A 57,671-nucleotide genomic window follows, 5' to 3' on the forward strand; every position below is an offset into this window, starting at 1 on the left:
TCAACTGTGGGAGCGGCGGTGCGGCGATCCGACTTGCTCGCGAAGGCTTTTTATCGGCCTGTGTGGCTCTGCTGGTACTCCGCCAACGCCGGCAACAACTGCTTGTCGATCGCCTGGCGCACCGCCGGCAGGATGGTCGCGCTGCTGGTGTACATCTGCTTGACCATGGTCCGCAGGGTCATCGCCCGCACATCGTTCAACCCCCTTACCGCACACTCGCAGGCCTGCTCGGCGGTGGCGCCGGTGGGCACTTCGAATCCCAATGACTTGAGCTGGCCCAACAGGTCTTCCTGGTCTATCAAATCGGCGTGCATCATGACGCAATCCTTCTTCAGGGAACGGTGTCGTGGTTCGATTCTGGTAGGGGTGCCGGGTGTCGGCAAGGACGAATTGTCGCAATGGCTCAATTGGTTATGAACATGTCGTTTTCGGCTAACCTGGCCCGCGGGGGAGTGGGCACACTGGACTCAGCTCGCTTCACGAAGGTTTGGTCACCCTCGCACGGCAGCTCCTCAACAGTACCCTCTGCCTCGATCCTGTCACGGCTTGATCGGGGCTTTTTTTGTCTGTGATTCAGTGGGTTTTGTGTTGATTGATATACCGCCTTCGCGAGCAAGCCCGCTCCCACAGTTGAGCGAGTTCTCCCAGAGGAATGCGATCGAATGTGGGAGCGGGCTTGCTCCGGGCGGCGTTCCGACGAAGAACGATGACGCGGTCTAGCGCTGTAACACCAGAATCCGCGACAACAACTCATCCCGGTCGACATAGCAGCCCTGGAAATGCCGGGCGCCTGTGGCGGGGTCGAAGGCGTTGCGGGCATGCAGGGTGCGGCGGTTGTCGAAGCACCACAGCTCACCGGGATTGAGCCGCTGCATCAACCTGAATCGAGGCTCGCGGGTCATCGCGATAAAGCGCCGGTAGGCCTGATACAGCTTGGGCATCTGCTCCACCGAGGCATCGAACGGCCCGCGCAGAAAGTTCGCCATGCGGATTTCCGACACCTGCCCCAACGCATCCAGGGCAATGATCGGTGCCAGGCAGCGGTAGTCGCTGTGACGGTCCTTGTTGCGAAACTCCACGGGGATTTCGCAGAGGCTTTTGAAAGCCTCCGGATCTTCCCGGCGCAAGGCGTCGGCAATGGCAAAACCATCGACAAAAATGCTCTCGCCACCCTCGGCGTCATTGACCAGGCAATGCAAAAACTGCAGCCCCGGTTGCAGCTCCCGGGTCGGCAAATCGCTGTGCAGTGGCAGGTTGAAGGCGGTGTAGGCGTTGCTGTCGGCGTCGGCCTTGGATTGCACGTTGAACAGCACGCCGAAATTGCTCTCGCGGATGAAGGAAATCCGTTGGGCGATCAGCTTCAGGGAACCGGGCTCGGTAGGCACGCCACGGACCTGGGTCAATCCGACATCTCGCACCGCCAACAACCATTGCAACAAGGCATCGGAGTCGTTCATCAGCGCTTGATACTCGAACACCGGCAACTGCAAATCGCTGTGCCAGAGCCTGGCTTTAGGCTTGCGTGCCTGACGCTCGGCGCGGGATTCGTCGTCATAGGCATGGGCGCGCAGCCAGCCAGGGTCGAAACGGCTTGAGTGGCCGTCCTGCCAATCAACCGACAAACAGCCATCGCCGTCGATACTGGCGTTATCGGGCATCAGATCTTGAGCCACATCGACGATTTCCAGCACTTGCTCGCGGGTCACGGTGTAGACGCACTGCGGGCACGGGCAGTTATCCCGCAGCCATTGATGGTGGAAAGGGCTGACGCGATTGTCGGCCCATTTCACGAGAACACGGTCCGCCAGGGTCTGCACGCCAGTCAGCGCGCTGATCAACGGATAGGTACGAAAGTCGGCAAATGCTGCGGCGGTGTTCATGGCGATCTCCTTGTTATTTTTTTGGGGGTAATGCGATCACTCGGCCAATGTAGTCGGGCGTTGGCAGGTCCGCCTGTTCGGCGACGATGGCTTGCAGCCGGCTCAAGGACTGTTCGCTGAACGGCGCCGAACGCGGCCCGGCGAGATCCACGTGCAGCAGCATCTGTTCGTTGCCAGCAAGTTCCTGGGCATCACCGACCAGATGCAGGCTGTGATAGAGGTGCACGCGCTTGCTGTCGTGGGCAATGATTTGGGTGTGCACTTCGACTTGGGCGTCGAGCTTCACTTCGTGCAGGTAGTTCAGGTGCAGTTCGAGGGTGAACAGTGAGTTGCCGCTGGCCTCGCGGCTGTTGCTGTCCAGGCCCAGGCGATCCATCAGGGCATCGGTGGCGTAGCTGAAAATCAGCAGGTAGAAGGCGTCGCGCAGGTGGCCGTTGTAGTCGACCCAGTCGGGGATGATGGTGGTTTGGTAGGTGGTGAGGGTGGGCATGGTTTTGATCCAATTTTTAGAGTGACTGGACTGCCGCTTTCGCGAGCAGGCTCGCTCCCACAAGGACCGCGCATAAGCTGTGGGAGCGAGCCTGCTCGCGAAGGGGCCGGGCCTGCTGACTGATTACTCGCTGAAGGCCATCCCATGCTTCTCTTTGGTGGTCTTCACCGCCTCCAGCACTGCCAGCAGGCAGTCATCACGATAGCGCTCCAGCGCCGAAATGCTGTGTTTGCCCAGTTGATCGCTGGTGCCATCGACCACGTCGTCGATCAGCTTGTCGGTCAGCTCCGGCGCCGGCAGGTAGGTCCACGGCAATTGCAATGCCGGGCCGAACTGCGCCATGAAGTGGCGCATGCCGGCATCGCCACCGGCCAGGGTGTAGGTCAGGAAGGTGCCCATGAACGACCAGCGCAAGCCGGCGCCGAAACGGATTGCATCGTCGATTTCGCCGGTGGTCGCCACGCCGTCGTTGACCAGGTGCAGCGCCTCACGCCACAGCGCTTCGAGCAGGCGGTCGGCGATGAAACCCGGCACTTCCTTGCGCACGTGCAGCGGGCGCATCCCCAGGGATTCATAGACCTTCATGGCCGCTTGCACCGCTTCAGGGGCGGTGTTTTTGCCGCCGACCACTTCCACCAACGGCAGTAGGTAAACCGGGTTGAACGGGTGACCGACCACGCAACGCTCAGGGTGCGTGGCACTCTCGTAGAACTCGCTCGGCAGCAGGCCGGAGGTGCTGGAACCGATCAAGGCATTGGGCTTGGCTGCGGCGCTGATTTTGCTGTGCAGGTCCAGTTTCAGCTCCAGTCGCTCCGGGGCGCTTTCCTGGATGAAATCGGCATCGCGCACGCACTCTTCGATGGTCGCGACAAAACGCAGGCGATCCTGCGATGCACCCGGCGCCAGGCCTTGTTTCTCCAGCGCGCCCCAGGCATTGGCGACGCGTTTGCGCAAGGCGGCTTCGGCGCCGGGGGCCGGGTCCCAGGCCACTACATCCAGACCATGGGCGAGGGCACGGGACACCCAACCGCTGCCGATGACACCACTGCCCAGCGCTGCGAAGGTTTTGATTTCGGTGATAAAGCTCATGGCGACTTCCTGAATTTGGCTCGGAAAAAACTGTGGGAGCGAGCCTGCTCGCGATGGCGTCGGTACATCCGATGCATCAATTGAGGCAGGTAAACCGCTATCGCGAGCAGGCTCGCTCCCACAGGGGGAAAGTGTGTAAGGGTCAACCGCGCTTGGTCAGGCCCATTTTTGCCCGGCCTTCAGCAGGGGTCAGGACGCGGGCGCCGAGGCGGCTGAGGATTTCGCCGGCGCGCTCGACCAGTTGGCCGTTGGTCGCCAGCACGCCCTTGTCCAGCCACAGGTTGTCTTCCAGCCCGACCCGCACGTTGCCGCCGAGCAACACCGCTTGCGCCGCCATCGGCATCTGCATGCGACCGATACCGAAGCCGGCCCAGACCGCGTCCGCCGGCAGGTTGTCGACCATGGCTTTCATGGTGGTGGTGTCCGCCGGCGCGCCCCACGGGATGCCCAGGCACAGCTGGAACAACGGGTTGTCGAGCAGGCCTTCCTTGATCATCTGCTTGGCGAACCACAGGTGGCCGGTGTCGAAGATTTCCAGCTCGGCTTTAACGCCCAACTCTTGAATGCGTTTGGCACCGGCACGCAGTTGCGCCGGGGTGGAGACGTAAATGGTGTCGCCGTCGCCGAAGTTCAGGGTGCCGCAGTCGAGGGTGCAGATTTCCGGCAGCAGTTCTTCGACGTGGGCCAGGCGGGTCAGCGGGCCGACCAGGTCGGTATTCGGGCCGAACTCCATCGGGTTCTCGCCGGCACCGATCTCCAGGTCGCCGCCCATGCCGGCGGTGAGGTTAACGATGATGTCCACGTCCGCCTCGCGGATGCGCTCCATCACTTCGCGGTACAGCGCCACGTCACGGCTGAACTTGCCGGTTTGCGGGTCACGCACATGGCAGTGAACCACGGTGGCGCCGGCCTTGGCGGCTTCCACGGCGGCAGCGGCGATCTGTTTCGGGGTGACCGGCACGTGTGGGCTCTTGGCGGTCGTGTCGCCAGCACCGGTGAGTGCGCAGGTGATGATGACGTCGTGGTTCATGAGGCAGTTCCTTACAGGCGAGTTTTTGGTTTTGGCCGGGCGTGGTGGTCCCGTTCGCAGCCCGTTGGGGCTGCGAGTCGGTGGTTCTATCGGGTTTATTTACTGGTCAGTTGCAGGTTTTCAGCGGCCGGTTTGCCATCGAAGGTGGTGACGCCTTCAAGCCAGCGCTTTTTGTCCTGCGGGTGATCCTTGATCCATTGTTTGGCCGACTCGAAAGCGTCCTTGTGATCCAGCAGTGGCTGCATCATCCGACTCTCGTCTTCGGCGGTGAACGTCAGGTTGCTCAGCAGGCGACCGATGTTCGGGCATTGCTCGGCGTATGTCGGCGCAGTGACGGTCCACACCGTGGCCTTGCCTTCGTCCGGCCCAAGGGCGTTTTCACTGCCGGTGAGGTAGGTCATTTTCACGTTGACGTTCATCGGGTGCGGCGCCCAGCCGAAGAACACCACGGCTTCGTTGCGACGCACGGCACGATCCACGGCAGCGAGCATGCCGGCTTCGCTGGACTCGACCAGCTGGAACTTGCCGAGGCCGAACTGGTTCTTGGAGATCATCGCCTTGATCTGGGTGTTGGCGCCCGAGCCAGGCTCGATGCCGTAGATCTTGCCACCCAGTTCTTTTTCGAATTTGGCGATGTCAGCGAAGGTTTTCAGGCCCTTGTCGGCGAGGTAGGTCGGCACGGCGAGGGTCGCGCGGGCGTCCTGCAGGCTTGGCGCTTCAAGCACCTTGACCTGTTTGGCGTCGACGAACGGGGTGATGGTCTGGGTCATCAGCGGGTTCCAGTAGCCGAGGAACAGGTCCAGACGCTGGTCGCGGATCCCGGCGAAGATGATTTGCTGGGAGGCGCTGGTTTGTTTGGTGCTGTAGCCGAGGCCATCGAGCAATACCTGGGTCATGGCACTGGTGGCGATCACGTCGGTCCAGTTCACTACACCCATGCGCACGTTCTGGCACGCGGCAGGTTCGGCGGCCATGACACTGGCGCTCAGCAAAGCGGTACCACTGAGTGCAAGAACACAGCTGCTGATCAGTCGTTTCATCTCAGGTTCCTCGGCAGTTCGTTTATTGTGAGTTCCGGTGTCTGATGCGCCGGTGATGCCAAGTTACGCAGCAAAGCACCGATGAAAGCGCACTGCGGCGACCAGCTCTTGCACTGCAGCGACCTGCGCTCTTGAATGCCGCTCGCAAGTGGCGTATCAACATCCCTACGCTGCCCGCCCTCTCGTTACCTGGCCTCCTGTTACCTGCTAAGCGAGTGCGCTCCATGTCCCAGGATTTCTACTTCTTGTTGATGCCGGGTTTCTCGGCCATCGGATTTATCTCGGCCATCGAGCCGTTGCGGGTTGCCAATCGCTTTCGCGGCGAGCTCTATCGCTGGCATGTGCTGAGCGCCGATGGCGGGGCGGTGCTGGCCAGTAATGGCATGTCGGTCAACGCCGATGCGGCGCTGGAGCCGCTCAAGAAAGGCGCGACACTGCTGGTGGTCGCCGGGTTCGAACCCCTGAAGTTCACCACCCCGGCGCTGGAACACTGGCTGCGCCGCCTGGACAACGAAGGCGTGACCCTCGGCGCCATCGACACCGGCAGTTTCATCCTCGCCGAAGCCGGCCTGCTCGACGGCCATCGCCTGACCCTGCACTGGGAAGCCATCGACGCCTTCAAGGAATCCTATCCACAACTCAGCGTCACCCAGGAGCTGTTCGAGATCGACCGCCGCCGCATCACCTCCGCCGGCGGTACCGCTTCCATTGACCTGATGCTGGATCTGATCGCCCAGGCCCACGGCCCGGAACTGGCGATCCAGGTCAGCGAACAATTCGTGCTCGGCCGCATCCGCCCGCGCAAAGACCACCAGCGCATGGAAGTCGCCACGCGCTATGGCATCAGCAACAAGAAACTGGTGCACGTAATCGGCGAGATGGAACAGCACAGCGAACCGCCCCTGAGCACGCTGGAACTGGCGGAATCGATCAAGGTGACGCGGCGGCAGCTGGAGCGTTTATTCCGTTTGCACCTGAACGACACGCCGAGCAATTTCTACCTGCGACTGAGGCTGGAAAAAGCCCGGCAGTTGCTGCGCCAGACCGACATGAGCGTGCTGGAGGTGAGCATTGCCTGCGGGTTTGAATCGCCGTCGTACTTCACCCGCAGTTATCGGGCGAAGTATGAGCGCTGTCCGCGGGAGGATCGGCGCAGTGTTGGCGGTCGGCAAGGTGCCGATGTGCCGCAACCCCCTCCCACAGAGGCGCCGGTTGTTTAGTGCAACTGCGGGGACCTGAACTGGAGGGCTAGAGCGGTCAGACTGTCAGCGTTGTGAGTGGTGATTGCTATTTGTGCATTCCATGCCTGACTTTCTAGTGACCGGGATTCTATTTGTTCCCGTTCGATGAGCTTCGCCGCTACATGGCGGCTCTTTTGTTTGATTTTTGATAAATCGGGACCGTTTGTGGCAATCGTTAAAGATCTCCGAAGTGCCGCATTGATATTTGCATCAATCATCTCTCCTGTATCGCCAGGTGATGAGTCGGAAAACAAGTACCAGAAGTCTTTTGTCTTGGCATGAACATGGCTGAGCTCGTGAAAAATTGTCGCAGCGTTAAGTGGTGGTGATTGTTCACGGCCATTGAGGTTCAAATAGATAGCGTTAATCCCTTGAGACGTTGATTTTTCCCAATGCGCCCGCTGTTCAGGTTTTAGCGGATTGTTATCGGTAAAGACAAATCGAACACCTTTAGCTTGATCCTTTAATGCACCACGAAGGTTTTTCTTAAGTTTTTTCCTGGCTGCATCTGCCGCGATGTTCAGGTGTTCCTCATCCATGCTGGGGCCGAAAATATTTCTTAATTTTTCTTGAGTCGAAGGTGTCCGATCTGGACCTGCGAGCGCTGAAATCGCATTTTTTGTAAAGTCGACCATGGCTGAAAAGTCGTTCTGGAATTCGCGTCGCTGGTCCTCGGGCAAGTCGTTGGCACGCCGATAAAGTATCGCCTGCCCAGCAGCGACCATTTTCCTTTCGTATTCATTGACGGGCTCAACCGGCGCAAGGCCTTGGCTGTCCTTGAATCGCAGCGGATTGTTTCGAACCATCCTGTAGTGGTTGAGCCCATCGATGTCACCCGCCGGATCCGGGTTGATCCAGCGCTGTAACCAGGGTGCGTAATAACGAAGTCCATAGTAATAAAGTCCGGTGGCATCCCGTTCTTTTCCGGAGTACCTGATTGTCTTGTAATTGGCCTCGGCGTCACTTCGAGCGAGCCACCAAGCGGTGCCACCAAAAGCGTAGTAACCCTCCTGGCTTATCAGCGCGGCATCCTCGTCCAGTTCCAGCGTGCAGGATCCAAGGTGATCGCCCAGGCTGTAACGGATCTGGCCGTTGGCAATGCCTTCGGGCGGATCGTCGTGCCAATGCAAAGCCCGCGCGTTGCAATCTCCAGCGTCAACATTCACGACATACCGTACTTCTTCGCGACCGTTGTAATGGATCTCCAGCCCGGGCAGATAACGTACTTCGCTGGCCAAGGTCACAGATTTTGCTTTGCGATGGAGCACCTTGCGTAGCCGCTGGCCGTGAGCATCGTAGCGATTGCATTCATCGTCATTCGGTACCCCATCTCTGATGACTTGGATGACCTGGCTCAATTGGTTGCGGCTATCCCAATGCATGGCCTGTGAGCCGGGTGACAGGACCAGCAAGTTGCCGTTGCTGTCGAAGCTCCTGATGAAGTCCGGCTCACCTGCCGGCGGTTTGGGCAAGCTGCGGTTACTTGAAGACTTGGTCACCATCTCACGGGTGTAACCTCGAAGACCTTCATGGACGAGGGTTTGTAGATTTCCTGCGGGATCATATGAGAATGTCTGTTTGTAGCTACTTGTCACTGTCGATTGCGACGGGCGCGTTAAGGGACCCTGGCTCGCGGCAACGGATTCGCGACCGCTTGCCTCTACCAATTGAGAAAGCGTGTCATATCGATAGTGGTTGGCGGGGTCAGTACGCTGGTTCCTGAAGTAGCGTATAGCTGTGGCCGAGTCCCGGATCCGGGTGATATTGCCGACAGGATCGTAGGTGTAGGCAAGGTCCTGGAGCGCATGGCCTGGACGACTTGCGGTGAGTTGCAACAGGCGATCGCTTTGAACGTCATAACGGCGGGTTGTCGTCACACCATTACCCGCGATTTCTTGTTTGATCTGACCACTGACGCTGTAGCGCCTGTTCCTGAGTAGCGTTTTGACCGGCAGATGTCTGCGTTTGAGGATTACCTGTGTGAGCTGGCCTGCGACGTCATAGCCCAATTGTCTTTGGTTCTCCCGTGCATCGGTCTGGGTCAACAGGTCGCCCAGGGTGTTGAAGCGCCATTGGGTGGTTTCACTTTCGGCTTCGAGTTTGCTGTCGCGGTCAGTCAAGCGCTCTGGCCAACTGGCAACTGACAGGTCGTTCATGAATTGCCGGGATTCGCTTAGCCGGGTGCCCGCAAGGCTGTATTCATTGAGATGCAGGCAGCCAGCCGTGTCGTCGTGGCGAATCAGGCGTCCGCACTGATTATGTGAGCTGTACTCGGCGTGGCTATCGGCATAGACCATCCGCTCAGTCGTGGCAGAGGCAGCGTTGACAGCTTGCTCTGAGATGGCGATCGGGCGTAACAGGTTGTCGTACTCGATCTGACGTTGATTTTGTCGACCATCCCACTCGAATCGAATCTCGCCTCTGGCCCCCGGCAGTCTTGCTCTCCAGCCGGCATCAACGCTGCTGTTCAGTAATGGCTCGCCGGAGAGGCCGTACACCATGGTCAGATTAGGCTGGCCTTGCGTTGGCCATAGTCGTGGGTCCCAGCCGGCGCTCAGGTGCCCGTTCGGGTTGTAAGCCTGGCGATTGATATGCGGTTCAGGCGTTTGTTCCAGGTGGGCCCGGTAGTAGGCCACGCTACGAATCGACTGGCGGCGCGGGTCCTGTGCCATCAGGGTTGGGGTGGCATGGTGAATGTTGGTCTGCAGGAGGTCGGTCATGTGATTGTCGAGCGCTTAAGGAAAGTTCCAATGTATGCGCTTGGTTTTTAGCCTGCTAACTCTCATAAATGACAGGGTTGTGTCTGTTTAAGAGCAGCGGTGGGGGAAGGTACAAAAGGGCGCCAGCGTGGATCTGGCGCCGGATGGATCTTTTTGAATCTGCTTACTTCTTCATCAAAGCCGAACACGCCGCCTTGAACGCCTCATGCTGATACTTGTTCAGCGTCCCCGGCAGCTCAAAATTGTGCTTCTTGGCCTGGGCATTGATGGTCTGCGGCGACAGCAAGGTCACCTCGCAATTCTCCAGCAACTGGAAAACCCCTTCGATCTTGAACGTGGTCGGCCCGCCAGCGAACTCGCCTTTCTTGCTGCGCTTCTTGATCGCAATGCGGTCGATGGAATTCTCACGGACAAACGAAGCGACCTGAGCGGCGAACACTTTGACGTTGGCGGCTTCGTCGTCATCGTCCAAGGCGATTTTCTTGGTGGCCAGGGCCACGTGGCCGAGCGCCAGGCAGTCGAGTGAGGCGAGGGCGATGATCGCTTCGCTGCCTTTGATTTCGATGCCGCAGACTTTCATGTTGAATCCCTTTACTGGCTGATGGCATGCAGCTTACAGCTCGAGTTGACTGGCGGTGATGCCAAATGCCGAGGCGATTTTTTCGCGAGTGGCTTTACGGGGCTTGGCGACTGTTTCCTGTTGGGCGAATGCGGGTTGAGAAATACCCATGCGTTTGGCCACTTCATCCTGGGTAAGGTTCAAGTGTTCGCGCCAGGCGCGGATGGGCGTGGCTCCATCGACGATACGGCTGACCACCTCGTGGGGGATCAGGTCTGGCTCAATCCTTTGCGCGACATATTGCGCATAGGGGATGACCACGAATGCGGGGTTGCCGTTTTCGTCGTTGATGATTTGAACGTCAGTAGGTGCGTTCATCGCGTTTTTTGACCTCTTGAATACTGACCACTTTGATCGCGCCATCCCAGTTGAACATGACCCTGTAGTTACCGACGCGCAGTCGATAAGCGAAGTCATGACTAACGAGTGCCTTGACCTGACTCACGTCAGGCATGTCAGCGAGCGCCGTGATGGCATCACGAACCTGAATTTGGTGAACGGAATGCAATCTCAAGAGTTGCTTAACGGCCTTTCGAGTCCAGTGAATGCTGTTCATGGAATAATATAAGTCTTTTATAAGATTTGCGAATATTTACTTATATTTTTATGGTTGGCCATCAACAACATTTGTCGGCATGTTGCGTGAAAAGTCCGCAGAGCAGCGGCCTTGGACAGGAGCTGTAGGTCAGATCAGAGTGCTTTGTAGGAAAAGGGTTTTTTGGCGATTGGAAGCTGGTGGTAGTGCCAGCTTTCAGCGGGACATTCAGGACTATTCCTGCCCAATCGACTCCAAAAACTCCGACCGCTCGTCGCTCATTCGCGCAATGCAATCGTTCTGGGCAATGGTGAATGCCTTGCTGCCAGAGGTGGCCGGGAAGGCTTCGACGGCGCAGTCTGCGTCGCGGGTCTTCAGCCATTGCTGTTGGGCGGCCTTGAGTTTGGCGGTGATGTCGGCCAGTTGCGACGGGTTTTTGCCGTACTGCGACTGCATGCGCTCGGTCAGGCCCTGGAGGTTTTCCTTGAGCAGGTCTTCGGCGGTGGTTTTGCTGAAGACCGAGCATTCCAGGGTCTGGACGTCGTTTTCGACTTTGTCGCACGGGTTGTCGTCGGACACCTCGGCTGCGTGTACGCCGGTCGCAATCAGTGCCAAAGCCAGAAGGATGGATTTCATTCAGGTCGCCGCTCTATTCCATTGATTCGGCGAATTCTGGCCCAAGCCGAAGGCCTTGAACAGGTCGGTGATTGTGCCTGGCGACGACCCTTTGTCGCGGATTGACGCTTTCGGCAATTCCCCTGTCGTTTTTGCACCCGGCTGCTTAGGCACCTAGGCATATGCTGGCCCCAAAGCGCCGGCAGACGATTCGGCGCATGAATCGCTAATAAGGGGACAGCCTGATGAGCCCAGCCGAATTGCACGCCGACAGCATCGTTATCGACGGGCTGATTATTGCCAAGTGGAACCGTGAACTGTTCGAAGACATGCACAAGGGCGGTTTGACCGCGGCCAACTGCACCGTGTCGGTGTGGGAGGGCTTTCAGGCCACCGTTAACAACATCGCCGCGAGCCAGAAGCTGATCCGCGAGAACAGCGACCTGGTGATTCCGGTCCGCACCACCGCCGACATCCGTAAAGCCAAGGAGCAGGGCAAGACCGGCATCCTTTTCGGCTTCCAGAATGCCCACGCCTTTGAAGACCAGATCGGCTATGTCGAAGTCTTCAAGCAGCTTGGCGTCGGTATCGTGCAGATGTGCTACAACACCCAGAACCTGGTGGGCACCGGTTGCTACGAGCGTGACGGCGGCCTGTCGGGCTTCGGTCGCGAAATCGTTGCCGAGATGAACCGGGCTGGCGTGATGTGCGACCTGTCCCACGTCGGCTCCAAGACTTCCGAAGAAGTCATCCTCGAATCGAAGAAGCCGGTCTGCTACTCCCACTGCCTGCCGTCGGGGCTCAAGGAGCACCCGCGCAACAAGTCCGATGAAGAACTCAAGTTCATTGCCGACCACGGCGGCTTTGTCGGCGTGACCATGTTCGCGCCGTTCCTGGCCAAGGGCATCGATTCGACCATCGACGACTACGCCGAAGCCATCGAGTACGTAATGAACATCGTCGGCGAAGACGCCATTGGCATCGGCACCGACTTCACCCAGGGCCATGGCCAGGACTTCTTCGAATACCTGACCCACGACAAGGGCTACGCCCGCCGTCTGACCAGCTTCGGCAAGATCATCAACCCGCTGGGCATCCGCACCGTGGGCGAGTTCCCGAACCTGACCGAGACCCTGCTCAAGCGCGGCCACTCCGAGCGTGTGGTACGCAAGATCATGGGCGAGAACTGGGTGAACGTCTTGAAAGATGTCTGGGGCGAATAAGCCGCCGCACTTCTGAATCATTTCCCGCTGCCGTCCGTGCAGCGGGCAACACAACGAATTTTCTGGAGTTAAGTTTCCATGGCCAAGATCGCCCCGCAATTGCCAATCGAAGTCGACAGCGAAACCGGTGTCTGGACCTCCGACGCCCTGCCGATGCTGTATGTGCCACGGCATTTCTTCGTCAACAACCACATGGGCATCGAGGAAGTGCTGGGCGCTGAAGCCTACGCCGAAATCCTCTACAAGGCCGGCTACAAGTCCGCCTGGCACTGGTGTGAAAAAGAAGCCGAATGCCACGGCCTGGAAGGCGTCGCGGTGTTCGAGCACTACATGAAGCGCCTGTCGCAGCGCGGCTGGGGCCTGTTCAAGATCCAGGACATCGACCTCGACAAAGGCACCGCCAGCGTCAAGCTCGAACACTCGGCATTCGTCTATGTGTACGGCAAGGTCGGGCGCAAGGTCGACTACATGTTCACCGGCTGGTTTGCAGGGGCCATGGACCAGATCCTCGCCGCTCGCGGCAGCAAGATCCGCACCGTGGCCGAACAAGTCTACGGTGGCTCCGAAGAGGGCCACGAAGACGGCTTGTTCACCGTCAAGCCGTTGTAAGTCGAGGAACCCGCCATGGCTTTCGAAGCAATGTTCCAGCCAATTCAAATTGGCAAACTGACCATCCGCAACCGCGTGCTCAGCACCGCGCACGCTGAGGTCTATGCCACCGACGGCGGCATGACCACCGACCGGTACGTCAAGTATTACGAAGAGAAAGCCAAGGGCGGGATCGGCCTGGCGATTTGCGGCGGCTCCTCCAGCGTGGCCATCGACAGCCCGCAAGGCTGGTGGAAGTCGGTGAACCTGGCGGACGACCGGATCATTCCGCACTTCCAGAACCTGGCCGATGCCATGCACAAGCATGGCGCCAAGATCATGATCCAGATTACCCACATGGGCCGTCGTTCCCGTTGGGACGGCGAGCACTGGCCAACCCTGCTGTCGCCGTCGGGCATCCGTGAGCCGGTGCACCGTGCGACCTGCAAGACCATCGAGCCGGAAGAAATCTGGCGGGTGATCGGCAACTACGCCAGTGCTGCGGCGCGGGCCAAGGCCGGTGGCCTGGACGGCGTCGAATTGTCGGCCGTGCACCAGCACATGATCGACCAGTTCTGGAGCCCGCGGGTCAACAAGCGTACCGACGAATGGGGCGGCAGCTTCGAGAACCGCATGCGTTTCGGCCTGGAAGTGATCAAGGCTGTGCGCAAGGAAGTGGGTCCGGACTTCTGCGTCGGCATCCGTCTGTGCGGTGATGAATTCCACCCGGATGGCTTGTCCCATGAGGACATGAAGCAGATCGCCAAGTACTACGACGACACCGGCATGATCGACTTCATCGGTGTGGTCGGCTCGGGTTGCGACACCCACAACACCCTGGCCAACGTTATCCCCAACATGAGTTATCCACCGGAGCCGTTCCTGCATCTGGCGGCCGGTATCAAGGAAGTGGTCAAGGCACCTGTGCTGCACGCGCAGAACATCAAGGACCCGAACCAGGCGACCCGTATTCTGGAGGGCGGCTACGTCGACATGGTCGGCATGACCCGCGCCCACATCGCTGACCCGCATTTGATCGCCAAGATCAAAATGGGCCAGGTCGACCAGATCAAACAGTGTGTCGGCGCCAACTACTGCATCGACCGTCAGTACCAGGGCCTGGACGTCTTGTGCATCCAGAACGCCGCGACTTCCCGTGAATACATGGGCGTGCCGCACATCATCGAGAAATCGACCGGTGTGAAGCGCAAAGTCGTGGTGGTCGGTGCCGGTCCTGCCGGGATGGAAGCGGCTCGCGTGTCGGCCGAACGTGGCCACGACGTGACCCTGTTTGAGAAGAAAGAATTCATCGGTGGGCAGATCACTACCGCGTCGAAAGCTCCACAGCGGGATCAGATCGCCGGTATCACCCGCTGGTTCCAACTGGAACTGGCGCGCTTGAAAGTCGATCTGCGCCTGGGCGTGGCGGCGGATGCGGCGACCATTCTCGACCTGCGTCCGGACGTGGTGGTACTCGCCGTCGGCGGTCATCCGTTCCTGGAGCAGAACGAACACTGGGGCGCGGCTGAAGGCCTGGTGGTCAGCAGCTGGGACATCCTTGACGGTAAGGTTGCGCCGGGCAAGAACGTGCTGGTCTACGACACCATCTGCGAGTTCACCGGGATGTCGACGGCCGACTTCCTCGCCGACAAGGGCAGCCAGGTCGAGATCGTCACCGACGACATCAAACCGGGCGTGGCCATCGGCGGTACGTCGTTCCCGACTTACTACCGCAGCATGTACCCCAAAGAAGTGATCATGACCGGCGACATGATGCTGGAGAAGGTCTACCGCGAAGGCGACAAGCTGGTGGCGGTGCTGGAAAACGAATACACCGGCGCCAAAGAGGAGCGGGTGGTCGACCAGGTGGTGGTGGAAAACGGCGTGCGTCCGGACGAAGAAATCTACTACGCGTTGAAGGAAGGCTCGCGCAACAAAGGCCAGATGGACATCGAAGCCTTGTTCGCGATCAAGCCGCAACCATCGTTGAGCACCACGGGCGACGGCTACTTGCTGTTCCGTATCGGCGATTGCGTGGCTCAGCGTAATACACACGCCGCGATCTACGACGCGCTGCGGTTGTGCAAGGATTTCTAACAGTATCACCACCATCACTGTGGCGAGGGGGCTTGCCCCCGTTGGGCTGCGAAGCGGCCCCAAAATCAGTCAATGCGGTCTGTCAGTAAAAAATGCATTTGACCGATTTACGACTGCTTCGCAGCCGAACGGGGGCAAGCCCCCTCGCCACAGGTCGGTGTCAGGCCTTTAACGGCAAGCACATGAACCCTTGCAAGACCCGAGGTCTTTGGGAGCTTCACCATGTTGAACACCCTTCTTCCAATCCTGTTGTTCGCAGCCCTGGGCCTTGGTGTCCTGGGCGCGTTGCGGCGGGTGGCCATGTGGCGCCGGGGCCGGGCTTCGAAAGTCGACCTGATCGGCGGCCTGTTCGCCATGCCCAAGCGCTACATGGTCGACTTGCACCATGTGGTCGCGCGGGACAAATACATTGCCAACACCCACGTCGCCACGGCCGGCGGTGCGGTGGCGTCCATCGTGCTGGCGATTCTGGTGCATGGTTTCGGCCTGCATAACCGCTTCCTCGGCTATGCGCTGCTGCTGATGACGGCAGTGATGTTCGTTGGCGCGATCTTTGTTTACCTGCGTCGACGCAACCCACCGTCGCGTCTGTCGAAAGGCCCGTGGATGCGCCTGCCGAAAAGCCTGCTGGCGTTCTCGGCCTCGTTCTTCCTGTTGACCCTGCCGGTGGCCGGGATCCTCCCGGAAAACTTCGGTGGCTGGCTGTTGGCGGCGGTTCTCGGGGTTGGCGTGTTGTGGGGCGTGTCGGAGCTGTTCTTCGGCATGACCTGGGGCGGGCCGATGAAGCACGCCTTCGCCGGTGCGCTGCACCTGGCCTGGCACCGTCGCGCCGAGCGCTTCGGTGGCGGTCGTTCCACGGGCCTCAAGCCTCTAGACTTGAGCGACCCGACCGCGCCACTAGGCGTGGAAAAACCCAAGGATTTCACCTGGAACCAATTGCTCGGCTTCGACGCCTGCGTGCAGTGCGGTAAATGCGAAGCAGCGTGCCCGGCCTTCGCTGCCGGCCAGCCGCTGAACCCGAAAAAACTGATTCAGGACATGGTCGTCGGCCTGGCCGGTGGCACCGACGCCAAGTTCGCCGGCAGCCCGTACCCAGGCAAACCCATCGGTGAACACGCCGGTAATCCGCATCAGCCGATCGTCAACGGTCTGGTGGATGCCGAGACCCTGTGGTCGTGCACCACCTGCCGTGCCTGCGTCGAGGAATGCCCGATGATGATCGAGCACGTCGATGCCATCGTCGACATGCGCCGTCATCTGACCCTGGAAAAAGGCGCGACCCCGAACAAGGGTGCCGAAGTCCTGGAAAACCTGATCGCTACCGACAACCCGGGCGGCTTCGCGCCGGGCGGGCGGATGAACTGGGCGGCTGACCTGAACCTCAACCTGCTCAGCGAAAAGAAATCCACCGACGTGCTGTTCTGGGTCGGCGACGGCGCCTTCGACATGCGCAACCAGCGCACCCTGCGCGCCTTCGTCAAAGTGCTCAAGGCGGCGAAAATCGACTTCGCCGTGCTCGGCCTCGAAGAACGCGACAGCGGTGACGTGGCTCGGCGCCTGGGCGACGAAGCGACCTTCCAGCTGTTGGCCAAGCGCAACATCCAGACTCTGGCCAAATACAGTTTCAACCGCATCGTCACCTGCGATCCGCACAGTTTCCACGTGCTGAAAAACGAGTATGGCGCTTTCGATGGCAACTACCTGGTGCAGCACCACAGCACCTACATGGCGGAAATCATCGATGCTGGCGCACTCAATCTCGGACAGCACAAAGGCGACAGCGTGACCTACCACGATCCGTGCTACCTCGGTCGCTACAACGGCGAATACGAGGCGCCGCGTCAGGTGTTGCGCGCCCTCGGGATCGAAGTGAAAGAGATGGAACGCTCCGGCTTCCGTTCGCGCTGCTGCGGCGGTGGTGGCGGCGCGCCGATCACCGACATTCCCGGCAAGCAACGCATTCCCGACATGCGCATGGAAGACATCCGCGAAACCGGCGCCGAACTGGTGGCCGTGGGTTGCCCACAATGCACCGCGATGCTCGAAGGCGTGGTCGAACCCCGGCCGATGATCAAGGACATTGCCGAGCTGGTGGCCGACGCGTTGCTGGAAGAAGCCGCCTCCAAACCCTCTACGCCGGCCCAACGTGAACCAGCGGAGGCCCACTGATGAGCGACATTATCCGCCGCGACCCGCGGGCCGAATGGATTGCCCGCAACCGTCTGCACCCGCTGCACGCAGCCATGCAGCCGGCGCAGCACAGCTGGATGGGGCCTAACGGCGTCATTCGCAAGAATCCCCATGGCATCGGTTTCATTGGTCCCAACGGCATCAAACGCATCGACCGCAGCGGCGCCCAGCAGGGCGGGGCGACCAAACGCTCGGCCGCCGTCGAAGTGCAATTGCCGCTGCATCAAGTGGCCGCGCCGGCGTTTTACATCAGCGTGGTGCCGGACATGGTCGGCGGTCGCTTGAGCAGTCACGACCGCGACCTGCTGGGCCTGGCCCATCAACTGGCCGGCAAGGACGGCGCGGTGCTGGCCGTGGTGTTCGGTGAACACAAGGAAAACGCTTTCGCCACGGCGGGTGTCGACCGTCTGCTGGTGCTGGAAGGTGAAGAATTCAACGGTTATGCACCGGAGCAACGGGTCCAGGGCCTGCGGGCTGTGGATAACCAGTTCAGCCCGCGTCACTGGTTACTGCCGGACAGCCGCAGTGGCGGTGGCGAACTCGGCCGACGTTTTGCTGCGGCACTGGGCGAGCGCCCGGCCACGCGGGTCTGGCAGGTCAAGGATCAGGAGTGCATCGGCCGTGCTGGCGCGGGTCTGCAAGACCTTGCCCGTCCGCTGGCGCGATTGATTCTGGCGGCAGTCGAGTGCGCCGAACCGGTCAGCGAAACCCGTCACGAAGCCTTGGCCGTGGAGTTATCCACAACTGTGGCGCGCAGCCTGTCGCGGATCGAAGATCTGGGCGCGGTGGCCGTCGATCCGGCGGCAATTCCAATGGCCGAAGCCGAGTTCATTTTCTCCGGTGGCAACGGGGTCAAGGACTGGGGACTTTTCCACAGGACCGCCGAAGCCCTCGGCGCGACCGAAGGCGCATCGCGGGTGGCGGTGGACGACGGCTTCATGGCCCGCGACCGCCAGGTCGGCGCGTCCGGCACCTGGGTCACTGCACGGGTCTATGTGGCGGTGGGGATTTCCGGGGCGATCCAGCACCTGCAAGGCATTGGTGCCTGCGACAAGGTGGTGGCGATCAACCTCGACCCTGGCTGCGACATGATCAAGCGCGCAGACCTCTCGGTGATCGGCGAGAGCGCGGAGATTCTTCAAGCCTTGATCGAGGCGGTAGAGGCTTACCGCAACGACGCCAAGCGCGATGCGGCTTAAGGGAAGGAAAGGGTTATGAGCACGAAAATCATCAGCCTGGTGTCCATCGGCGCCCACCCGACATCCGGTCGGCCGCGTCGCGCGGAGCAGGATGCGCGGGCGGTTGAACTGGGCCTGCAATTGGCTGGGGATAACTTGCAGGTGCTGCATGCCGGCGACATTTCCGAGCCTGCATTGCGCGCTTACCTGGGCATGGGGCTTGAGCAACTGCATGTGCTGGAACAACCGCAAGGCGCCGACGCGCTACCGGCGCTGACCGACTATTTGCGCGATGCCGGGGCGCAGGTGGTGTTGACCGGTAGCCAGGCGGAAACCGGTGAAGGCTCGGGCATGTTGCCCTTCCTGCTGGCCGAAAGCCTGGGCTGGCCGCTGGTGGTGGGGCTCGCGCAGGTCGAGTCCATCGATGGCGGTTCGGCGCTGGTGCTGCAAGCCTTGCCCCGCGGTCAACGTCGTCGGCTGAAGGTACGCCTGCCGTTTCTGGCGACGGTGGATAACGCTGCACCCAAGCCTCGGCAGAGCGCTTACGGCCCGGCCCGACGCGGCGTGCTGCAAGCGCAGGACGTCGAGGTCATCGACGATGAACTGCTCGCGGTGGCCACCCTGCAACCGGCCAAGCCACGGCCCAAGCGTCTGAAGGTGATCAAGGCCAAGAGCGGTGCCGACCGCATGAAAGCCGCGACGGCCAAGGCCAGTGGTGGAGGCGGGCAGGTACTCAAGGGCGTGACGGCGCAAGCCGGGGCCGAGGCCATCCTCAAATTGCTGATTGAAGAAGGTGTGGTTCGCTAACAAACACTGTGGGGGCGGCTTGTTCGCGAAAGCGTGGTATCAGGCGGCATTGATGTTGACTGATACTCCGTCATCGCGAGCAAGCTCGCTCCCACAGGATCTCTTCGTCCCGCACCACACCCGTCAGCCCGGTGAGCTACAGTTTTCCATGCGCTGATCAAGGGTGCGGCACGTTTTCGGGAGCTTTCAGACATTCAGCGCTGACTCATAAAACCCTGTTTTTATGACTGGCCTGAATATGAAGACTTTCGCTCTTCTGGCGCTCTGTGCATCGGCCATGTGGTTATCCACAGGCTTGATCTCTGCCGCCCAGACAAAGGCGTCCGAGGCTGATCAGGATTTTTACCGCTGGATAGACTCCGAACATGGCCGGAGCGCGTCCCTGGCGCAACTGCGGCAACAGTGCGACAAGGTACTGGATGCCGACAGACACCTCAGCTGCTCGGTGACGGTCTTCGCCAGATTGCTCGAAGCCAAGGCCGCCAATCAAATCCCCGAGTACTACCTGGCGATCAAGGCCAGGCATGCCCGGGCGATTGCGGCCAGCGCCGATCTGAAGCCGCTGTTCTCCACGTTTGGCAGCAAATCACTGGCTGTCCTGGCGGCGACCGGCGATTTCACGGTCAACGGTTCGACGCGGTATGAGGTGCTGCCGCTCTATCCGTATGCCGACGACTTCTACAACGCTGAACAAGTGCTGCCATTTATCGAGGTCGGCGCGGCCAATGGTGTCTCGGCGCGTTTTGTACTGGACACGGGTGCACCGCAAACCCGGGTCAACATCGACACCGCGAAACAGATGGGCATCCAACTGTTGCCCGATGCTTTTTATCGCTACAGCACGTTTTATGGCGAAAAGGGCTTGGCCGCGAGGCTGGGCATTCTCAGGTCGCTGAAAGTCGGCACCCGCGAGTTCAGGAACGTCCTGGTCTTTGTCAGCGACCGGGATAATCTGTTGGGGCTGGATCTGATCAGCAAGCTGGGGCGTTTGAAGATAACCAGCAGAACACTGGAGCTAAATCCGCCGTCTGCCACACGCTGTGATGCGTCGATTGTCGTCAGCCGCCTGGATCTCAATCAACGGCTGGTGGTGGCCGCACAGCTGGATCGCCAGGCAACGCAGGCCATCATCGATACCGGAAATATCGACTACCTGACGGCCTCGTCGCCCGGCAGGCAAGTCAGCGTTGTGCAGGCGCTGACACCGGGAGGCTCGAACGTTTACACCGGCAACAACAGACGCTTTCAACGCTTCGATGGCGTATTGGCCCTGCAAGGCAATACCATGGCGGTCACCTACAAATACTACCCGGGCTTTACCATCCCGCCGTCGCTGATCGGCGGGCAATACGTCCCGTCGATATTGCTCGGATGGCGCGCCTTCAAAGACTTTGAATTGAACCTGGACCTGGATTCAGGTCGCTCATGCCTCAATAAAATCTGAACAACTTCGGTGTTTACCCACAATCCCTGTTGGTGGTTCTGTGGATAACATGTTCGCCCATCGCTACACCCCATATAAATCAGGCCCTGCAAGCCTTAGGTCAAAAAACAACCAGTCCTGTCCGTGGTTTTTCCAAGCTTTTTCAACGGGATAAGTGCTGCTGTGGGTGCAGACTTGCCCCCAATCTCTGTTGGCGCTTCTGTGGATAAGATGTTTGCTTTCGGCTGTAGGCCTTATAAACAGGGGCTTTCATGGTTGCGATCAAAAAATGATCAATTGATGGTTGTGAGCCGTAGAATTCCACGCAAACACCGGTTTCTTGCGGGTTATAGCGGTTTTCCACAGTGTCTTCGAAGTTAACCCCAAAGTCTGTTGGCGCTTCTGTGGATAAGGTGTTCGCCATCCTCTGAAAGCTACGCAGTCCGTGCCTTTCAGGCTTCTGATCAAAAAATGATCAGACCGCTCGTGGAAGCATGCTTCTGGATAAGTCACGATTTTTCTTTGGGTTTTGTGGAGAAATTTTGCGGTCTTTCCACAGTTGTCCCCAATAGCTGTGGGTGGAGGTGTGGATAACTTGTTCGCGGAAGGCTGGGAGGTGCGGCGGGCATAGGCCTGAACGAGATAGGTCATATTTCGTACAGTTCTAATAGGGAGAGGAATTACCGTGAGGACTGTGTTGATGCTGAGGGCGCCATCGCGAGCAGGCTCTCTCCTACATTCGATTGGTGTCGTTCACAGAGTTTGTGTACACCACCGATCCACTGTAGGAGCGAGCCTGCTCGCGATGCTTTTGATGTTTAGCCGCTAACCGGGACACCCTTGAGGTACGGCGCAGGCTCGGCCCCCAGGTTGCTCAGCAGACGCTCGCTGTACCAGTCCACGAAGTTCACCACGCCGAACTCATAGGTCTTGGAGTACGGACCAGGCTGGTACGCGGTGGAGTTGATGCCGCGCTGGTTCTCTTCGGCCAGGCGACGGTCCTGGTCGTTGGTGGCGTCCCAGACCTGGCGCATGCGCTCCACGTCGTAGTCCACGCCTTCGACCGCGTCCTTGTGCACGATCCATTTGGTGGTGACCATGGTTTCCTGGGCGCTGATCGGCCACACGGTGAACACGATGATGTGGTCGCCCATGCAGTGGTTCCAGGAGTGCGGCAGGTGCAGGATGCGCATCGAGCCCAGGTCCGGGTTCTGGATGCGGCCCATCAGCTTGGCGCAGCCCTGCTTGCCGTCCATGGTCATCGACACGGTGCCCTTGAGCAGCGGCATGCGCACGATGCGGTTACGCAGGCCGAAGCTGGCGTGGGCGTAAGGGATCTTCTCGGCTTCCCAGGCAGCGGCGGAGGCGGCTACGTGGTCCTTGAAGGCCTGGTCGGCGCGCGGGTCGGTGACGTCGTCCCACTCCAGCAGGGTTTTCAGCAGTTCCGGGTGCGACGCGTTGCAGTGGTAGCACTCGCGGTTGTTTTCCAGCACCAGTTTCCAGTTGGCCTTTTCCATCAAGGTGGTTTGCACCGCCACCTTGGTGTTCTCCATGTCGTACGGTTCCATGTAGTGGTTGAGCGTCGACAGGAAGTCATCGATGGCCGGCGGGTTTTCCGCCAGGCTGATGAAGATGTAGCCGCCGGCGGTCTTCACGTTCACCGGCTTGAGGCCGTACTCTTTCATGTCGAAGTCGGCGCCCATTTCGGTGCCGGCGAACAGCAGGCGGCCGTCCAGTTCGTAGGTCCACTGGTGGTAGTGGCAAACCAGCTTGGCAACCTTGCCTTTTTCGCTGGTGCACAGGCGCGAGCCACGGTGGCGGCAGACGTTGTGGAACGCATGCACCACGCCTTCGGCGCCACGGATCACGATGATCGGGTTCTTGCCGATCTGCAGGGTCAGGTAGTTGCCCTTGGTAGGGATTTCGCAGGTCATGCCGGCGATCAACCACTCTTTCTGAAAGATTTCCTGCATGTCGATATCAAACAGGCGCTCGTCGGAGTAAAACGGCTGCGGCAGCGAGAACGTGCGCTCGCGCTCTTGCAGCATCTGTGCGGTGGCCTTGCGTGCGGGTTCCAGCGGATCGCCCAGGCTCAGGGTAGTAGTGACGTCCATCGTTTAATCCTCAAGGCCATTCTGTGTGGCCGGCGAAAGTGGCTGATCAGGGTTGCTACGCAAGGTGTAATGGTTGTGTCTTGGTATGGGGCGAGTGTGGGGCCGGCGCTGGCCAGAACCTTATCCATGGGCGACATGGTGCAATCTGTTCCCGACGCGCAAGCCCCGGTCGTTGGGGGCTGGTCGCGATAAGCATGTCAATGTCGCAGATAGGTAAATGGATGGTTCGCGCTATACGCAGAATCGCCAACATGAAGGCCGACAGTCGGCCGTGGAGATCAGCATGTCCAACAGCTTCCTGAACCCGGTAACCACCCAGACCTGGGCCAATGGTCGACACATCGTCCGTTGCGTCAAAGTCATCCAGGAAACCTGGGATGTGCGCACCTTTTGCTTCATGGCCGACCAGCCGATCCTGTTTTTCTTCAAACCGGGGCAGTTTGTCACCCTGGAGCTGGAGATTGAAGGCCAGCCGATCATGCGTTCGTACACCATTTCCAGCTCACCATCGGTGCCGTACAGCTTTTCGGTGACCATCAAGCGTGTGCCGGGCGGCAAGGTGTCCAATTGGCTGCACGACACCCTGCACGAAGGCCAGGAGCTGGCAGTGCACGGGCCGGTCGGGCTGTTCAATGCCATGGACTTCACCGCGCCGAAGGTACTCTACTTAAGCGGCGGCGTTGGTATCACGCCGGTCATGTCCATGGCGCGCTGGTTCTACGACACCAACGGCAATGTCGACATGGTGTTTATCCACAGCGCCCGTTCGCCTAAAGACATCATTTACCACCGTGAGCTGGAACACATGGCGTCGCGGATCGACAACTTCAGCCTGCACCTGATCTGCGAGAAGCACGGTATGGGTGAGCCCTGGGCCGGTTATCGCGGTTACCTGAACCACAGAATGCTTGAATTGATGGCGCCTGACTTCCTTGAGCGCGAAGTATTCTGCTGCGGCCCGACACCGTATATGAATGCGGTCAAGCGCTTGCTGGAAGCCGCTGGCTTCGACATGTCGCGTTATCACGAAGAATCCTTCGGTGCGACCCCGCCAGAGGCGCGCGCTGACGCCGTGGAACACGCCGAACAAGCGGCCGAGGCACCGGAAGTCGACGCCGCGGATTTGCATCAAGTGGAATTCACCACCTCCGGCAAGAGCATCCGCGTGGCCCCGGGTGAGACCGTGCATGCAGCGGCGGCCAAGGTCGGCCTGATGATTCCCAAAGCCTGCGGCATGGGGATTTGTGGGACGTGCAAGGTGTTGAAGCTGGGTGGTGAAGTGGAGATGGATCACAACGGCGGGATCACTGAAGAAGACGAAGCGGATGGGTTCATTCTGTCGTGCTGCAGCGTGCCGAAAGGCGATGTGCGGATCGAATATTGATTCGGGATCCCTTGTAGGAGCGAGCTTGCTCGCGAAAGCGGTATGTCAGACGCAAAGATGTCGATTGACCTGACGCTTTCGCGGGCAAGCCCGCTCCTACAATGATTGGTGTTTCAATCCACAAACAGATCCGTCATCAGCTTGTCGCTGCTGTCGGGCGCGAACCGATAGTGTTCGAACTCCGTCACACCGCTTTCCCGCAGTATCTCCTCATCAATCAGCAAACGCCCGGTCAAGCTGCGGTTTGCGCTGATCAGAATCACATGCGCGGCATCGGCCATGATCGCAGGCAGGCGCGCATGCTTGAACGATTCCCTCGACCCCAGCTGAAACTCGATGGCAGCGGTGGCGATCATCGTCTGTGGCCACAGCGAGTTGACGCTGATGCCATAGTTCTTGAATTCCTCACTCATGCCCAGGGTCAGCATGCTCATGCCGTACTTGGTGACGGTGTAGGGGCTGTATTGGGCGAACCACTTGGTGGCCAGGTTCAACGGCGGGGACAGGTTGAGGATGTGGCCGCTGGACTTCTTCAAGTACGGCAGCGCAGCCTGGCTACACAGCAATACGGCGCGGGTGTTGATCTGGTGCATCAGGTCGAAGCGCTTGAGTTCAAGGTGCTGGACCCCGGTCAGCTTGATCGCCCCGGCGTTGTTGATCAGTGCATCAATGCTGCCGAAATGTTCGTTGGCCTGGGCCAGCGCCTCACGGACGGTATCCTCCTCACGTACATCTACCTGCAAGGCCAAAGCCTTGCCGCCCGCGGCTTCCACTTCCTGGGCCACGCTGAAAATCGTGCCTGGCAGCTTGGGGTGGGGTTCGGCACTTTTGGCGGCGATCACAATGTTGGCCCCATCGCGTGCGGCCCGCAGCGCGATCTCGCGGCCAATACCGCGGCTGGCGCCGGTGATGAACAGGGTTTTGCCTTGCAATGACATGTACACGCTCCTGATTGTTGTTATATGAGCGGACGAGCTCGACAGAGAATGTAGACGAAGCCTGATGGCGCGAGCGGACAAAAGTGACCTTCACCCTTTGGCGGAGGTCGTTTCGGGATCCGCGAAGTGTTGTAGTGGGTAAGGTGAAACGGAGGGGTCTACTGTAGAAGACGTTTGATGGGCTCCGCGTCTAGAGGGCTTTGACGCGGAGCATTGGAGCGATAATTTACGGCCTTTCTGAGGAGACCTCGATTTTGTAATTATTTGACATCTGTTGCACGAAAACCTTTTTTACAACAATGGATTCTGAATTGTCGTGATGTTTAATTGTGTCGCCGATGTTCACAATCTTTAAAAATTCATCTCTTTCAACTTCTGTAGCAGTACTTGTCAGAAGCACACCCTGTGATTGATCGTTCATTTTGATCGCTCTCTACTGGAACAGCGTTTGCGCCGAATGTTCGACGGGCCTTGTTCCTGAAAGACTGCGTAACCTTTTCAGGTGTTCCGACGATACGCCAGCATTGCAGAGTAGTTGAACTGTCAGAAATAACAGTTCTGATGAGCGGCGCGACGCAATCCGGATGCGCCTGCCGCTGCTGGTGCCAGATTCAGGCACTCATCACTTCACGAATATCTTTCGCCAATTCACGCACCCGCTCTTCCTCGGTGTCCCACGAGCACATGAAGCGTGCGCCGCCGTTGCCGATGAAGGTGTAGAAGCGCCAGCCCTTGGCGGTCAGTGCGGCGATGGCCGGTTCCGACAGTTGCAGGAACACGCCGTTGGCCTGTACCGGGAACATCAGTTCCACGCCGGGAATGTCGCTGACCAGTTCGGCCAGCAATTGCGCGCAGTGGTTAGCGTGGCGGGCGTATTTGAGCCAGGTGTCGTTTTTCAGGATGCCGACCCAGGGTGCTGACAGAAAGCGCATCTTCGATGCCAGTTGCCCGGCCTGCTTGCAGCGGTAGTCGAAGTCTTCAGCCAGTTTTTGGTTGAAGAACAGGATCGCCTCGCCCACGGCCATGCCGTTTTTCGTGCCGCCAAAGCACAGCACGTCGACGCCGGCCTTCCAGGTCAGGTCAGCCGGGGTGCAGCCGAGGAAGGCGCAGGCGTTGGAGAACCGTGCGCCGTCCATGTGCAGGTTCAAGCCCAGCTCTTTGCAGGTGGCGCTGATGGCGCGGATTTCGTCCGGGGTGTAGACGCTGCCGACTTCGGTGGCCTGGGTCAGGGTCACGACGCGGGGTTTCGGGTAATGGATGTCCTGGCGCTTGAGCGCGACCTCGCGGATCGATTCCGGGGTCAGCTTGCCGTTTTCAGTGCGGGCGATCAGCAGTTTGGAGCCGTTGGAGAAGAATTCCGGTGCGCCGCATTCGTCGGTTTCGACGTGGGCGGTTTCCGAGCAGATCACGCTGTGGTAACTCTGGCACAGCGACGACAGCGCCAGCGAGTTGGCGGCGGTGCCGTTGAAGGCGAAAAACACTTCGCAGTCGGTTGCAAACAGTTTGCGGAAATCATCGGACGCGCGGGCGGTCCACTCGTCGTCGCCGTATGCGCGCTGGTGGCCGTGGTTGGCCTGTTCCATGGCCGCCCAGGCTTCAGGGCAGATGCCGGAATAGTTGTCGCTGGCAAATTGTTGGCTCTTGTCGGTCATGGCCTGCTTCCGTGGTCGAGATGCCTATGGTGAAGCGTCCCGTGGTCAATGAGGGTGCGCACTGTACCCAAGATCGTCAGGTGGAGCGCACAGGATGTCGCTGTCAGGAACATACACAGTCGAAGGACAATTATGCACGTGACGATGCACAAGGCCATGCACTTAAAGCAGCGCGACGGGGCACTGGATCTGCTCAAGTGGCTGGCGCTGCTCTGCATGGTGATCGATCACCTGCGATATGTCGGTTATTCCGCCGATCTGTTGTATGTGCCGGGGCGTTTGGCGTTTCCGTGGTTCTGCCTGGCGATGGCGGCCAATCTGGCGCGTGTGCGGACTACGACGACCGGCGGCCAATGGCGCTATCTGGGCTGGTTGTTGCTGTTTAGCGCGGTGAGTGAAATTCCTTACCGGATGTACATTCCCAATCCCGACACCTTGAACGTGCTGCCCACCCTTGCCCTGGGCTTGCTGGTGGTTCGTGGCTGGCAGCAGCCGGTGCTTGCGTCGCGCCTGCTGGCCGTCGGCGCGGTACTGCTGGCAGGGTTTTTCTCCCAGCGATTGATGTTCGGGTTCTTTGGCGTGCTGTTGCCGCTGGCGATGCTGCTGGTACTGCAACGGCCCTGGTACTTCGCGCTGATGGCGGGGTTGGTGTGCCTGGCGGGCAATCAGTGGCAGGTGCTGTATTACGCGGCTCGCCTGGGCAATGTCGCGGCGATTCCGGCCATGGTCACGTGCCTGATTGCGCCATGGCTCGGGCTGTTCTTGTTGCGACATGCAACAGGCGTAAAACCACCGCCGATGCGGCGCTGGGCGTATGCGCTGTATCCGGTGCATTTCCTGTTGTTGCTAGCCCTGCGCCAACTCATTGCCTGACTCTGCTTTTGTGGCGAGGGGGCTTGCCCCCGTTGGGCTGCGTAGCGGCCCCGAATGCTGAAACAGCGTTTTTTTCAGGTACACCACGCCTGCCGGATTTGCGACTGCTTCGCAGCCGAACGGGGGCAAGCCCCCTCGCCACAGAGATATCCTCAGCCCAGCCATTTCCCGCCATGTCGTAAACGCACCTTTGCGTGGCGTCCATAGGCATTTGACGACTCCAAGCCAGTCATACCATCGCATTCAAAGGGCACTGCCGAAAAACCAGTGCCTCACCGAGACGAATGGCGCACCGCCGCCGCTGGGAGAGACGCGATGTTCAGCAAGCAAGACCAGATCCAGGGTTACGACGATGCACTGCTGGCGGCGATGAATGCCGAGGAGCAACGTCAGGAAGATCACATCGAGCTGATCGCGTCGGAGAACTACACCAGCAAGCGCGTGATGGAAGCGCAAGGCAGCGGCCTGACCAACAAATACGCCGAAGGCTATCCGGGCAAGCGCTACTATGGCGGTTGCGAGCACGTCGACAAGGTTGAGGCGCTGGCCATCGAGCGCGCCAAGCAACTGTTCGGCGCCGATTACGCCAACGTGCAGCCGCACTCCGGTTCCTCAGCCAATAGCGCCGTATACCTGGCCCTGCTGCAAGCCGGCGACACCATCCTCGGCATGAGCCTGGCCCACGGCGGTCACCTGACCCACGGCGCCAAAGTGTCGTCCTCGGGCAAGCTGTACAACGCCGTGCAGTACGGTATCGACACCAAAACCGGTCTGATCGATTACGACGAAGTCGAGCGCCTGGCCGTCGAGTGCAAGCCGAAGATGATCGTCGCCGGCTTCTCGGCCTACTCCAAGACCCTCGACTTCCCGCGCTTCCGCCAGATCGCCGACAAGGTCGGTGCCCTGCTGTTCGTCGACATGGCCCACGTTGCCGGTCTGGTCGCTGCCGGCCTGTACCCGAACCCGCTGCCTTACGCCGATGTGGTCACCACCACTACCCACAAGACCCTGCGCGGTCCGCGTGGCGGCCTGATCCTGGCCAAGTCCAACGAAGAAATCGAGAAGAAGCTCAACGCGGCAGTTTTCCCGGGTGCCCAGGGCGGCCCGCTGATGCACGTGATCGCCGGTAAGGCAGTGTGCTTCAAGGAAGCGCTGGAGCCTGGCTTCAAGGTTTACCAGCAACAAGTGATCGACAACGCCCAGGCCATGGCCGGCGTGTTTATCAAACGCGGCTACGATGTAGTGTCCGGCGGTACCGACAACCACCTGTTCCTGGTCAGCCTGATCCGTCAGGGTCTGACCGGCAAAGAGGCGGATGCCGCCCTCGGTCGCGCCCACATCACTGTGAACAAGAACGCTGTCCCGAACGATCCACAGTCGCCGTTCGTGACCTCCGGCCTGCGCATCGGCACCCCGGCGGTCACCACGCGCGGCTTCAAGGTGACCCAGTGCGTCACGCTGGCCGGCTGGATCTGCGACATCCTCGACAACCTCGGCGACGCCGATGTCGAGGCCAATGTCGCCGGGCAAGTGGCAGCCCTGTGCGCGGACTTCCCGGTTTATCGCTGAGTGCGGTTTTGGAGTAAATGACTATGCAACGCTACTCGGGCTTCGGCCTCTTCAAACACTCTCTCAGCCATCATGAAAACTGGCAGAAAATGTGGCGCACGCCGACCCCTAAAAAGGTCTACGACGTGGTCATCGTCGGTGGTGGCGGGCATGGTCTCGCAACGGCCTACTACCTGGCCAAGGAACACGGCATCACCAACGTGGCCGTGGTCGAGAAAGGCTGGCTGGGCGGCGGTAACACCGCGCGCAACACCACCATCGTTCGTTCCAACTACCTGTGGGACGAATCGGCGCACCTGTACGAACACGCGATGAAACTGTGGGAAGGCCTGTCCCAGGACCTGAACTACAACGTGATGTTCTCCCAGCGCGGCGTCTACAACCTGTGCCACACCCTGCAGGACATCCGTGATTCCGAGCGTCGGGTCAGCGCCAACCGCCTCAACGGCGTGGACGGTGAACTGCTCGATGCCAAGCAGGTTGCCGACGAGATTCCGTACCTCGACTGCTCCAAGAACACCCGCTACCCGGTGATGGGTGCCACCGTCCAGCGTCGCGGCGGCGTGGCCCGTCACGATGCCGTGGCCTGGGGCTTTGCCCGGGCCGCCGACGCCCTCGGCGTGGACCTGATCCAGCAGACCGAAGTGATCGGTTTCCGCAAGGAAAACGGCGTGTGCATCGGCGTTGAAACCAACAAGGGCTTCATCGGCGCCAAGCGCGTCGGCGTAGTGACCGCCGGTAACTCCGGGCACATGGCCAAGCTCGCCGGTTTCCGCCTGCCGATCGAATCCCACCCGCTGCAAGCGCTGGTGTCCGAGCCGATCAAACCGATTATCGACAGCGTGATCATGTCCAACGCCGTACACGGTTACATCAGCCAGTCCGACAAGGGCGACCTGGTGATCGGCGCCGGTATCGACGGCTACAACGGCTATGGCCAGCGTGGTTCGTACCCGGTGATCGAGCACACCATCCAGGCCATCGTCGAGATGTTCCCGGTGCTGTCGCGCGTACGCATGAACCGTCAGTGGGGCGGCATCGTCGACACCACGCCGGATGCCTGCCCGATCATTTCGAAAACCCCGGTACCGAACATGTTCTTCAACTGCGGTTGGGGCACCGGTGGCTTCAAGGCTACACCTGGCTCGGGCAACGTGTTTGCTGCGAGCCTGGCCAAGGGTGAAATGCACCCACTGGCCGCACCTTTCTCCATCGACCGTTTCCACAACGGTGCGTTGATCGATGAACACGGCGCTGCTGCGGTTGCCCACTAACAGGAGAAATCCCCATGTTGCATATCTTCTGTCCTCACTGCGGCGAACTGCGCTCCGAAGAGGAATTCCATGCATCCGGCCAGGCGCACATCCCGCGTCCACTGGATCCGAACACCTGCACCGACGAGGAGTGGGGCGACTACATGTTCTTCCGCGATAACCCGCGCGGTCTGCACCACGAGCTGTGGGATCACGTCGCCGGTTGCCGTCAGTACTTCAACGTCACCCGCGACACCGTGACCTACGAGATTCTCGAAACCTACAAGATCGGCACCAAGCCACAATTCACCGACAAGACCGATAGCCCGAAAGCGGCCAGCACGGCTCTGGGAGAGAAGGTATGAGCCAGATCAATCGCCTGTCCAATGGCGGACGGATCGACCGCAACAAAGTCTTGACCTTCACCTTCAACGGCCAGAACTACAAAGGCTTCGAAGGCGATTCCCTGGCCGCTGCACTGCTGGCCAACGGCGTCGATATCATCGGTCGCAGTTTCAAGTATTCCCGTCCGCGCGGCATCTTCGCTGCGGGCGCTGAAGAGCCGAACGCGGTGCTGCAGATCGGCGCCACCGAAGCCACGCAGATCCCGAACGTGCGCGCCACGCAACAGGCGCTGTATCAGGGCCTGGTCGCCACCAGCACCAACGGCTGGCCGAGCGTGAACAACGACATGATGGGGATTCTCGGCAAGGTCGGCGGCAAGCTGATGCCACCGGGCTTCTACTACAAAACTTTCATGTACCCGCAATCGTTCTGGATGACCTACGAGAAGTACATCCGCAAGGCTGCCGGCCTTGGCCGCTCGCCGACCGAGAACGATCCGGACACCTACGACTACATGAACCAGCACTGCGACGTGCTGATCGTCGGTGCCGGCCCTGCAGGTCTGGCCGCTGCACTGGCCGCTGCGCGCAGCGGTGCCCGTGTAATTCTGGCTGACGAACAGGAAGAGTTCGGCGGCAGCTTGCTCGACTCCCGCGAAAGCCTCGACGGCAAGCCTGCGATGGAGTGGGTGGCCAGCGTCATCGACGAGCTGAAGAACACCCCGGACGTGCTGCTGTTGCCGCGCGCCACAGTAAACGGCTACCACGACCACAACTTCCTGACCATTCACGAGCGCCTGACCGATCACCTCGGCGACCGCGCACCGATTGGCCAGGTGCGTCAGCGCATCCACCGGGTCCGCGCCAATCGCGTGGTACTGGCAACCGGCGCTCACGAGCGTCCACTGGTCTACGGCAACAACGACGTGCCGGGCAACATGCTCGCCGGCGCCATCTCGACTTATGTGCGTCGTTACGGCGTGGCACCGGGCAAGAAGCTGGTGCTGTCGACCAACAACGACCACGCCTACCGCGTTGCCCTGGATTGGCTCGATGCCAGCCTGCAAGTGGTGGCCATCGCCGACGCCCGCAGCAATCCGCGTGGTGCGCTGGTGGAAGAAGCCCGTGCCAAAGGCATCCGTATCCTCACCGGCAGCGCCGTGATCGAGGCCCGTGGCAGCAAACGCGTGACCGCTGCCCGTGTGGCCGCCATCGATGTCAAAGCCCACACGGTGACCAGCCCAGGCGAATGGCTTGAATGCGACGTGGTGGCCAGCTCCGGCGGCTACAGCCCGGTGGTTCACCTGGCTTCGCACTTGGGCGGCAAGCCGACCTGGCGCGAAGACATCCTCGGTTTCGTACCGGGCGAAGCACCGCAGAAACGCGTGTGCGTCGGTGGCATCAACGGCGTCTACGGCCTCGGCGATTCCCTGGCCGACGGTTTTGAAGGTGGCGTTCGCGCTGCTGCCGAAGCTGGCTTCCAGTCGGTTGAAGGCGTGCTGCCCAAAGCCCTGAGCCGTCTCGAAGAGCCGACCCTGGCGCTGTTCCAGGTGCCCCATGAAAAGAACACCGCACGGGCGCCGAAGCAATTCGTCGACCTGCAAAACGACGTCACCGCCGCCGCCATCGAACTGGCGACCCGCGAGGGCTTCGAGTCGGTCGAGCACGTCAAGCGTTACACCGCGCTGGGCTTCGGCACCGATCAGGGCAAGCTCGGCAACGTCAACGGCCTGGCCATCGCTGCCCGCTCGCTGAACGTGACCATCCCGCAGATGGGCACCACCATGTTCCGCCCGAACTACACGCCGGTGACTTTCGGCGCCGTAGCCGGTCGTCACTGTGGACACATCTTCGAGCCGGTGCGCTACACCGCACTGCATCAATGGCACCTGAAAAATGGCGCCGAGTTCGAAGACGTCGGCCAGTGGAAACGTCCTTGGTACTTCCCGAAATCCGGTGAAGACCTGCATGCCGCGGTGAAGCGCGAATGCAAAGCCGTGCGCGACAGCGTCGGCCTGCTGGATGCTTCGACCCTGGGCAAAATCGACATCCAGGGCCCGGATACGCGTGAGTTCCTCAACCGCGTCTACACCAACGCCTGGACCAAGCTCGATGTGGGCAAGGCCCGTTACGGCCTGATGTGCAAAGAAGACGGCATGGTCTTCGACGACGGCGTGACGGCTTGCCTGGCCGACAACCATTTCGTCATGACCACCACCACTGGCGGCGCGGCTCGCGTACTTCAGTGGCTGGAACTGTACCACCAGACCGAATGGCCGGACATGAAGGTGTACTTCACCTCCGTCACCGACCACTGGGCGACCATGACCCTGTCCGGGCCGAACAGCCGCAAGCTGCTCGCTGAAGTCACCGACATCGACCTGAGCAACGAAGCCTTCCCGTTCATGACCTGGAAAGAAGGTCTGGTGGGTGGTGTGCCGGCGCGGGTATTCCGGATTTCGTTTACCGGTGAACTGTCGTACGAAGTCAACGTGCAAGCCGACTACGCCATGGGCGTGCTGGAAAAAATCGTCGATGCCGGCAAGAAGTACAACCTGACCCCGTACGGCACTGAAACCATGCACGTGCTGCGGGCCGAGAAGGGCTTCATCATCGTCGGCCAGGACACCGATAGCTCGATGACCCCGGACGACCTGAACATGGGCTGGTGCGTCGGTCGCACCAAACCGTTCTCGTGGATCGGCTGGCGCGGCATGAACCGTGAAGATTGCGTGCGTGATCAGCGCAAGCAACTGGTTGGCCTGAAGCCGATCGACCCGAACAAATGGCTGCCGGAAGGCGCGCAACTGGTGTTCAACACCAAGCAAGCCATCCCGATGACCATGGTTGGTCACGTGACTTCCAGTTACCTGCACAACTCCCTGGGCTATTCGTTCGCCATGGGCGTGGTCAAGGGCGGGTTGCAGCGGATGGGCGAGCGAGTGTTCGCTCCGCTGGCCGACGGCAGCGTGATCGAGGCGGAAATCGTTTCTTCGGTGTTCTTCGATCCGAAGGGCGAACGCCAGAACGTTTGATGGCTTCAAGGCTTGTGAGTGGGCAATGACACCGAGTCGGCCCATTCGCGAGCAAGCCCGCTCCCACAGGGGAATGCGGTCAAATGTGGGAGCGGCGGTGCGACGATTCGCCTTGCTCGCGAAGGCGGTAGTGCAGCCACCACAAGGCCGGAACCAACAGAATTCAGGAAAGGTGCTTTATGACCGCAGCCAATGTTTACCAACAACGCCCAACCTCCGGGGCCAAGGCCGAGTCGTCGCTGCATCACGCCGACCTCGCCAGCCTGGTGGGCAAGGGCCGCAAGAACGCCGGCGTGACCGTGCGTGAGAAAAAACTCCTCGGCCACCTGACCATCCGGGGCGATGGCCACGATGCCGCGTTTGCCGCCGGTGTGCACAAGGCCCTCGGCATCGAATTGCCGGGTGCGCTGACCGTCATCGTCAAAGGTGAAACCAGCCTGCAATGGATGGGGCCGGATGAGTGGCTGCTGATTGTGCCGACCGGTGAGGAACTTGCCGCTGAGCAAAAACTGCGCAAAGCGCTGGGCGATTTGCACATTGCAATCGTCAACGTCAGCGGCGGCCAGCAACTCCTCGAACTCAGCGGCCCGAACGTACGCCAGGTGCTGATGAAGTCCACCAGCTACGACGTGCACCCGAACAACTTCCCGGTGGGCAAAGCCGTCGGCACGGTATTCGCCAAGTCGCAACTGATGATCCGTCACACCGCCGAAGACACCTGGGAACTGCTTATTCGTCGCAGCTTCTCGGATTACTGGTGGCTGTGGTTGCAGGATGCTTCTGCCGAGTATGGCCTGAGCGTACAGGCGTAACTCAGTGTCGTGTCATGACTGCTTTTGTGGCGAGGGAGCTTGTCGGATCGCCGCACCGTCCCGCTCAGCTGCGAAGCAGTCGTAAACCTGAGTCCGCATTCTTCCTGAAGGAATGCGATTTTGGGGTCGCTTCGCAACCCAGCGGGAGCAAGCTCCCTCGCCACAGGTCTTCGCAGTCGCGTAGGTATTTTCGAACAGGAGTCACCGCACTATGAGCCGCGCCCCAGACACATGGATTCTGACCGCCGACTGCCCCAGCGTGCTCGGCACCGTGGACGCGGTGACCCGCTTTCTGTTCGAGCAGGGCTGCTACGTCACCGAGCACCATTCCTTCGATGACCGGCTCTCGGGCCGTTTCTTCATTCGTGTGGAATTCCGCCAGCCTGACGGTTTCGACGAGCAGTCCTTCCGCGCGGGCCTCGCCGAGCGCGGTGAAGCCTTCGGCATGATCTTCGAACTGACCGCGCCGAACTATCGGCCGAAAGTGGTGATCATGGTCTCCAAGGCCGATCACTGCCTCAACGATTTGCTCTATCGCCAGCGCATCGGCCAGTTGTCGATGGACGTCGCCGCCGTGGTCTCCAACCATCCGGACCTCAAGCCACTGGCCGACTGGCACCAGATTCCGTATTACCACTTCCCGCTGGATCCGAACGACAAGCCGTCCCAGGAACGTCAGGTATGGCAGGTCATTGAAGAGTCCGGTGCGGAACTGGTGATCCTTGCGCGCTACATGCAAGTGCTGTCGCCGGAGCTGTGCCGCAAGCTCGATGGAAAGGCGATCAACATTCACCACTCCCTGCTGCCCGGGTTCAAGGGCGCCAAGCCCTATCACCAGGCCTACAACAAGGGCGTGAAACTGGTGGGCGCCACGGCGCATTACATCAACAACGACCTCGATGAAGGCCCGATCATTGCCCAGGGCGTGGAGGCGGTGGACCACAGCCATTACCCGGAAGATTTGATCGCCAAGGGGCGGGATATCGAAGGGCTGACGCTGGCGCGGGCCGTTGGGTATCACATTGAGAGAAGAGTGTTTTTGAACGCGAACAGAACAGTCGTTCTTTAGATTGCCATCGCGAGCCAGCTCGCGATAGCGGCATAACAGACAACACAAGACACACAGGCAATAACCCGAGTACTTAACGCGCTGCCTGCCTGGGCAACGCGGTTCCATAAAAACAACAGCGAGGTGAAAGCATGTCTGGCAATCGTGGTGTGGTGTATCTCGGCGCTGGCAAGGTCGAAGTGCAGAATATTGACTATCCGAAAATGCAGGACCCGCGCGGCAGGAAGATTGAACACGCTGTCATCCTGCGTGTGGTATCCACCAACATCTGTGGTTCCGACCAGCACATGGTGCGCGGGCGTACCACGGCGCAAACCGGCCTGGTGCTGGGCCATGAGATCACCGGTGAAGTGATCGAGAAGGGCAGCGACGTCGAGAACCTGAATATCGGCGACCTGGTGTCCGTACCGTTCAACGTGGCTTGCGGGCGCTGCCGTTCCTGCAAAGAGATGCACACCGGCGTGTGCCTGAGCGTCAACCCGGCGCGTCCGGGCGGTGCTTATGGTTATGTCGACATGGGCGACTGGACCGGTGGCCAGGCCGAATACGCCATGGTGCCGTACGCCGACTTCAACCTGCTGAAACTCCCGGACCGCGATCGGGCGATGGAAAAAATCCGCGACCTGACCTGCCTCTCCGATATCCTGCCGACCGGCTATCACGGCGCCGTGACCGCTGGTGTCGGCCCGGGTAGCACCGTGTACATCGCCGGTGCCGGTCCGGTCGGTCTGGCGGCGGCCGCATCCGCTCGCCTGCTGGGTGCGGCGGTGGTGATCATCGGTGACGTCAACACCGTTCGCCTGGCCCACGCCAAGGCGCAGGGTTTCGAAATCGCCGACCTGTCACTCGATACCCCGCTGCACGAACAGATCGCCGCACTGCTGGGCGAACCGGAAGTGGATTGCGCCATCGACGCCGTAGGCTTCGAAGCCCGTGGCCATGGCCATGACGGCGTGAAACACGAAGCCCCGGCCACCGTGCTCAACTCGCTGATGGGCGTGGTGCGTGTGGCAGGCAAGATCGGCATCCCCGGCCTCTACGTGACCGAAGACCCGGGCGCCGTCGACGCTGCCGCGAAAATGGGCAGCCTGAGCATCCGCTTCGGTCTGGGCTGGGCCAAATCCCACAGCTTCCACACCGGCCAGACCCCGGTGATGAAGTACAACCGCCAGTTGATGCAGGCGATCATGTGGGACCGCATCAACATCGCCGAAGTGGTGGGTGTTCAGGTGATCAGCCTGGATCAGGCGCCGCAGGGCTATGGCGAGTTCGATGCCGGCGTGCCGAAGAAGTTTGTGATCGATCCGCACAAGATGTTCAGCGCGGCGTAAGACTGCAGGCCAAACAAAACGGCGACCTTCGGGTCGCCGTTTTTGTTTGGATATCTTTTCCAACCGGCTGCCCGGTCGTGCCATTCATCGTATGGCATCCAGGGATTCACGTTTCTTATACGTGGCCTGTGTAAAAACGGATGCGCGGCAAGGAACATGATTGAGGATGCCCGGTCGAATCGGGAGTTTTACCGCCGGTTTTCGGATGGTTTCATGGCACAAGAGGATGTCTGGATGAAGATTTCACGCGGTATTGCACTGGCTTCGCTGTTGGCACTGTCCGCCAGCCCGGCCTTTGCACAGTTCAGCCTGAACGACGCGGCCAATGCGATTTCGGGCATGAAGGGCGGTGACGCGACCGCGACTGCCGCACCGGCGCCGCAGACAGCCGACCTGCTAAGCACCCTCAGTGAATTGAACATCACGCCACAACAAGCCATCGGCGGCGCCGGGGCGATGCTGGGGCTGGCGAAGAACCAGTTGAGTCCGACAGACTACTCGGAACTGGCCAAAAGCGTACCGGGCATCGACATGCTCTCGGGCGGCGGTGAGTTGGGTGCACTGGCCGGTCTGCTCGGCTCCAGCGGCAAAGCTGCAGGACTGGGCAATGCCTTGGGTAACGTCAAGAACACCAACGACCTGAACAACGCCTTCAGCGCCCTGGGCATGGACAGCGGCATGATCGGCCTGTTTACCCCGGTGCTCCTGCAATACCTCGGCCAGCAGGGCGTCGGCGGTTCGCTGCTGAGCAGCCTGGGCGGGATCTGGGGTGCCGGCACCGGCAGTTGATTCAGCGGCGCCCGGCGCGCAGGGCGTCGATGCGCTGATCCTTTTCGATCCAGAGCTGGTTGACCCAGTTCTGGGTTTTTTCACGAAACAGCGGATCGTTTTCGTAATCGCCCTGCCACAGCGCCGGGTCGAGTTCGCGGGTCTGGATATCGATGATGACCCTCGGCACATTGCCGCTGATCAAGTCCCAGAACCCCGGAATCTTCTGCTGCGGGTAAACCACCGTCACATCGAGAATCGCGTCCAGCTGTTCACCCATCGCCGCCAGCACAAAGGCCACCCCGCCGGCCTTGGGCTTGTGCAGGCGATTGAACGGTGACTGTTGCTGGGAAGATTTAGCTGCCGTGAAGCGAGTGCCTTCGAGGTAATTGACCACCGTCACCGGTTGGCGCTTGAACAGTTCGCAGGCTTGCCTGGTGATTTCCAGATCCTTGCCGGCCAGTTCCGGATGCCTGGCCAGGAACGCCTTGCTGTAGCGTTTCATGAACGGGTAATCCAGCGCCCACCACGCCAGGCCCAGGAAGGGCACCCAGATCAGTTCTTTCTTGAGGAAAAATTTGAAGAACGGCGTGCGCCGGTTCAGCGTCTGGATCAGCGCCGGGATGTCGACCCAGGATTGATGGTTGCTGATCACCAGATACGAGGTATCACGACGCAGATCGTCACAGCCGCGGATGTCCCATCGGGTGGGGATACACCAGCGGAAAATCAGCTTGTCGATTTCCGACCAGGTCTCGGCGATCCACATCACCGACCATGAGGCGTAATCGCGAAAACGGCCGGGCAGGACCAGTTTGAGCAGGGCAAACACCATCAACGGCCCGATCAGGACCAGGGTATTGAGCACAAGCAGCAGGGTCACGAAACAGCCGGTGAGCAGGCGGCGCATAAGTCACTCGTGGAAGCGTTTGGGCGCGCCATGATAAGCAGCTTCGGGCGGCAGGCCAAATCGGTGCTGACGAATGTTTCACTTTTGGGTCGGTAACCTTGTGGGAACGATCAAGCGAACGACGGTCTAAAATCCGACTGCTCACTCTCATGGAAACCCATCACGTGAAATCCCTCCTTGCAGTGCTCTCCCTCATCGCCCTGCCGGTCATGGCCGCCGAGCCGACCCTGTACGGGCGTTATGAATACATCGCCCTGCCGGAAATCGGCGGGCAGGTCCTCAAGGCCAAAATGGATACCGGCGCCCTGACTGCGTCGCTGTCGGCCAAGGACATCGAAACTTTCAAGCGTGACGGCGAAGACTGGGTGCGTTTCCGCCTCGGCACCAAGGACGCGGGCAATCAGGTCTACGAACACAAGATCGCGCGCATCAGCAAGATCAAGACCCGCTCCGAAGAGGAAGAGGAAGACAGCGAAGTGATCGCACCCACCAAGCGTCCGGTGGTCGATCTGGAACTGTGTCTGGGTAACGTCAAGCGCACGGTCGAGGTCAACCTGACTGACCGCAGCAGCTTCAATTATCCGTTGCTGATCGGCGCGAAGGCGCTGCGTGAGTTTGGCGCGGCGGTGAATCCGGCTCGGCGGTTTACGGCCGACAAGCCGGATTGCTGATCTTTTGAAGGCTTAAATCTTCGGCATCGTCGCAATCATCGAAGGCCGCTGACTCACCTCGAAATACCACGCCGCAAGTTGCGGATTCGCTGTGCGCCAATCCAGATCCGGATGGCGCAGGTCCAGGTAACCCAGTGCGCAGGCCACGCTGATCGCGGCCACGTCGAAGTGGCAGGTCAGCTCGGCAATCGCGTCCTTTTCCAGCAATGCCAGGGCACGACGGATCTTGTCGCGCTGGCCGTCGAGCCACTCGTCCCAGTGTTTCTCCGGGGCGCGCAGGGCGACTTCGTAGCGCACCAGCACGGCCGCGTCCATGATCCCGTCGGCCAGCGACGCCAGGGTCAGGCGCCGCCAGCGGGCCGAACCTTCGCGGGGGATCAGCGGGTTGCCGACGTGCTGGTGGTCGAGGTAGTCGAGGATGACCCGGCTGTCGTGGATGATGTTGCCGTCGGCCAGGCGCAGGGCCGGGATTTTGCTCAGCGGGTTATCTTCGATCAGAGTCAAGTCCGGGTTGACCGGGGTGAGCACACTGGTCTGCAACGCCACGCGGTTCTGTTGACCGGTTTCGTGCAACAGCACCATGACTTTGCGAACGAAGGGGGAGAGCGGGTTGTGGTACAGGGTCATGCTCGGGGCGGACATGGCAGCGTCTCGATCGGTGGCAGTGTCGGGCAGCATAGCGTGTTGGAGCGATAGCTCAAGATGGCAAACACCCCTGTAGGAGTGAGCCTGCTCGCGATGGCGGTGTGTCAGTCAATTCAATATCGACTGATACGGCCCCATCGCGAGCAGGCTCGCTCCTACAGGGGTCAGCGGCGTTGCAGGAGGCCGCGTAGGGCTAGCACAGCCGGGATGCCCAACCCCACCCAGCTCAACGAATCCCACACACCATCCCCGAGCAACGCGGCAAACAACCCTGCCGCGCTGAGCACCGCGATGACGGTCGGAATGGCAAACACTTTCCAGTAATTCGATTGCCGGGGCTTCATGCCACGCTCTCCGCTTTTTCCAGCACCGGCCTGGCAGCCTTGCGCCGTACCACCCACAGGTAGACCCCGCTGCCGAGCACGATGATGGTCAGCACATCGAGGGTCGCCCAGAGGATCTTCATCGGCATGCCGCCGTAGTCACCGAAGTGCAGTGGCTGCGACATGCCCATGGCGTCCATGTACCACGGTCGTTCGGCCACGGCGGTGACTTGCAGGGTGCGGGCGTCGATCAACACGGGTGTCAGTAGATGTGAGGTCAGGTGCGTGCTGCCTTTCATGAACACCGCGTAATGGTGCTCGCTGGAAAACCGCGTGCCGGGGAAGGCGATGAAGTCCGGCTGCATGCCTGGCGCGACGTCCTTGGCAATATCGAGCAAAGGGGGCGCGGGCGCTCGTTGCGTCAGCGGTGGCGCATCGCGGTACGGCGCGACCATCGCGCTCAGGCTGTCGTTGCGCCAGGCGGCAATGATCAGGTCGGCGCAGGCACTGATTACGCCCGTCACGCCCACCACCAAAGCCCAGGTCAAGGTCACGACGCCGATCAGGTTATGCAGGTCGAGCCAGCGCAGGCGCATGGATTTGTCCTGGCGCACGGTGGCGAATTTCAAGCGGCGCATGAACGGCAAATACAACACCGTGCCGGAAACGATCGCCACCACGAACAGAATCCCCATGAACGCCAGCAGCAACTTGCCCGGCAAGCCGGCGAACATGTCCACGTGCAGGCGCAGCATGGTCATCATGAAACCGCCGTTGGCCGATGGCGTCTCCAGCGCTTCGCCGGTACGGGCGTCGAGCATGAAGGTGTGGGACGAGTTCGGCTCGGTGCCTGCGGTCGCGGCCATGATGGTCAGCACCGCGTTGGGCTCATCGTCCTCGAAGCCGAAATACTGCATGACTTCACCGGGACGGTGTCTCTCGGCCGCTTTTACCAACTGCTGCAAATTCAGGTGCGGGGTGTCCGCTGGCATTTCCTTCACGTCAGGCGCATCGCCCAGCAAGTGGTCGATCTCGTGGTGAAAGATCAGCGGCAGGCCGGTCAGTGCCAGCAGCAACAGGAACACCGTACAAATCAGGCTGGTCCAGGTATGAACAGCGGACCAGCGGCGAATTGTTTTACTTTTCATTTCATAGCCTTCAGAAAAACCAAAGCCGTCCACAAAGGACGGCCTGGTCATTGGGCGTGTCAGCTCAGAGCGTTACCACTTGTAGGTTGCACTTGCGACGACACTGCGCTGGTCGCCGTAGTAGCAGTAGAAACTGTCGCAAGTCGAGATGTAGTCCTTGTCGAACAGGTTGGTTGCGTTAACGGCCAGCGAAGCGCCTTTGAGGCTGTTGTCCAGGCGACCGAGGTCGTAGTGAACCACCGCGTCGAACACCGTGTAGGCGCCGGCCTTGCCCAACCAGGTGTTGGCCTGGTCGCCGTAGGTGTTGCCGGTGTAGCGCGCGCCGGCGCCGATGCCGAAGCCATCCAGCACGCCGTTGTGCCAGGTGTAGTCGCCCCACACCGACGCTTGCTGGTTAGGCATCAGTTGCAGGCGATTGCCCTTGTAAATGCCCTCTTGCACTTCGGATTTGGCCAGGGTGTAGGCAGCGGTGACCTTGAGGTTTTCAGTCACGACGGAAACGGCTTCCAGCTCCAGGCCTTTGACTTTCACTTCACCTGTCTGGCTGGTGACTGTCACGTTGCCCACGTTGTTGGTGACGGAAACGTTTTTCTGGGTCAGGTCATACACAGCCGCGGTCAGCAGGGTGTTGCTGCCTGGTGGCTGGTACTTGATCCCCAGTTCCCATTGCTTGCCTTCGGTCGGCTTGAACGACTCGGTTGGCGAGGCGACGGCATTGCTGGTCGGCTGGAACGATTCGGCGTAGGACAGGTAGGGCACGAAGCCCGAGTCGAACACGTAGCTGATCGCCGCGTTGCCGCTGAAGTTCTTGTCGCGTTCGGTGTTGGTGGCATCGCCCTTGTTGAAGAACGTGGTACCGGTATGGACCCAGTCTTCACGGCCGCCGAGGGTCAGGCGCCATTGGTCGAGGGCCATCTGGTCCTGGATGTACAGGCCGGTCTGCTGGGTCTTCTGCTCGTAGTCGTAGAACGCCGTGGAGCGTGCCGGACGTTCGATCGGCAAGCCATAGATCGGGTCGTTGACGTTGATGCCCGGCGCGGTGCCGAAGATCGAGAGGTAGTTGGTGGTGTTGCGCTGGTGGTCCAGGCCGATCAGCAAGGTGTGGCTGACGTCGCCGGTGATGAAGTCGCCCTGGAAGTTGTTGTCCACGGCGAATTGGGCGATGTCTTCGTCGACATTGGTGGTGCCACGACCGGTGTTGCCTTGATCGTCGACGACAAACCCGAACTCGGCAAAATCAGGGTTGTAGCTGTTGACGGTCACGGCCTGGAACGACAGCTCCGACTTGGTGTAGCGCAGGTTCTGCCGGAACTGCCAGACATCGTTCAGGCGGTGTTCGAAGGCATAACCCAGCGCGTAGTAGGTGCGGTCGTAGAAGTCGTAGTTCGGATCACCCAGGTTCTTGTGGTGGGAGATCTCGCCGAACGGCATGTCGATCTTGGTGCCCTGGATCGGATAGAACTGACTGGTGATACCGGTATCGTCACGGGTGAATTGCGTGAGCAGGGTGAACCTGGTGTCTTCGTCGATGTTCCAGGTCAGGCTTGGCGCAATGTTGTAGCGCTTGTCATCGATGTGGTCGATGGGCGTGCCGCCGTCGCGCAGCACGCCGCTGAGGCTGTACAGGAACTGGCCTTCGTCGTCGATCTTGCCGGTGCTGGCGAAGTTGATCTGGCGATGATTGTCGCTGCCGTATTGCAGTTGGATCTCGCTGCTGGCCTCAGCGCTTGGGCGACGGCTGACCATGTCCAGCAGGCCGCCCGGCGGGGTCTGGCCGTACACCGAGGAGGCTGGGCCGCGCAGCAGCGCCAGTCGGTCGAGGTTCCAGGTTTCCTGTTTCGGGTTGGAGTACACACCTTTTGGCAGTGGCAGGCCGTCGAGGAATTGAGTCGGTTCGAAACCCCGCACGCGCAACCAGTCGGAGCGGGTGTCGCTGCCGAAACTGCTGGCGGTGATGCCCGGCAAGTAGCGCACGGCATCATCGAGGGTGTGCGCGTTGCGGTCGTCCATCTGCTCACGAGTGACGACCGAAATCGAACGCGGCGCCTCGACCAGCGCGGTGTCGGTCTTGGTGCCGGCGGCCGTGCGCTTGGCCAGGTAGCCCTGTGCCGGGCCCCAAGCGCTTTCAGAGTCTTCCACACCGATCACGCTGGTGGCCGGCAGGTCCATCACACCCTCGGGCACGGCCACCAGGCTATAGGTGCCCGCACTGCTCAGCTCCAGTTGCAGCCCGGTGCCACGCAGGGCTTCGCGCAGGGCGCCGGTTGCATCGAACTGGCCTTTGACCGGCGCCGAGGTCTTGCCCGCCGCCAGGGATGGATTCAACGACAGGGCCAATCCCGCCTGGCTGGCGATCTGGTTCAGGGTGCTGGCCAACGGCGCGGCCGGCAGGTTGTAGGCGCGGACGCTGGACATCTGTTCAGCGGCGACCAGTTGGCTGCTGGCCAAAGGGGTGCAAAGGGCAATGGCGACTGCCAGCAAACTGCGGCGCAACAGGGAGTCTAGCGAACGAGGCATACAGCGGCTCCTGAATGGAAACATTTCTCAATTGCCTGTGTGCCGGACGAAAATCAAAAAGTGATAGGGCTGGATGAAAATAATTTCGATTTAGAAGTTGGTTGCGGCTGGTATTGGGTCAAAACGGTTTTTGCGGGGAGTCGAACGCCGTCATCGCGAGCAAGCTCGCACACATTTTGAAATGCATTCCAATGTGGGAGCGAGCTTGCTCGCGATGGCGGTTGATCAGACACAAAGCATTTCAGGGCTTGGTATCGGCCTTGGCCACCACCTTCACCCACCATTGCGTGTGCTGTTCGATCTGCACCGGCAGGGTTGGCAGCAGGGCATTGAGTGCCAGGTCGGTGTCGCGCAGCGGGAAGCTGCCGGTGATGCGCAGGTCGGCCACTTCCGGTGCGACGCCGACGTAACCGTTTCGATAGCGGCCGATTTCATGCACCAGATCTTCCAGCCGCGTGTTGTCCACCACCAGCATGCCGCGGGTCCAGGCATCCGCGCCGAGGTTGACGGCCAGAACCGGGCCCAGGCCGTTGTTGCGGATCAGTACCTGCTGGCCTTCGCGCAGAATCTGTTCGTCAAGGTTGGACTCAGGGTGAACCGCCACCGCCGACTGCAAGACGCTCAAACGCGTTCCGTCTTCCTCGCGCTTGACCAGAAACCGCGTACCCAGAGCACGCATGCTGCCTTCGCGGGTTTCGACGATGAACGGCCGGGGATCGCCATGGCCGGTTTCGACCAGGATTTCGCCTTCCTGAAGCACGATGCGCCGCTGCTTTTCATCGAAGCGCACATCCAGGGCGCTGTGGGTGTTGAGATTGATCAGCGTGCCGTCAGCCAGGCGCAGGGTGCGTTGCTCGCCAACGGCGGTGCGCTGGTCGGCCAGCCAATAGTCGATCGGCAGGTAACGATCCCCGGCGAACAGGGCCAGGCCGATCACGGCAACGATACTGGCGACACCGTTGCCAAGCTTACGCACGCGCCGACGAATGCCTTCGCGCGATTGCAGCAGGGCCGTGCGGGCCGGGCCGCTGGCCACGCTGAAACGCTGGTCGAGCATGCCCAACTGGCGCCAGGCGCGGGCGTGCTCTTCGTGGGCCGCGTGCCACTTGGCGAACTCTTCGCGCTCTACCGGGTTGGCGGAGTCCATGGACAACTGCCAGGCAATCGCCGCGTCCAGCACGTTGGCCGATACCGGTTTGGAACTGAGCGGATTCATGTCGGCTCACCATACAGCGCGATGTAGCACTGGCGAATGCCTTGGGCCAGGTACTGGCGCACCCGCGGCACCGACACACCGAGGCGCTCGGCGATTTCTGCGTGGCCGAGGCCGTCGAGGCGGTTGTAGAGGAACGCCGCCCGGGCCTTGCTGGAAAGCTTACCGAGCAAGCGGTCGATGTTTTTCAGGTCTTCGAGGATCATTTGCTGTTCTTCCGCCGACGGTTGCTCGGCTTCGGGAATCAGCATCAGCTCGGTGAGGTAAGCCTGTTCCAGCGCGGCGCGACGGAAATAATCGAAGAGCAGGCCCTTGGCGATCGCCACCAGGAACGCCCGCGGCTCGCGCGGGACCTTCAGTTCCTCACGGCCCAGCAAGCGCACGAAAGTGTCCTGGCTCAGGTCTTCGGCCCGTTGTGGGCAGGCGACGTTGCGTCGAAGCCAGGCCAATAGCCAACCGCGATGGTCACGATACAACGCATCGACGAGCTCACTTTGAGGGCTTGGAACTGACAACACGCCGCATCACCGATTGGGAAATATTAACTAACGAGAATTGTTCGCGATTGTGGCAGAGGCGAGGGAGGTAAGCAATTGGCGTTGGTCGGGTGGGAATTTGGTGACGGCCCCTGTAGGAGCGAGCCTGCTCGCKAAAAATTATCTGACACCTCGGTCTTGCCAGAAAACGTGTCACCCTTGACGATTTTCGCGAGCAGGCTCGCTCCTACAGGGGTGCGTATAGGTCAGAAGGACGGCGCCTGCTGCCGGCGTTTCCACTGATTCAAGCGCTGTTGCAGATTCAACGGGCTATGAATCTGCTGCTGCCGCGCACGGCTGAACAGGATCAGCATCAGTTCGGCGGTGGCCAGGGCGTCGGCGCTGGCGTGGTGGCGCTCGAAGACTTCGAGCTTGAACCAGTCGATCCAGTCGTCCAGCCCGGCCTCGCGAATGTGCGCCTGGGGGCATAGCAGCGGCGCAATGTCCGCCACGTCCAGAAGCGGATGCTGCAATTTGAAACCCAGGTGATCTTTCAGCGCACGGCCGAGCATGTGCTGGTCAAACGGCGCGTGGAAGGCCAGCACCGGACTGTCGCCGAGGTACTCCATCAGGTCGAGCAGTGCTTCTGCCGGGTCGCTGCCCGCCGCAATGGCGCTGGGGCCAATGCCATGGATCAGCACGCTGGGGCCGAGTTTCACTTGCGGATATTGCAGGGTGCGTTCGAACTGCTGGCGAAAGTCGATGGCCCCGTCCTCGATCACTACCGCGCCAATGGACAACACGTGGTCCTTGTTCAGGTTCAAGCCGGTGGTTTCCAGATCGAGCACTACCCAGCGCTGCTCGCGCAGGCTGCAATCAGCCAGGTCGGCAGCCGTCGGTAATTGCTCCAGCCGATGTTGCAGGTGGGCTGGCAGGGTGGGGCTCGCCGGGCGCAGCCACGAAAACAGGCTCATAACTGATACCGCAAAGTCAGGCTGCTTTGCAGGCGTTGTGCCTGGCGCAGGGACTCACGCAGGATGCGCCGGTCCAGATGATTGAGGCTGTCGGGATCGACCCGATTTGAGTAAGGAAAATTCTCCCGGGTCTGCAGTTGATGTTGCTGCATGCGGGTTTGCTGGATGAAGTGATAGGCCTCTTCGTACGCGGCGCCGTCCAGGGGGTCGATGACCTCCTTGTCGACCAACTGGCGAAAACGCTCCAGCGTGTTGTTCGCTTCGATACCGTGGACCAGGGCCAGCAACCGGGCGCCGTCGACAAAGGGTGCCAGGCCCTGAATCTTCAAGTCCAGGGTGGCCTTCTCACCATTTTTGCGCGCCAGCACGAACTCGCGGAAACGCCCTACGGGCGGGCGATTGCGCAGCGCATTCTCGGCCATCATGCGCTGGAACAAACGGTTGTCGCCGACCTGATCGAGAATGCCCCGACGCAACTGCTCGCAGCCTTGGTCGCTGCCCCAGACCACGCGCAAATCGAAATAGATGCTCGAACCCAGCAGGTTCTCCGGGGTTGCCTCGCGGATAAACGCCGCAAAGCGCCGCGCCCATTCGGCCCGGGACAGGCACAGCTCGGGGTTGCCGGCCATGATATTGCCCTTGCACAAGGTGAAGCCGCACAGCGCCAGGCTCTGGTTGATCTGCTGGGCAATGGGCAGCAGCTTGCCGCGAATCTCGGCGGCATGGGCCGCGTCCCTGGCTTCGAACAAAATGCCGTTGTCCTGATCGGTGTGCAGGGTCTGCTCGCGACGGCCTTCACTGCCGAAACACAGCCAACTGAACGGCACGCCGGGGTCGCCTTTTTCGGCGAGGGTCAGTTCGATCACCCGGCACACAGTGTGGTCGTTGAGCAAGGTGATGATGTGGGTGATCTGCGTCGAAGACGCGCCGTGGGCCAGCATGCGCTCGACCAGTTGACCGATTTCGCCCCGCAGCGCCACCAGGTTTTCCACTTTCTGGGCATTGCGGATAGTGCGCGCCAGGTGCACCAGGTCGACCCGTTGCAGGGAAAACAGATCGCGCTCGGAAACCACGCCGCACAAGCGTTGGTCCTTGACCAGACAGACATGGGCGATGTGACGCTCGGTCATGGCAATCGCCGCGTCGAATGCACTGTGATCCGGCGACAGGAAAAACGGTGCCCGGGTCATGTGCCCTTCGATGGCTTCGTTGAAATCACTGCTGCCGTTGGCCACGGTCTGACGCAGGTCGCGCAGGGTGAAAATCCCCAGTGGCGCCTTGTGTTCGTCGACCACCACGATGCTGCCGACTTGCTGGTCATGCATCAACGTCACGGCTTCGCGCAACGGCGTCTGCGGGCCGCACGTTACCGGGTGGCGCATGGCCAATTCGCCCAGTCGGGTATTGAGCGAATATTGGGTGCCCAGGGTTTCCACGGCTTTTTGCTGCACTTGCTGGTTGACCTGATCCAGCAGGCTGCTGACGCAGCGCAGGGCGAAGTTGCGGAAGGTGTCCGATAGCGAAAACAGGCGGATGAACGCCGGCTTGTTCAGTTGCAGGCAGAAGGTGTCCTCGCCGGCCAGGTGCTCGGTGCGGGTCGCCCGTTCACCCAGCAACGCCGCGAGGGGGAAACACTCGCCGGTGGTGATCTCGAAGACCGTTTCGGTGCCACCTTTTGCCGTGTGCGGACGCTCGCCCACGACTCGGCCTTGCTTGACGATATAGAAGTGCTCGACCGGGCCGTCGGCGGGTTTGATGATGCTCTCGCCGGGGGCGTAAAAACGCAGCTGACATTGCTCAACCAGATACGCCAGGTGAGCGTGTTCCATTTGGTTGAAGGGCGGGAAGCGCTGAAGGAATTGCAACGTGCCCTGGATGTTCTGCAACACCGCGGTTTTCCCTGCCTGTGTGAAGGCGTCCGCTTTACTCATAACCATTACCGCAGTCTTTTTTGAATTGTTGTAGTCGGATGACCCAGACATGGTCGACCCCTGTGGCCGGGGTGCCCATTGGACGTAAGTCTAGGTAGGCAATCAGGGTGATGGAATGTCGGAAAAACCTTACGCAACTGCGAGAAAAACCGCTCTATTCTGCTATTGGAAAAATATCCGACGAAGTGCACATTGGTGGTCTGCTCAGCGATGTCTCAGCACTGTGCAAGGGAAATGAATTGAACCTATAGGGAAAGCCATGTCCGACCACGATATTTTGAGTGACGCCGAGCGCGAAGCGCTCAGTGCCGTCATGCTGGAGCCTGACCTGCCGCTGCAACGGGTGCTGATCGTCGACGACGATAAAGGCGCCCGGAAGCTGCTGTCAGAGATCCTTGCGTTAGAGGGCATTCGCTGCCTGACGGCGGCCAGTGGCGAAGCGGCACTCAAGATCCTGGTGACCGAGGCAGAGATCAAAAAGCCCTCGATCGGTTTACTTATCACCGATCTGCGGATGGGCGGCGTTGACGGTTTGGAACTGATCCGTCAGGTACGCGAATCGGTAAGGGCGGCATTGCCGATCATCATTGTCTCGGGTGACGCCGACGTGAAGGATGCGATCGCCGCAATGCATTTGAGCGTGGTGGACTTTCTGCTCAAGCCGATCGATGCCAGTCATCTGCTGACACTGGTAAAACGTGAATTGGGCATTAAATAACTGGACTCCTGTAATTGTTAGTTGCAGGTTCGAGTTGTTTTTGTGAATTTAACTTGTAATTAAGTTTATCTAGTTGGTCTGCGAAAAAGCTACTCACAAATAGCTTGTTTCTTCTTTCGATTAATCAGATATCGTTCGGTTCTTGAAAACCAACGCAGGCATCTATTTGATGTTGTACTTGGTTTAATAAAATCTGTCGTAGCACTATCCAGGTTACCAGTTTGGCACTCCGCTTTTTAGTGGCTTGAGTATGCCGATGGTCGTCGTGTATTCAGTCTGCGGCTAGTTCCTGCGGATAAAATACCGACAAAGGTCATTACTCTTCCTGGATTGTGTGGTTGTGTGTCGCAATGAGGACGATATGATAAAGAAAATTGAATTTCGCGATCTTGTACTTATTATCGGTGTGACAGTCATGTGGGGCAGCAATTTTACGGTCATTGATATCAGTCTTGACGGTATCGATCCGTTCATACTGACAGCGTTGCGCTTTACTTTTTGTGCATTACCACTGGTGTTCTTCATCCCGAAACCAAAAGGTGTCAGTACTTTTGTAACTATCGTCTACGGTTTGTTGTTTGGTATCGGAATGTGTTGGCTGATGAACTACGGCATGTTTCTTGGCGTCAGTGCCGGCGTGACATCTTTGCTCTTGCAGTTCAGTGCTTTTTTCACGGTCATCTGGGGAGTACTGCTGTTTGGCGAGAAAATGACGGCAATACAAGTGGCCGGCATTCTCATGGCGTTGGTGGGGCTGATGTTCATTACTCATGTAACACACGGTGATGCCGAAAGCTTTGGGCTTTTTCTGGTACTGCTCGGCGCATTGTTCTGGAGTCTTTGCAATGTGCTGGTCAAGAGAAGCAAAGTGGCTGATATATTTTCCTTTGTCGTTTGGTCGAGTCTGTATGCAACACCGCCTCTATATCTGATGACTTACTGGGTCAAGGGCGCAGCCCCTTTCCAGTCGTTGCTAACGGACATAACTGCTCCAGTGCTGGCATCTGTCCTGTTCCAGGCCTATGTGGCGACGGTATTCGGGTATTGGGTGTGGAACCGAATGATTGAGAAGTATCCGGCGAGCCAGGTTGCACCGTTGTCAGTAATTGTTCCGATATCGGGTATCTTGACCTCGTGGTATGTACTCGACGAACCCATTAGTGGCGAAAAGCTGTTTGCGCTCATCATCACGGTCCTTGGAATTGCCTTGTTCATGAATGCATCGAGAATAGGCCGCCACATCGCTGCAAACGCGTTGCGTTTCAGGAGATAGTTCTGCATTTGCAGGACGCAGAAACAAAAATCCCCCGGCTTTTCAACCGAGGGATTGCTGTGGAGGGAGCTGGTTTACAACCCGTTCTTCGCCTTGAACTCGCGACGACGACGGTGCAGGACCGGCTCGGTGTAGCCATTCGGCTGCTTCGTGCCTTCAACCACCAGTTCGACCGCCGCCTGGAAGGCGATGTTACTGTCGAAGTTCGGGGCCAGAGGACGGTACAGCGCGTCGCCGGCGTTCTGCCGGTCAACCACCGGCGCCATGCGCTTGAGGCTTTCCATGACCTGGTCTTCGGTGACGATACCGTGACGCAGCCAGTTGGCGATGTGCTGGCTGGAAATACGCAGCGTTGCACGGTCTTCCATCAGGCCGACGTCGTTGATGTCAGGCACTTTCGAACAACCAACGCCCTGGTCGATCCAGCGCACAACATAACCAAGAATGCCCTGTGAGTTGTTGTCCAGTTCGTTCTTGATCTGTTCGGCGGTCCACTGCGGGTTCACCGCCAGCGGGATGGTCAGGATGTCGTCCACCGAAGCGTGGGCACGTTTGGCCAGTTCGGCCTGACGGGCGAACACGTCAACCTTGTGGTAGTGCAGCGCGTGCAGGGCAGCAGCGGTCGGCGATGGTACCCAGGCGGTGTTGGCACCAGCCATCGGGTGAGCGATTTTTTGTTCGAGCATCGCTGCCATCAGGTCAGGCATGGCCCACATGCCTTTACCGATCTGTGCGCGACCTTGCAGGCCGGTGCTCAGGCCGATATCGACGTTGGAGTTCTCGTAGGCGCCGATCCATTTTTCCGCCTTCATGTCCGCCTTGCGCACCATCGGGCCGGCTTCCATGGAGGTGTGGATTTCATCGCCAGTGCGGTCGAGGAAACCGGTGTTGATGAACACTACACGCTCACTCGCTGCCTTGATGCAGGCCTTGAGGTTGATCGTGGTACGACGCTCCTCGTCCATGATCCCGACTTTGAGGGTGTTGCGTGGTAGGCCCAGCACGTCTTCGATGCGACCGAACAGCTCGTTGGTGAACGCCGCTTCTTCCGGGCCGTGCATCTTCGGCTTCACGATGTAGATAGAGCCGGTGCGGGTGTTTTTGCGCGACGTGTTGCCGTTCAGGTTGTGCATCGATGCCAGGCAAGTGACCAGGCCATCGAGAATGCCTTCCGGCACTTCGTTGCCTTGACTGTCAAGGATCGCGTCGATGGTCATCAGGTGACCGACGTTACGCACGAACAGCAACGAACGACCGTGCAGGCTCAGTTCACTGCCATTGACAGCGGTGTAGGTGCGGTCGGCGTTCATGGTGCGGGTAAAGGTCTGACCGCCCTTGGCGACGTCTTCCGACAGATCGCCCTTCATCAGGCCGAGCCAGTTGCGGTAGATCACCACTTTGTCATCGGCATCGACGGCGGCGACCGAGTCTTCGCAGTCCATGATGGTGGTCAGCGCGGCTTCCATCAGGATGTCTTTGACGCCGGCCGCGTCGGTCTGGCCGACCGGGGTGCTGGCGTCGACCTGGATTTCGAAATGCAGGCCGTTGTTTTTCAGCAGGATCGCGGTCGGTGCAGCGACATCGCCTTGGAAGCCGATCAATTGCGCATCGTTGCGCAGGCCGGTGTTGCTGCCACCTTTAAGGGCGACCACCAGTTTGCCGTCGACGATCTTGTAGCCGGTGGAGTCGACGTGGGAGCCGGCCGCCAAAGGCGCCGCTTCGTCGAGGAAGGCACGGGCGAAGGCGATGACTTTGTCGCCGCGAACCTTGTTGTAGCCTTTGCCTTTTTCCGCGCCGTCGGCTTCGCTGATGGCGTCGGTGCCGTAGAGCGCGTCGTACAGCGAGCCCCAGCGGGCGTTCGAGGCATTGAGCGCGAAGCGCGCGTTCATGACCGGTACCACGAGCTGTGGGCCGGCCATGCGGGCGATTTCGTCATCGACGTTTTGTGTCGTTGCCTGGAAATCGGCCGCTTCTGGCAGCAGATAACCGATCTCTTGCAGGAAGGCTTTATAGGCCTTCGGGTCGTGCGCCTGGGTTGACCCAAGAGCTTGGCGGGATTGGTGCCAGCCATCGATACGAGCCTGGAAATCATCGCGTTTGGCGAGTAGGGCTTTGTTCTTCGGCGCCAGGTCATGGATGACCTTGTCGGCACCGGCCCAGAACTTATCGGCGGTGAGGCCGGTACCGGGAATGGCTTCGTTGTTCACGAAGTCGAACAGGACTTTGGCGACCTGCAGGCCACCGACTTGAACGTGTTCAGTCATTGCTTGCCTCACTCTGCTCAGCTATTTCGCTTTTCAGCTCTTCAAATTAACAATGAAGCCGTTGGCCATTTAAACCACAAACCCGTCTACCAGTACATGCCCATGACAGGCGGCTGGGTTGGGACCAATCAACGGCTTGGGGCCTTGCTGACAGGGCTTTCAGGGTTGCGAACGTGCCTGCGGCAGACATCGATCCAACGTTATGTAGTGCGCGCTGCGGCATACTACATGATGAATTGCGGTTGTGAAAATTAGACTAATTACGTCGTTCTGCGACCCCATGACGCATTGCGGTCACGTCGGGGAGTGTGATGTTCTCAAAAAACCATTGGATTGTTCCAGTTAAATATAAAAAGTTGTACACATTGTCTTTGGCGCTCTGCTATGGAGCGTCTGTTTTTGTGGCGAGGGGGCTTGCCCCCGTTGAGTGGCGAAGCCGCTCCCGTGCATGTACTACGAAAAATTACATCCGCTCATTTTGCGACTGCTGCGCAGCCGAACGGGGGCAAGCCCCCTCGCCACAATGTTCCCCTTGCCTATACTTGGTTCTCTATAACAAAAGTCATGACTAGAGGGCTGCGCCATGGACCACCTCGTACTCACTGTTTTTGCTCCGGACAAGCCAGGGCAAGTCGAGCGCATTGCCCAATGCATTGCCGAGCACGGCGGCAACTGGCTGGAAAGCCGCATGTCGCGCATGGCGGGACAGTTCGCCGGGATTCTTCGAGTGGGGGTGCCGGCCGAGGCCTACGACGAATTGGTCGATGCCCTGCAGGGCTTGTCTACCCAGGGCATTCGCGTGTTGATCGCTGAAAGCGGCATTGAACAATCCTGCACCTGGAAACCGATTGCCATGGAACTGGTGGGCAATGATCGTCCGGGGATCGTGCGTGATATCACGCGCTTGTTGAGCGAGCAGGGGGTGAATCTGGAGCGGCTGGTCACCGAAGTGCGTCCGGCACCGATGAGCAGCGAGCCGTTGTTCCATGCCGAAGCGATTCTTGCGGTCCCGCTGACCCTGTCGCTGGACGTGCTGCAGTCGCGCCTGGAAACCCTGGCTGACGACCTTATGGTCGAATTGGTGCTGCGCAGTGAACCCTGATCAGGTTATCCAAGTTAAACGTGCACCGGCCTGTGGATAACCTGTAGAGACACCCCGCCAGGCCACGCCGACCGCGGTTCTCCAGGATCTGATCAAAAAACCAGCAGTTTCAGATACTTGCGCACAAACGGCGGGGATCACGCTGTGGATAACCTTGGGGAGGATCGATGCAGGCCACGGGGGGCGTGGCCTGTAGAGTTTTGTGCGTTTTTTGATCAGCTGCGGCGGCGCAAACTTATCCACGCATCGACGCTGTAAACCGCCAGGCCGGCCCAGATAAACATGAACGCTACCAAGGTGCTGGACGACAGGTGCTCGCCAAACAGCAGGACCGCTTGCAGCAGCACCAGTGTCGGTGCCAGGTACTGGAGAAACCCCAGTGTCGTGTAGGGCATATGCCGTGCAGCAGCGTTGAAGCAGACCAGCGGCACCAGTGTGATCGGGCCGGCGGCGACCAGCCACCAGGCTTGGGAAGTGGTCCAGAATTCGGCCTGGGCGCTACTGGCCGTCGGATTGAGCAGTAACCAGCCGAGGGCAATCGGCACCAGCATCCAGGTTTCCACCACCAGCCCCGGCAGCGCCTTGACTGGCGCCTGCTTGCGAATCAGGCCATAGAAACCGAAGGTCAGTGCCAGCACCAGTGAAACCCACGGCAGGCTGCCGACTTGCCAGACCTGTTGCGCCACACCGACAGCCGCCAGACCGACGGCAATCCATTGCATGCGCCGCAGCCGTTCGCCAAGAATCAGCATGCCCAGCAATACGTTCACCAACGGGTTGATGTAGTAACCGAGGCTGGCCTCCAGCATGCGGCCGTTGTTCACCGACCAGACGTAGGTCAGCCAGTTGGCCGCGATCAGCGCACCGCTCAGGGCCAGGATCGCCAGCCGCCGAGGGTTTTCCCGCAGTTCGCGCCACCAGCCGGGATGCTTCCAGACCATCAGCAACAAGGCGCCGAACAGCGCCGACCACAGTACCCGGTGGATGATGATTTCCACGGCGGGCACACTGGCGATGGCTTTGAAGTAGAGGGGGAAAAGCCCCCAGATGATGTAGGCACTCAGGCCTAGAATGTACCCGCGACGCGGGTTGGCGGCTTGCATGCAGAATCCTTGCTTAGGCAGCTAACAAAGAAGGGATTGTAAGGAGATTTGTCTGCGAATGTCCTGACTGAATAGGTTGGGTATTTGTGAACACAGTACCTGTGGGAGCGGGCTTGCTCGCGAAAGCATAGTGTCAGTCAGCACAAGGGTTGAATGTCAGTCCGCTTTCGCGAGCAAGCCCGCTCCCACAGGATTCAGGGTGGGTCAGAAGAGCTTCAGTGGCTCTTCGTTGAGCGCCGCCAGTTGTTCGCGCAACGCCAGCACCTGATCACCCCAGTAACGCTCGGTGCCGAACCACGGGAAACTGCGGGGGAATGCAGGATCGTCCCAGCGGCGGGCGAGCCAGGCGCTGTAGTGCATCAGGCGCAAGGCGCGCAACGGTTCGATCAGCGCCAGTTCACGCGGGTCGAAGTCGTGGAATTCGTTGTAGCCGTCCATCAGTTCCGACAACTGGCTCAGGCAATCCTGACGATCGCCGGCGAGCATCATCCAGATGTCCTGCACCGCCGGGCCCATGCGGCAGTCGTCGAGGTCGACGATATGGAACATCTCGTCGCGGCACATCATGTTGCCGGGGTGGCAGTCACCGTGCATGCGAATGTTCTGGTGCGGCGTGTTGCTGTAGGCATCTTCCACGCGCTTGAGCAGATCGCGGGCCACCGATTCGTAGGCCGGCAGCAGGCTGCGGGGAATGAAGTTGCCGTCGAGCAACGTGGCCAGCGAGTCATGGCCGAAATTTTTCACCGCCAGCGCTTCACGGTGCTCGAACGGCCGGGTCGAGCCGACCGCATGCAGGCGTCCAAGTAACTGGCCCAGGCGATACAGCTGGTCGAGGTTGCCCGGCTCCGGCGCGCGGCCGCCACGGCGGGGGAACAGGGTGAAACGGAAACCGTTGTGTTCGTGCAGGGTTTCACCGTTGTGGATCAACGGCGCCACGACCGGCACCTCGCAGTCGGCGAGTTCGGCGGTGAATTGGTGCTCTTCCAGAATCGCCTCGTTGCTCCAGCGTTGTGGCCGGTAGAACTTGGCGATCAGCGGCTCGGCGTCTTCGATACCGACCTGATAGACGCGGTTCTCGTAGCTGTTGAGGGCCAGGATGCGTGCGTCGCTGAGAAAGCCGATGCTTTCTACGGCATCGAGCACGAGGTCTGGTGTGAGKGTTTCAAACGGGTGGGCCATGCTGACTCCTGCGCGCAGCAGGCTGCTGCGTCCGGCCAGGCATGGTAGCGCAGACGGGCGCTCTTTAGGGGCAGGGTTGCGAGATGTGTTGCTCGGGCTGGCGCCTTCGCGAGCAGGCTCGCTCCCACAAGTGATCTCCTGTGTGTCACAGATCGTGTTCACTCGGAAAACCCCATGTGGGAGCGAGCCTGCTCGCGATGGCGATTAATCAGGCGCCGACGACCCCGCCATCTTCCCGGGTAATCGCCATCACCGAAGACCGCGGCTTGCCATTGGGCAGGTGCTCGGGAAAGGTCGAACCGCCGTTTTCACCCGGATGCTGAATCCCGACAAACAGGGTTTTCTGATCAGGCGAGAAGCTGATCCCCGTCACTTCACAACCTACCGGGCCAACCATGAAGCGGCGAATCTCGCCGGTTACCGGGTCGGCACAGAGCATCTGGTTGTTGCCCATGCCGGCAAAGTCTCCGGCGTTGCTCGAATCGCCGTCGGTGAGAATCCACAAGCGTCCGGCCTTGTCGAAGCCCAAACCGTCCGGGCTGTTGAACATGTTTTGCAGCGTGATATTCGACGATCCGCCTTTTGGTGTACCGGCGTGAACCCCCGGATTACCGGCGACGACGAACAGGTCCCAGGCAAATGTTTTCGAGCCGTGATCGTCACGCTCGGTGCGCCAGCGCAGGATCTGGCCGTAGACGTTCTTCTCGCGCGGGTTCGGCCCGCCCACCGGTTGCCCGTCTTCGCCGCGTTTGGCGTTGTTGGTCAGCGTGCAGTAAACCTGACCATCCTTGGGGCTGACCACGATCCACTCCGGGCGGTCCATGCGCGTGGCTTTCACCACGCTGGCGGCGAGACGCGCGTGAATCAAAACTTCGGCCTGATCGGCAAAACCGCTGCTGGCGTCGATGCCGTTCTTACCGTGGGTCAGTTCGATCCATTCACCCTGGCCTTTCGGGTGATCGGTGCTGCCGTCGCCCGCATCGAAACGCGCCACGTACAGGGTGCCGTGGTCGAGAATGTCGCGGTTGGCCTTGGGGTTCTTGTGGTCGATCTTGTCGCGGCTGACGAATTTGTAGATGAACTCCCCGCGCTCATCGTCGCCCATGTACACCACGGCATGACCGTCGCCGGTTTCGGCCAAGGCGGCGTTTTCGTGTTTGAAGCGGCCAAGGGCCGTGCGTTTGACCGGCGTCGACTTCGGATCGAACGGATCGATCTCCACCACCCAGCCGTGACGGTTGAGTTCGTTGGGGGTCTTCGCCAAGTCGAAGCGCTCGTCGTGCGGGTGCCAGTTGATCTCTTTGCTGGTGGCCACCA

49 protein-coding genes (1 of these 49 running past the window's edge) are annotated in these 57,671 nt (G+C 60.0%); 22 read left to right on the top strand and 27 right to left on the bottom strand.

Translation table 11 applies throughout. The features are described 5' to 3' along the window. Window positions 1-50: 50 nt before the first annotated feature. The 6 genes from AC1DVE_RS24750 to AC1DVE_RS24775 all read right to left on the bottom strand — a co-directional run bounded on the left by AC1DVE_RS24750 (window position 51) and on the right by AC1DVE_RS24775 (window position 5,529). Window positions 51-317 (bottom strand): hypothetical protein, encoded by a 267-nt coding sequence (locus tag AC1DVE_RS24750; protein WP_007995656.1) that lies wholly within the window; start codon window positions 315-317, stop codon window positions 51-53. 399 nt (window positions 318-716) lie between these two features. Next, on the bottom strand, window positions 717-1,880 hold the full coding sequence (locus AC1DVE_RS24755; protein ID WP_223460455.1) for a gamma-butyrobetaine dioxygenase: 1,164 nt from the start codon (window positions 1,878-1,880) through the stop codon (window positions 717-719). Window positions 1,881-1,893: 13 nt separating this feature from the next. Continuing rightward, on the bottom strand, window positions 1,894-2,370 hold the full coding sequence (locus tag AC1DVE_RS24760; RefSeq protein ID WP_223534124.1) for a thioesterase family protein: 477 nt from the start codon (window positions 2,368-2,370) through the stop codon (window positions 1,894-1,896). 123 nt (window positions 2,371-2,493) lie between these two features. Then, window positions 2,494-3,459: an L-carnitine dehydrogenase gene (locus tag AC1DVE_RS24765; RefSeq protein ID WP_095964145.1), complete on the bottom strand. Its 966-nt coding sequence runs from the start codon at window positions 3,457-3,459 to the stop codon at window positions 2,494-2,496. 142 nt (window positions 3,460-3,601) lie between these two features. Further along, a complete protein-coding gene (cdhC, locus tag AC1DVE_RS24770) occupies window positions 3,602-4,489 on the bottom strand; it encodes a 3-dehydrocarnitine:acetyl-CoA trimethylamine transferase CdhC (RefSeq protein WP_008048151.1) in 888 nt (295 codons plus the stop codon). Window positions 4,490-4,584: 95 nt separating this feature from the next. Beyond that, window positions 4,585-5,529 (bottom strand): choline ABC transporter substrate-binding protein, encoded by a 945-nt coding sequence (locus AC1DVE_RS24775; RefSeq protein WP_116261445.1) that lies wholly within the window; start codon window positions 5,527-5,529, stop codon window positions 4,585-4,587. A gap of 224 nt (window positions 5,530-5,753) precedes the next feature. Between AC1DVE_RS24775 and AC1DVE_RS24780 the strand changes: the two genes are divergently transcribed. Next, window positions 5,754-6,749 carry a GlxA family transcriptional regulator gene (locus tag AC1DVE_RS24780; RefSeq protein WP_223460449.1) on the top strand — a complete coding sequence of 332 codons (996 nt, stop codon included), beginning with the start codon at window positions 5,754-5,756 and terminating at the stop codon, window positions 6,747-6,749. Here AC1DVE_RS24780 and AC1DVE_RS24785 read toward each other — a convergent pair. The 5 genes from AC1DVE_RS24785 to AC1DVE_RS24805 form a co-directional block, all read right to left on the bottom strand. After that, window positions 6,746-9,490 carry an RHS repeat domain-containing protein gene (locus tag AC1DVE_RS24785; RefSeq protein ID WP_477784274.1) on the bottom strand — a complete coding sequence of 915 codons (2,745 nt, stop codon included), beginning with the start codon at window positions 9,488-9,490 and terminating at the stop codon, window positions 6,746-6,748. The genes AC1DVE_RS24780 and AC1DVE_RS24785 overlap by 4 nt on opposite strands. Window positions 9,491-9,653: 163 nt before the next feature. Further along, window positions 9,654-10,070 (bottom strand): DUF3010 family protein, encoded by a 417-nt coding sequence (locus tag AC1DVE_RS24790; protein ID WP_223460445.1) that lies wholly within the window; start codon window positions 10,068-10,070, stop codon window positions 9,654-9,656. A 33-nt stretch (window positions 10,071-10,103) separates the two neighbouring features. Next, the gene (locus tag AC1DVE_RS24795; RefSeq protein ID WP_223460444.1) at window positions 10,104-10,427 is read right to left on the bottom strand and encodes a helix-turn-helix domain-containing protein; all 324 of its coding nucleotides are present in this window, start codon (window positions 10,425-10,427) and stop codon (window positions 10,104-10,106) included. Next, window positions 10,411-10,665, bottom strand: a complete 255-nt coding sequence (locus AC1DVE_RS24800; protein WP_223460442.1) for a type II toxin-antitoxin system RelE family toxin — start codon at window positions 10,663-10,665, stop codon at window positions 10,411-10,413. Before AC1DVE_RS24800 ends, AC1DVE_RS24795 begins: the two co-directional genes overlap by 17 nt. A gap of 213 nt (window positions 10,666-10,878) precedes the next feature. Continuing rightward, window positions 10,879-11,280, bottom strand: coding sequence for a lysozyme inhibitor LprI family protein (locus AC1DVE_RS24805; protein ID WP_223460440.1), 402 nt, complete (start codon window positions 11,278-11,280; stop codon window positions 10,879-10,881). A gap of 224 nt (window positions 11,281-11,504) precedes the next feature. Between AC1DVE_RS24805 and AC1DVE_RS24810 the strand changes: the two genes are divergently transcribed. The 7 genes from AC1DVE_RS24810 (at window position 11,505) to AC1DVE_RS24840 (ending at window position 20,786) form a co-directional block, all read left to right on the top strand. Beyond that, window positions 11,505-12,482, top strand: a complete 978-nt coding sequence (locus AC1DVE_RS24810) for a dipeptidase (RefSeq protein ID WP_223460438.1) — start codon at window positions 11,505-11,507, stop codon at window positions 12,480-12,482. A 78-nt stretch (window positions 12,483-12,560) separates the two neighbouring features. Next, window positions 12,561-13,091, top strand: a complete 531-nt coding sequence (locus AC1DVE_RS24815; protein WP_008048169.1) for a DUF5943 domain-containing protein — start codon at window positions 12,561-12,563, stop codon at window positions 13,089-13,091. A gap of 15 nt (window positions 13,092-13,106) precedes the next feature. After that, complete coding sequence (gene dgcA, locus AC1DVE_RS24820) at window positions 13,107-15,167, top strand: dimethylglycine demethylation protein DgcA (protein ID WP_223460436.1); 2,061 nt, start codon at window positions 13,107-13,109, stop codon at window positions 15,165-15,167. Window positions 15,168-15,389: 222 nt separating this feature from the next. Next, window positions 15,390-17,336 carry a dimethylglycine demethylation protein DgcB gene (gene dgcB / locus AC1DVE_RS24825; RefSeq protein WP_223460434.1) on the top strand — a complete coding sequence of 649 codons (1,947 nt, stop codon included), beginning with the start codon at window positions 15,390-15,392 and terminating at the stop codon, window positions 17,334-17,336. Further along, on the top strand, window positions 17,336-18,556 hold the full coding sequence (etfA, locus tag AC1DVE_RS24830) for an electron transfer flavoprotein subunit alpha (RefSeq protein ID WP_223532930.1): 1,221 nt from the start codon (window positions 17,336-17,338) through the stop codon (window positions 18,554-18,556). The genes dgcB and etfA overlap by 1 nt, the downstream gene beginning before the upstream one ends. A gap of 15 nt (window positions 18,557-18,571) precedes the next feature. After that, window positions 18,572-19,342, top strand: coding sequence for an electron transfer flavoprotein subunit beta (etfB, locus tag AC1DVE_RS24835; protein WP_046039371.1), 771 nt, complete (start codon window positions 18,572-18,574; stop codon window positions 19,340-19,342). Window positions 19,343-19,619: 277 nt separating this feature from the next. Then, a complete protein-coding gene (locus tag AC1DVE_RS24840) occupies window positions 19,620-20,786 on the top strand; it encodes a retropepsin-like aspartic protease (protein ID WP_477784276.1) in 1,167 nt (388 codons plus the stop codon). A 797-nt stretch (window positions 20,787-21,583) separates the two neighbouring features. Here AC1DVE_RS24840 and gbcA read toward each other — a convergent pair. After that, entirely contained in the window at window positions 21,584-22,879 is a 1,296-nt protein-coding gene (gbcA, locus tag AC1DVE_RS24845; RefSeq protein WP_223460430.1) for a glycine-betaine demethylase subunit GbcA, read from the bottom strand. Window positions 22,880-23,162: 283 nt separating this feature from the next. On the opposite strand from gbcA, the gene gbcB reads away from it, so the two are divergent. After that, entirely contained in the window at window positions 23,163-24,263 is a 1,101-nt protein-coding gene (gbcB, locus tag AC1DVE_RS24850) for a glycine-betaine demethylase subunit GbcB (protein ID WP_223460428.1), read from the top strand. Window positions 24,264-24,376: 113 nt separating this feature from the next. On the opposite strand, the gene AC1DVE_RS24855 is transcribed toward gbcB, so the two are convergent. After that, complete coding sequence (locus AC1DVE_RS24855; RefSeq protein WP_223460426.1) at window positions 24,377-25,201, bottom strand: SDR family oxidoreductase; 825 nt, start codon at window positions 25,199-25,201, stop codon at window positions 24,377-24,379. Window positions 25,202-25,812: 611 nt separating this feature from the next. Beyond that, complete coding sequence (locus AC1DVE_RS24860; RefSeq protein ID WP_223460424.1) at window positions 25,813-26,853, bottom strand: threonine aldolase family protein; 1,041 nt, start codon at window positions 26,851-26,853, stop codon at window positions 25,813-25,815. 132 nt (window positions 26,854-26,985) lie between these two features. On the opposite strand from AC1DVE_RS24860, the gene AC1DVE_RS24865 reads away from it, so the two are divergent. The 9 genes from AC1DVE_RS24865 to AC1DVE_RS24905 all read left to right on the top strand — a co-directional run bounded on the left by AC1DVE_RS24865 (window position 26,986) and on the right by AC1DVE_RS24905 (window position 37,928). Then, the gene (locus AC1DVE_RS24865; protein WP_223534117.1) at window positions 26,986-27,726 is read left to right on the top strand and encodes a TraX family protein; all 741 of its coding nucleotides are present in this window, start codon (window positions 26,986-26,988) and stop codon (window positions 27,724-27,726) included. A 315-nt stretch (window positions 27,727-28,041) separates the two neighbouring features. After that, a complete protein-coding gene (gene glyA, locus AC1DVE_RS24870) occupies window positions 28,042-29,295 on the top strand; it encodes a serine hydroxymethyltransferase (RefSeq protein WP_223460422.1) in 1,254 nt (417 codons plus the stop codon). A gap of 23 nt (window positions 29,296-29,318) precedes the next feature. Further along, window positions 29,319-30,569, top strand: a complete 1,251-nt coding sequence (locus AC1DVE_RS24875; RefSeq protein WP_007947735.1) for a sarcosine oxidase subunit beta — start codon at window positions 29,319-29,321, stop codon at window positions 30,567-30,569. A gap of 14 nt (window positions 30,570-30,583) precedes the next feature. Continuing rightward, window positions 30,584-30,913, top strand: coding sequence for a sarcosine oxidase subunit delta (locus AC1DVE_RS24880; RefSeq protein ID WP_046039383.1), 330 nt, complete (start codon window positions 30,584-30,586; stop codon window positions 30,911-30,913). Continuing rightward, on the top strand, window positions 30,910-33,927 hold the full coding sequence (locus tag AC1DVE_RS24885; protein ID WP_223460420.1) for a sarcosine oxidase subunit alpha: 3,018 nt from the start codon (window positions 30,910-30,912) through the stop codon (window positions 33,925-33,927). Before AC1DVE_RS24880 ends, AC1DVE_RS24885 begins: the two co-directional genes overlap by 4 nt. 179 nt (window positions 33,928-34,106) lie before the next feature. Beyond that, window positions 34,107-34,739, top strand: coding sequence for a sarcosine oxidase subunit gamma (locus AC1DVE_RS24890; protein ID WP_126047958.1), 633 nt, complete (start codon window positions 34,107-34,109; stop codon window positions 34,737-34,739). A 211-nt stretch (window positions 34,740-34,950) separates the two neighbouring features. Continuing rightward, window positions 34,951-35,808: a formyltetrahydrofolate deformylase gene (purU, locus tag AC1DVE_RS24895; RefSeq protein WP_007981374.1), complete on the top strand. Its 858-nt coding sequence runs from the start codon at window positions 34,951-34,953 to the stop codon at window positions 35,806-35,808. Between the two features lie 131 nt (window positions 35,809-35,939). Beyond that, window positions 35,940-37,139: a formaldehyde dehydrogenase, glutathione-independent gene (gene fdhA / locus AC1DVE_RS24900; protein WP_150725145.1), complete on the top strand. Its 1,200-nt coding sequence runs from the start codon at window positions 35,940-35,942 to the stop codon at window positions 37,137-37,139. Window positions 37,140-37,373: 234 nt separating this feature from the next. Next, complete coding sequence (locus tag AC1DVE_RS24905; protein WP_223460416.1) at window positions 37,374-37,928, top strand: DUF2780 domain-containing protein; 555 nt, start codon at window positions 37,374-37,376, stop codon at window positions 37,926-37,928. A 1-nt stretch (window position 37,929) separates the two neighbouring features. Here the strand turns inward: AC1DVE_RS24905 and AC1DVE_RS24910 are convergent, their stop codons facing one another. Next, window positions 37,930-38,817: an acyltransferase gene (locus AC1DVE_RS24910; RefSeq protein WP_223460414.1), complete on the bottom strand. Its 888-nt coding sequence runs from the start codon at window positions 38,815-38,817 to the stop codon at window positions 37,930-37,932. A gap of 164 nt (window positions 38,818-38,981) precedes the next feature. Between AC1DVE_RS24910 and rloA2 the strand changes: the two genes are divergently transcribed. Next, window positions 38,982-39,488 (top strand): retropepsin-like aspartic peptidase RloA2, encoded by a 507-nt coding sequence (gene rloA2 / locus AC1DVE_RS24915; protein ID WP_223460412.1) that lies wholly within the window; start codon window positions 38,982-38,984, stop codon window positions 39,486-39,488. Window positions 39,489-39,500: 12 nt separating this feature from the next. On the opposite strand, the gene AC1DVE_RS24920 is transcribed toward rloA2, so the two are convergent. The 8 genes from AC1DVE_RS24920 to AC1DVE_RS24955 form a co-directional block, all read right to left on the bottom strand. Beyond that, window positions 39,501-40,130, bottom strand: coding sequence for a glutathione S-transferase family protein (locus AC1DVE_RS24920; RefSeq protein WP_223460410.1), 630 nt, complete (start codon window positions 40,128-40,130; stop codon window positions 39,501-39,503). Between the two features lie 167 nt (window positions 40,131-40,297). Continuing rightward, a complete protein-coding gene (locus AC1DVE_RS24925) occupies window positions 40,298-40,477 on the bottom strand; it encodes a hypothetical protein (RefSeq protein WP_223460408.1) in 180 nt (59 codons plus the stop codon). Continuing rightward, window positions 40,474-41,604, bottom strand: a complete 1,131-nt coding sequence (locus AC1DVE_RS24930) for a PepSY-associated TM helix domain-containing protein (RefSeq protein WP_223460406.1) — start codon at window positions 41,602-41,604, stop codon at window positions 40,474-40,476. The genes AC1DVE_RS24925 and AC1DVE_RS24930 overlap by 4 nt, the downstream gene beginning before the upstream one ends. A 72-nt stretch (window positions 41,605-41,676) precedes the next feature. Then, window positions 41,677-44,121: a TonB-dependent siderophore receptor gene (locus tag AC1DVE_RS24935; protein WP_223460404.1), complete on the bottom strand. Its 2,445-nt coding sequence runs from the start codon at window positions 44,119-44,121 to the stop codon at window positions 41,677-41,679. Between the two features lie 241 nt (window positions 44,122-44,362). After that, window positions 44,363-45,337: a FecR domain-containing protein gene (locus AC1DVE_RS24940; RefSeq protein WP_223460402.1), complete on the bottom strand. Its 975-nt coding sequence runs from the start codon at window positions 45,335-45,337 to the stop codon at window positions 44,363-44,365. Further along, entirely contained in the window at window positions 45,334-45,852 is a 519-nt protein-coding gene (locus AC1DVE_RS24945; protein WP_223460400.1) for an RNA polymerase sigma factor, read from the bottom strand. Before AC1DVE_RS24945 ends, AC1DVE_RS24940 begins: the two co-directional genes overlap by 4 nt. A 224-nt stretch (window positions 45,853-46,076) precedes the next feature. Then, window positions 46,077-46,784: a 3'-5' exonuclease gene (locus AC1DVE_RS24950; RefSeq protein ID WP_223460398.1), complete on the bottom strand. Its 708-nt coding sequence runs from the start codon at window positions 46,782-46,784 to the stop codon at window positions 46,077-46,079. Beyond that, window positions 46,781-48,721, bottom strand: coding sequence for a putative nucleotidyltransferase substrate binding domain-containing protein (locus AC1DVE_RS24955; RefSeq protein WP_223460396.1), 1,941 nt, complete (start codon window positions 48,719-48,721; stop codon window positions 46,781-46,783). Before AC1DVE_RS24955 ends, AC1DVE_RS24950 begins: the two co-directional genes overlap by 4 nt. 253 nt (window positions 48,722-48,974) lie before the next feature. Between AC1DVE_RS24955 and AC1DVE_RS24960 the strand changes: the two genes are divergently transcribed. Together AC1DVE_RS24960 and AC1DVE_RS24965 are read left to right on the top strand one after the other, a co-directional pair. After that, a complete protein-coding gene (locus tag AC1DVE_RS24960; RefSeq protein WP_223460395.1) occupies window positions 48,975-49,433 on the top strand; it encodes a response regulator in 459 nt (152 codons plus the stop codon). A gap of 361 nt (window positions 49,434-49,794) precedes the next feature. Next, window positions 49,795-50,706 carry an EamA family transporter gene (locus tag AC1DVE_RS24965; RefSeq protein WP_223460393.1) on the top strand — a complete coding sequence of 304 codons (912 nt, stop codon included), beginning with the start codon at window positions 49,795-49,797 and terminating at the stop codon, window positions 50,704-50,706. Window positions 50,707-50,780: 74 nt separating this feature from the next. On the opposite strand, the gene AC1DVE_RS24970 is transcribed toward AC1DVE_RS24965, so the two are convergent. Further along, on the bottom strand, window positions 50,781-52,970 hold the full coding sequence (locus AC1DVE_RS24970) for a malate synthase G (protein ID WP_223460391.1): 2,190 nt from the start codon (window positions 52,968-52,970) through the stop codon (window positions 50,781-50,783). A gap of 583 nt (window positions 52,971-53,553) precedes the next feature. On the opposite strand from AC1DVE_RS24970, the gene AC1DVE_RS24975 reads away from it, so the two are divergent. Continuing rightward, the gene (locus AC1DVE_RS24975) at window positions 53,554-54,072 is read left to right on the top strand and encodes a glycine cleavage system transcriptional repressor (RefSeq protein ID WP_223460390.1); all 519 of its coding nucleotides are present in this window, start codon (window positions 53,554-53,556) and stop codon (window positions 54,070-54,072) included. A 215-nt stretch (window positions 54,073-54,287) separates the two neighbouring features. Here AC1DVE_RS24975 and rarD read toward each other — a convergent pair whose 3' ends face one another. From rarD to AC1DVE_RS24990, 3 genes are all read right to left on the bottom strand, one after another. After that, window positions 54,288-55,175, bottom strand: a complete 888-nt coding sequence (rarD, locus tag AC1DVE_RS24980; RefSeq protein ID WP_223460387.1) for an EamA family transporter RarD — start codon at window positions 55,173-55,175, stop codon at window positions 54,288-54,290. A 204-nt stretch (window positions 55,176-55,379) separates the two neighbouring features. Further along, complete coding sequence (locus AC1DVE_RS24985; protein ID WP_008048240.1) at window positions 55,380-56,354, bottom strand: serine/threonine protein kinase; 975 nt, start codon at window positions 56,352-56,354, stop codon at window positions 55,380-55,382. 208 nt (window positions 56,355-56,562) lie between these two features. Continuing rightward, window positions 56,563-57,671, bottom strand: the 3' portion of a protein-coding gene (locus tag AC1DVE_RS24990; RefSeq protein ID WP_223460385.1) for a PhoX family protein. It continues 793 nt past the right edge of the window; 1,109 of the gene's 1,902 nt are visible here — the last part of the coding sequence; its start codon lies off the right edge, out of view; its stop codon occupies window positions 56,563-56,565.

The sequence above is a fragment of the Pseudomonas sp. P4_B4 genome, from assembly GCF_056402255.1.

Bases quoted from the DNA above. Each gene is read 5' to 3' on its own strand.
- AC1DVE_RS24750 (WP_007995656.1), bottom strand. From the start codon at position 317: ATGATGCACGCCGATTTGATAGACCAGGAAGACCTGTTGGGCCAGCTC.
- AC1DVE_RS24755 (WP_223460455.1), bottom strand. From the start codon at position 1,880: ATGAACACCGCCGCAGCATTTGCCGACTTTCGTACCTATCCGTTGATC.
- AC1DVE_RS24760 (WP_223534124.1), bottom strand. From the start codon at position 2,370: ATGCCCACCCTCACCACCTACCAAACCACCATCATCCCCGACTGGGTC.
- AC1DVE_RS24765 (WP_095964145.1), bottom strand. From the start codon at position 3,459: ATGAGCTTTATCACCGAAATCAAAACCTTCGCAGCGCTGGGCAGTGGT.
- cdhC (WP_008048151.1), bottom strand. From the start codon at position 4,489: ATGAACCACGACGTCATCATCACCTGCGCACTCACCGGTGCTGGCGAC.
- AC1DVE_RS24775 (WP_116261445.1), bottom strand. From the start codon at position 5,529: ATGAAACGACTGATCAGCAGCTGTGTTCTTGCACTCAGTGGTACCGCT.
- AC1DVE_RS24780 (WP_223460449.1), top strand. From the start codon at position 5,754: ATGTCCCAGGATTTCTACTTCTTGTTGATGCCGGGTTTCTCGGCCATC.
- AC1DVE_RS24785 (WP_477784274.1), bottom strand. From the start codon at position 9,490: ATGACCGACCTCCTGCAGACCAACATTCACCATGCCACCCCAACCCTG.
- AC1DVE_RS24790 (WP_223460445.1), bottom strand. From the start codon at position 10,070: ATGAAAGTCTGCGGCATCGAAATCAAAGGCAGCGAAGCGATCATCGCC.
- AC1DVE_RS24795 (WP_223460444.1), bottom strand. From the start codon at position 10,427: ATGAACGCACCTACTGACGTTCAAATCATCAACGACGAAAACGGCAAC.
- AC1DVE_RS24800 (WP_223460442.1), bottom strand. From the start codon at position 10,665: ATGAACAGCATTCACTGGACTCGAAAGGCCGTTAAGCAACTCTTGAGA.
- AC1DVE_RS24805 (WP_223460440.1), bottom strand. From the start codon at position 11,280: ATGAAATCCATCCTTCTGGCTTTGGCACTGATTGCGACCGGCGTACAC.
- AC1DVE_RS24810 (WP_223460438.1), top strand. From the start codon at position 11,505: ATGAGCCCAGCCGAATTGCACGCCGACAGCATCGTTATCGACGGGCTG.
- AC1DVE_RS24815 (WP_008048169.1), top strand. From the start codon at position 12,561: ATGGCCAAGATCGCCCCGCAATTGCCAATCGAAGTCGACAGCGAAACC.
- dgcA (WP_223460436.1), top strand. From the start codon at position 13,107: ATGGCTTTCGAAGCAATGTTCCAGCCAATTCAAATTGGCAAACTGACC.
- dgcB (WP_223460434.1), top strand. From the start codon at position 15,390: ATGTTGAACACCCTTCTTCCAATCCTGTTGTTCGCAGCCCTGGGCCTT.
- etfA (WP_223532930.1), top strand. From the start codon at position 17,336: ATGAGCGACATTATCCGCCGCGACCCGCGGGCCGAATGGATTGCCCGC.
- etfB (WP_046039371.1), top strand. From the start codon at position 18,572: ATGAGCACGAAAATCATCAGCCTGGTGTCCATCGGCGCCCACCCGACA.
- AC1DVE_RS24840 (WP_477784276.1), top strand. From the start codon at position 19,620: ATGTGGTTATCCACAGGCTTGATCTCTGCCGCCCAGACAAAGGCGTCC.
- gbcA (WP_223460430.1), bottom strand. From the start codon at position 22,879: ATGGACGTCACTACTACCCTGAGCCTGGGCGATCCGCTGGAACCCGCA.
- gbcB (WP_223460428.1), top strand. From the start codon at position 23,163: ATGTCCAACAGCTTCCTGAACCCGGTAACCACCCAGACCTGGGCCAAT.
- AC1DVE_RS24855 (WP_223460426.1), bottom strand. From the start codon at position 25,201: ATGTCATTGCAAGGCAAAACCCTGTTCATCACCGGCGCCAGCCGCGGT.
- AC1DVE_RS24860 (WP_223460424.1), bottom strand. From the start codon at position 26,853: ATGACCGACAAGAGCCAACAATTTGCCAGCGACAACTATTCCGGCATC.
- AC1DVE_RS24865 (WP_223534117.1), top strand. From the start codon at position 26,986: ATGCACGTGACGATGCACAAGGCCATGCACTTAAAGCAGCGCGACGGG.
- glyA (WP_223460422.1), top strand. From the start codon at position 28,042: ATGTTCAGCAAGCAAGACCAGATCCAGGGTTACGACGATGCACTGCTG.
- AC1DVE_RS24875 (WP_007947735.1), top strand. From the start codon at position 29,319: ATGCAACGCTACTCGGGCTTCGGCCTCTTCAAACACTCTCTCAGCCAT.
- AC1DVE_RS24880 (WP_046039383.1), top strand. From the start codon at position 30,584: ATGTTGCATATCTTCTGTCCTCACTGCGGCGAACTGCGCTCCGAAGAG.
- AC1DVE_RS24885 (WP_223460420.1), top strand. From the start codon at position 30,910: ATGAGCCAGATCAATCGCCTGTCCAATGGCGGACGGATCGACCGCAAC.
- AC1DVE_RS24890 (WP_126047958.1), top strand. From the start codon at position 34,107: ATGACCGCAGCCAATGTTTACCAACAACGCCCAACCTCCGGGGCCAAG.
- purU (WP_007981374.1), top strand. From the start codon at position 34,951: ATGAGCCGCGCCCCAGACACATGGATTCTGACCGCCGACTGCCCCAGC.
- fdhA (WP_150725145.1), top strand. From the start codon at position 35,940: ATGTCTGGCAATCGTGGTGTGGTGTATCTCGGCGCTGGCAAGGTCGAA.
- AC1DVE_RS24905 (WP_223460416.1), top strand. From the start codon at position 37,374: ATGAAGATTTCACGCGGTATTGCACTGGCTTCGCTGTTGGCACTGTCC.
- AC1DVE_RS24910 (WP_223460414.1), bottom strand. From the start codon at position 38,817: ATGCGCCGCCTGCTCACCGGCTGTTTCGTGACCCTGCTGCTTGTGCTC.
- AC1DVE_RS24920 (WP_223460410.1), bottom strand. From the start codon at position 40,130: ATGTCCGCCCCGAGCATGACCCTGTACCACAACCCGCTCTCCCCCTTC.
- AC1DVE_RS24925 (WP_223460408.1), bottom strand. From the start codon at position 40,477: ATGAAGCCCCGGCAATCGAATTACTGGAAAGTGTTTGCCATTCCGACC.
- AC1DVE_RS24930 (WP_223460406.1), bottom strand. From the start codon at position 41,604: ATGAAAAGTAAAACAATTCGCCGCTGGTCCGCTGTTCATACCTGGACC.
- AC1DVE_RS24935 (WP_223460404.1), bottom strand. From the start codon at position 44,121: ATGCCTCGTTCGCTAGACTCCCTGTTGCGCCGCAGTTTGCTGGCAGTC.
- AC1DVE_RS24940 (WP_223460402.1), bottom strand. From the start codon at position 45,337: ATGAATCCGCTCAGTTCCAAACCGGTATCGGCCAACGTGCTGGACGCG.
- AC1DVE_RS24950 (WP_223460398.1), bottom strand. From the start codon at position 46,784: ATGAGCCTGTTTTCGTGGCTGCGCCCGGCGAGCCCCACCCTGCCAGCC.
- AC1DVE_RS24955 (WP_223460396.1), bottom strand. From the start codon at position 48,721: ATGGTTATGAGTAAAGCGGACGCCTTCACACAGGCAGGGAAAACCGCG.
- AC1DVE_RS24960 (WP_223460395.1), top strand. From the start codon at position 48,975: ATGTCCGACCACGATATTTTGAGTGACGCCGAGCGCGAAGCGCTCAGT.
- AC1DVE_RS24965 (WP_223460393.1), top strand. From the start codon at position 49,795: ATGATAAAGAAAATTGAATTTCGCGATCTTGTACTTATTATCGGTGTG.
- AC1DVE_RS24970 (WP_223460391.1), bottom strand. From the start codon at position 52,970: ATGACTGAACACGTTCAAGTCGGTGGCCTGCAGGTCGCCAAAGTCCTG.
- AC1DVE_RS24975 (WP_223460390.1), top strand. From the start codon at position 53,554: ATGGACCACCTCGTACTCACTGTTTTTGCTCCGGACAAGCCAGGGCAA.
- rarD (WP_223460387.1), bottom strand. From the start codon at position 55,175: ATGCAAGCCGCCAACCCGCGTCGCGGGTACATTCTAGGCCTGAGTGCC.